This is a genomic window from Niallia sp. XMNu-256, assembly GCF_036670015.1.
Taxonomy (GTDB): domain Bacteria; phylum Bacillota; class Bacilli; order Bacillales; family Cytobacillaceae; genus Bacillus_BD.
The window spans coordinates 1,653,466-1,711,136 of the sequence record NZ_CP137636.1; the positions used below are offsets into that span (position 1 = coordinate 1,653,466).

Annotated in this window: 50 protein-coding genes, 4 pseudogenes and 1 riboswitch (2 of these 55 only partly in view); of the genes and pseudogenes, 38 read left to right on the forward strand and 16 right to left on the reverse strand. The window is 35.9% G+C overall.

Annotated features, from left to right (window positions below):
- From R4Z10_RS08480 to R4Z10_RS08525, 10 genes are all read left to right on the forward strand, one after another.
- Window positions 1–1,089: the 3' portion of a hypothetical protein gene (locus R4Z10_RS08480; protein ID WP_338472748.1), read on the forward strand. The gene continues 96 nt to the left of window position 1, outside the view; only the last 1,089 of its 1,185 coding nucleotides appear in the window; its start codon lies off the left edge, out of view; the stop codon is at window positions 1,087–1,089.
- A 13-nt stretch (window positions 1,090–1,102) separates the two neighbouring features.
- Window positions 1,103–3,550 carry a lanthionine synthetase LanC family protein gene (locus tag R4Z10_RS08485; protein ID WP_338472749.1) on the forward strand — a complete coding sequence of 816 codons (2,448 nt, stop codon included), beginning with the start codon at window positions 1,103–1,105 and terminating at the stop codon, window positions 3,548–3,550.
- A 286-nt stretch (window positions 3,551–3,836) separates the two neighbouring features.
- Entirely contained in the window at window positions 3,837–4,697 is an 861-nt protein-coding gene (locus tag R4Z10_RS08490) for a hypothetical protein (RefSeq protein WP_338472750.1), read from the forward strand.
- A gap of 166 nt (window positions 4,698–4,863) precedes the next feature.
- Entirely contained in the window at window positions 4,864–5,871 is a 1,008-nt protein-coding gene (locus R4Z10_RS08495) for a hypothetical protein (protein WP_338472751.1), read from the forward strand.
- Window positions 5,872–6,003: 132 nt separating this feature from the next.
- Window positions 6,004–6,468, forward strand: a complete 465-nt coding sequence (locus R4Z10_RS08500) for a hypothetical protein (protein ID WP_338472752.1) — start codon at window positions 6,004–6,006, stop codon at window positions 6,466–6,468.
- A gap of 270 nt (window positions 6,469–6,738) precedes the next feature.
- Window positions 6,739–7,932, forward strand: a complete 1,194-nt coding sequence (locus tag R4Z10_RS08505) for a caspase family protein (protein WP_338472753.1) — start codon at window positions 6,739–6,741, stop codon at window positions 7,930–7,932.
- 388 nt (window positions 7,933–8,320) lie between these two features.
- On the forward strand, window positions 8,321–10,096 hold the full coding sequence (locus R4Z10_RS08510; protein WP_338472754.1) for a DUF262 domain-containing protein: 1,776 nt from the start codon (window positions 8,321–8,323) through the stop codon (window positions 10,094–10,096).
- A 294-nt stretch (window positions 10,097–10,390) separates the two neighbouring features.
- Complete coding sequence (locus R4Z10_RS08515; protein WP_338472755.1) at window positions 10,391–10,762, forward strand: hypothetical protein; 372 nt, start codon at window positions 10,391–10,393, stop codon at window positions 10,760–10,762.
- A 130-nt stretch (window positions 10,763–10,892) separates the two neighbouring features.
- Window positions 10,893–11,189: a hypothetical protein gene (locus tag R4Z10_RS08520; protein WP_338472756.1), complete on the forward strand. Its 297-nt coding sequence runs from the start codon at window positions 10,893–10,895 to the stop codon at window positions 11,187–11,189.
- 178 nt (window positions 11,190–11,367) lie between these two features.
- Window positions 11,368–12,021, forward strand: coding sequence for a hypothetical protein (locus tag R4Z10_RS08525; RefSeq protein ID WP_338472757.1), 654 nt, complete (start codon window positions 11,368–11,370; stop codon window positions 12,019–12,021).
- An 845-nt stretch (window positions 12,022–12,866) separates the two neighbouring features.
- Here R4Z10_RS08525 and R4Z10_RS08530 read toward each other — a convergent pair.
- Window positions 12,867–13,922, reverse strand: coding sequence for a hypothetical protein (locus R4Z10_RS08530; protein WP_338472758.1), 1,056 nt, complete (start codon window positions 13,920–13,922; stop codon window positions 12,867–12,869).
- 250 nt (window positions 13,923–14,172) lie between these two features.
- Here R4Z10_RS08530 and R4Z10_RS08535 point away from each other — a divergent pair, with 250 nt between their 5' ends.
- Complete coding sequence (locus R4Z10_RS08535; RefSeq protein ID WP_338472759.1) at window positions 14,173–14,409, forward strand: hypothetical protein; 237 nt, start codon at window positions 14,173–14,175, stop codon at window positions 14,407–14,409.
- A 441-nt stretch (window positions 14,410–14,850) separates the two neighbouring features.
- On the opposite strand, the pseudogene R4Z10_RS08540 reads toward R4Z10_RS08535, so the two are convergent.
- A pseudogene (locus R4Z10_RS08540) lies at window positions 14,851–14,985 on the reverse strand (IS110 family transposase); the annotation flags it as partial.
- 271 nt (window positions 14,986–15,256) lie between these two features.
- Window positions 15,257–15,415 (reverse strand): hypothetical protein, encoded by a 159-nt coding sequence (locus tag R4Z10_RS08545; protein WP_338472760.1) that lies wholly within the window; start codon window positions 15,413–15,415, stop codon window positions 15,257–15,259.
- Between the two features lie 224 nt (window positions 15,416–15,639).
- Here R4Z10_RS08545 and R4Z10_RS08550 point away from each other — a divergent pair, with 224 nt between their 5' ends.
- Together R4Z10_RS08550 and R4Z10_RS08555 are read left to right on the forward strand one after the other, a co-directional pair.
- Window positions 15,640–16,467 carry an RNA ligase family protein gene (locus tag R4Z10_RS08550; protein WP_338472761.1) on the forward strand — a complete coding sequence of 276 codons (828 nt, stop codon included), beginning with the start codon at window positions 15,640–15,642 and terminating at the stop codon, window positions 16,465–16,467.
- A gap of 458 nt (window positions 16,468–16,925) precedes the next feature.
- Window positions 16,926–18,077, forward strand: a complete 1,152-nt coding sequence (locus R4Z10_RS08555; protein ID WP_338472762.1) for a monovalent cation:proton antiporter-2 (CPA2) family protein — start codon at window positions 16,926–16,928, stop codon at window positions 18,075–18,077.
- A gap of 160 nt (window positions 18,078–18,237) precedes the next feature.
- Here R4Z10_RS08555 and R4Z10_RS08560 read toward each other — a convergent pair.
- Window positions 18,238–18,869: pseudogene (locus tag R4Z10_RS08560) on the reverse strand (LysE family translocator).
- Between the two features lie 1,854 nt (window positions 18,870–20,723).
- Here R4Z10_RS08560 and R4Z10_RS08565 point away from each other — a divergent pair.
- From R4Z10_RS08565 to R4Z10_RS08595, 7 genes and pseudogenes are all read left to right on the forward strand, one after another.
- Window positions 20,724–21,167 carry a JAB domain-containing protein gene (locus tag R4Z10_RS08565; protein ID WP_338472763.1) on the forward strand — a complete coding sequence of 148 codons (444 nt, stop codon included), beginning with the start codon at window positions 20,724–20,726 and terminating at the stop codon, window positions 21,165–21,167.
- Window positions 21,168–21,419: 252 nt separating this feature from the next.
- Complete coding sequence (locus tag R4Z10_RS08570; protein WP_338472764.1) at window positions 21,420–21,545, forward strand: hypothetical protein; 126 nt, start codon at window positions 21,420–21,422, stop codon at window positions 21,543–21,545.
- A 26-nt stretch (window positions 21,546–21,571) separates the two neighbouring features.
- A complete protein-coding gene (locus tag R4Z10_RS08575; protein WP_338472765.1) occupies window positions 21,572–21,853 on the forward strand; it encodes a DUF2325 domain-containing protein in 282 nt (93 codons plus the stop codon).
- Window positions 21,854–22,267: 414 nt separating this feature from the next.
- Window positions 22,268–23,056, forward strand: a complete 789-nt coding sequence (locus R4Z10_RS08580) for a PD-(D/E)XK nuclease family protein (protein WP_338472766.1) — start codon at window positions 22,268–22,270, stop codon at window positions 23,054–23,056.
- 274 nt (window positions 23,057–23,330) lie between these two features.
- Window positions 23,331–23,918 (forward strand): nitroreductase, encoded by a 588-nt coding sequence (locus R4Z10_RS08585; RefSeq protein ID WP_338472767.1) that lies wholly within the window; start codon window positions 23,331–23,333, stop codon window positions 23,916–23,918.
- Window positions 23,919–24,412: 494 nt separating this feature from the next.
- Window positions 24,413–25,003: an IMEF encapsulin system ferritin-like cargo protein gene (locus tag R4Z10_RS08590; RefSeq protein WP_338472768.1), complete on the forward strand. Its 591-nt coding sequence runs from the start codon at window positions 24,413–24,415 to the stop codon at window positions 25,001–25,003.
- A gap of 22 nt (window positions 25,004–25,025) precedes the next feature.
- A pseudogene (locus R4Z10_RS08595) lies at window positions 25,026–25,878 on the forward strand (family 1 encapsulin nanocompartment shell protein).
- A 53-nt stretch (window positions 25,879–25,931) separates the two neighbouring features.
- Here the strand turns inward: R4Z10_RS08595 and R4Z10_RS08600 are convergent.
- Complete coding sequence (locus R4Z10_RS08600; RefSeq protein ID WP_338472769.1) at window positions 25,932–26,396, reverse strand: hypothetical protein; 465 nt, start codon at window positions 26,394–26,396, stop codon at window positions 25,932–25,934.
- 145 nt (window positions 26,397–26,541) lie between these two features.
- Here R4Z10_RS08600 and R4Z10_RS08605 point away from each other — a divergent pair, with 145 nt between their 5' ends.
- Window positions 26,542–26,901, forward strand: a complete 360-nt coding sequence (locus tag R4Z10_RS08605) for a 2Fe-2S iron-sulfur cluster binding domain-containing protein (protein ID WP_338472770.1) — start codon at window positions 26,542–26,544, stop codon at window positions 26,899–26,901.
- Between the two features lie 427 nt (window positions 26,902–27,328).
- Here the strand turns inward: R4Z10_RS08605 and R4Z10_RS08610 are convergent, their stop codons facing one another.
- Window positions 27,329–28,297: an iron-siderophore ABC transporter substrate-binding protein gene (locus tag R4Z10_RS08610; protein WP_338472771.1), complete on the reverse strand. Its 969-nt coding sequence runs from the start codon at window positions 28,295–28,297 to the stop codon at window positions 27,329–27,331.
- Window positions 28,298–28,485: 188 nt separating this feature from the next.
- On the opposite strand from R4Z10_RS08610, the gene R4Z10_RS08615 reads away from it, so the two are divergent.
- The 7 genes from R4Z10_RS08615 to R4Z10_RS08645 all read left to right on the forward strand — a co-directional run bounded on the left by R4Z10_RS08615 (window position 28,486) and on the right by R4Z10_RS08645 (window position 38,421).
- Window positions 28,486–29,490, forward strand: coding sequence for an iron ABC transporter permease (locus R4Z10_RS08615; RefSeq protein WP_338472772.1), 1,005 nt, complete (start codon window positions 28,486–28,488; stop codon window positions 29,488–29,490).
- Complete coding sequence (locus R4Z10_RS08620; protein ID WP_338472773.1) at window positions 29,487–30,542, forward strand: iron ABC transporter permease; 1,056 nt, start codon at window positions 29,487–29,489, stop codon at window positions 30,540–30,542. The genes R4Z10_RS08615 and R4Z10_RS08620 overlap by 4 nt, the downstream gene beginning before the upstream one ends.
- A 38-nt stretch (window positions 30,543–30,580) precedes the next feature.
- Window positions 30,581–31,390, forward strand: a complete 810-nt coding sequence (locus tag R4Z10_RS08625) for an ABC transporter ATP-binding protein (RefSeq protein WP_338472774.1) — start codon at window positions 30,581–30,583, stop codon at window positions 31,388–31,390.
- Between the two features lie 442 nt (window positions 31,391–31,832).
- Entirely contained in the window at window positions 31,833–33,833 is a 2,001-nt protein-coding gene (locus R4Z10_RS08630; RefSeq protein WP_338472775.1) for an IucA/IucC family protein, read from the forward strand.
- Complete coding sequence (locus tag R4Z10_RS08635; protein ID WP_338472776.1) at window positions 33,830–35,938, forward strand: IucA/IucC family protein; 2,109 nt, start codon at window positions 33,830–33,832, stop codon at window positions 35,936–35,938. Before R4Z10_RS08630 ends, R4Z10_RS08635 begins: the two co-directional genes overlap by 4 nt.
- A 6-nt stretch (window positions 35,939–35,944) precedes the next feature.
- Complete coding sequence (locus R4Z10_RS08640) at window positions 35,945–37,168, forward strand: MFS transporter (RefSeq protein WP_338472777.1); 1,224 nt, start codon at window positions 35,945–35,947, stop codon at window positions 37,166–37,168.
- A 29-nt stretch (window positions 37,169–37,197) separates the two neighbouring features.
- On the forward strand, window positions 37,198–38,421 hold the full coding sequence (locus R4Z10_RS08645; RefSeq protein WP_338472778.1) for a type III PLP-dependent enzyme: 1,224 nt from the start codon (window positions 37,198–37,200) through the stop codon (window positions 38,419–38,421).
- Window positions 38,422–38,817: 396 nt separating this feature from the next.
- Here R4Z10_RS08645 and R4Z10_RS08650 read toward each other — a convergent pair whose 3' ends face one another.
- On the reverse strand, window positions 38,818–39,858 hold the full coding sequence (locus R4Z10_RS08650; protein WP_338472779.1) for a metal ABC transporter substrate-binding protein: 1,041 nt from the start codon (window positions 39,856–39,858) through the stop codon (window positions 38,818–38,820).
- A 513-nt stretch (window positions 39,859–40,371) separates the two neighbouring features.
- A riboswitch (TPP riboswitch) is annotated at window positions 40,372–40,472 on the forward strand.
- A gap of 65 nt (window positions 40,473–40,537) precedes the next feature.
- Between R4Z10_RS08650 and thiT the strand changes: the two genes are divergently transcribed.
- Window positions 40,538–41,137 carry an energy-coupled thiamine transporter ThiT gene (gene thiT / locus R4Z10_RS08655; RefSeq protein ID WP_338472780.1) on the forward strand — a complete coding sequence of 200 codons (600 nt, stop codon included), beginning with the start codon at window positions 40,538–40,540 and terminating at the stop codon, window positions 41,135–41,137.
- Window positions 41,138–42,586: 1,449 nt separating this feature from the next.
- On the opposite strand, the gene R4Z10_RS08660 is transcribed toward thiT, so the two are convergent.
- On the reverse strand, window positions 42,587–43,258 hold the full coding sequence (locus R4Z10_RS08660) for a PIG-L family deacetylase (RefSeq protein WP_338472781.1): 672 nt from the start codon (window positions 43,256–43,258) through the stop codon (window positions 42,587–42,589).
- Between the two features lie 464 nt (window positions 43,259–43,722).
- Between R4Z10_RS08660 and R4Z10_RS08665 the strand changes: the two genes are divergently transcribed.
- Window positions 43,723–44,553 carry a protein kinase gene (locus tag R4Z10_RS08665; RefSeq protein WP_338472782.1) on the forward strand — a complete coding sequence of 277 codons (831 nt, stop codon included), beginning with the start codon at window positions 43,723–43,725 and terminating at the stop codon, window positions 44,551–44,553.
- Here the strand turns inward: R4Z10_RS08665 and R4Z10_RS08670 are convergent.
- On the reverse strand, window positions 44,550–44,753 hold the full coding sequence (locus R4Z10_RS08670) for a hypothetical protein (RefSeq protein WP_338472783.1): 204 nt from the start codon (window positions 44,751–44,753) through the stop codon (window positions 44,550–44,552). The genes R4Z10_RS08665 and R4Z10_RS08670 overlap by 4 nt on opposite strands.
- 228 nt (window positions 44,754–44,981) lie before the next feature.
- Complete coding sequence (locus R4Z10_RS08675; protein WP_338472784.1) at window positions 44,982–45,371, reverse strand: sporulation protein; 390 nt, start codon at window positions 45,369–45,371, stop codon at window positions 44,982–44,984.
- A 513-nt stretch (window positions 45,372–45,884) separates the two neighbouring features.
- Here R4Z10_RS08675 and R4Z10_RS08680 point away from each other — a divergent pair.
- Both R4Z10_RS08680 and R4Z10_RS08685 read left to right on the forward strand, forming a co-directional pair.
- On the forward strand, window positions 45,885–46,010 hold the full coding sequence (locus R4Z10_RS08680) for a JAB domain-containing protein (RefSeq protein ID WP_338473198.1): 126 nt from the start codon (window positions 45,885–45,887) through the stop codon (window positions 46,008–46,010).
- 18 nt (window positions 46,011–46,028) lie between these two features.
- Entirely contained in the window at window positions 46,029–46,523 is a 495-nt protein-coding gene (locus R4Z10_RS08685) for a hypothetical protein (RefSeq protein WP_338472785.1), read from the forward strand.
- Window positions 46,524–47,364: 841 nt separating this feature from the next.
- Here the strand turns inward: R4Z10_RS08685 and R4Z10_RS08690 are convergent.
- On the reverse strand, window positions 47,365–47,658 hold the full coding sequence (locus tag R4Z10_RS08690) for a hypothetical protein (RefSeq protein ID WP_338472786.1): 294 nt from the start codon (window positions 47,656–47,658) through the stop codon (window positions 47,365–47,367).
- Window positions 47,659–48,391: 733 nt separating this feature from the next.
- Between R4Z10_RS08690 and R4Z10_RS08695 the strand changes: the two genes are divergently transcribed.
- Entirely contained in the window at window positions 48,392–48,664 is a 273-nt protein-coding gene (locus R4Z10_RS08695) for an HU family DNA-binding protein (RefSeq protein WP_338473199.1), read from the forward strand.
- A gap of 312 nt (window positions 48,665–48,976) precedes the next feature.
- Here the strand turns inward: R4Z10_RS08695 and R4Z10_RS08700 are convergent, their stop codons facing one another.
- From R4Z10_RS08700 to R4Z10_RS08715, 4 genes are all read right to left on the reverse strand, one after another.
- On the reverse strand, window positions 48,977–49,627 hold the full coding sequence (locus tag R4Z10_RS08700; protein ID WP_338472787.1) for an amino acid ABC transporter permease: 651 nt from the start codon (window positions 49,625–49,627) through the stop codon (window positions 48,977–48,979).
- Between the two features lie 15 nt (window positions 49,628–49,642).
- Window positions 49,643–50,293, reverse strand: a complete 651-nt coding sequence (locus tag R4Z10_RS08705) for an amino acid ABC transporter permease (RefSeq protein WP_338472788.1) — start codon at window positions 50,291–50,293, stop codon at window positions 49,643–49,645.
- A 72-nt stretch (window positions 50,294–50,365) separates the two neighbouring features.
- On the reverse strand, window positions 50,366–51,178 hold the full coding sequence (locus tag R4Z10_RS08710) for an ABC transporter substrate-binding protein (RefSeq protein WP_338472789.1): 813 nt from the start codon (window positions 51,176–51,178) through the stop codon (window positions 50,366–50,368).
- 18 nt (window positions 51,179–51,196) lie between these two features.
- Window positions 51,197–51,925: an amino acid ABC transporter ATP-binding protein gene (locus R4Z10_RS08715; RefSeq protein WP_338472790.1), complete on the reverse strand. Its 729-nt coding sequence runs from the start codon at window positions 51,923–51,925 to the stop codon at window positions 51,197–51,199.
- A gap of 935 nt (window positions 51,926–52,860) precedes the next feature.
- On the opposite strand from R4Z10_RS08715, the pseudogene R4Z10_RS08720 reads away from it, so the two are divergent.
- The 4 genes and pseudogenes from R4Z10_RS08720 (at window position 52,861) to R4Z10_RS08735 (ending at window position 56,288) form a co-directional block, all read left to right on the forward strand.
- Window positions 52,861–53,134, forward strand: a pseudogene (locus tag R4Z10_RS08720) (HU family DNA-binding protein).
- 414 nt (window positions 53,135–53,548) lie between these two features.
- Window positions 53,549–54,040, forward strand: coding sequence for a hypothetical protein (locus R4Z10_RS08725; RefSeq protein ID WP_338472791.1), 492 nt, complete (start codon window positions 53,549–53,551; stop codon window positions 54,038–54,040).
- A 9-nt stretch (window positions 54,041–54,049) separates the two neighbouring features.
- Window positions 54,050–55,156, forward strand: coding sequence for a DUF456 domain-containing protein (locus R4Z10_RS08730; protein ID WP_338472792.1), 1,107 nt, complete (start codon window positions 54,050–54,052; stop codon window positions 55,154–55,156).
- 757 nt (window positions 55,157–55,913) lie between these two features.
- Window positions 55,914–56,288, forward strand: coding sequence for a hypothetical protein (locus tag R4Z10_RS08735; protein ID WP_338472793.1), 375 nt, complete (start codon window positions 55,914–55,916; stop codon window positions 56,286–56,288).
- Between the two features lie 226 nt (window positions 56,289–56,514).
- Here the strand turns inward: R4Z10_RS08735 and R4Z10_RS08740 are convergent, their stop codons facing one another.
- Entirely contained in the window at window positions 56,515–56,730 is a 216-nt protein-coding gene (locus R4Z10_RS08740; protein WP_338472794.1) for a hypothetical protein, read from the reverse strand.
- 316 nt (window positions 56,731–57,046) lie between these two features.
- On the opposite strand from R4Z10_RS08740, the gene R4Z10_RS08745 reads away from it, so the two are divergent.
- Window positions 57,047–57,671, forward strand: partial view of a hypothetical protein gene (locus R4Z10_RS08745; protein WP_338472795.1) — the 5' portion only. 44 nt of this gene lie beyond the right edge of the window; the window shows 625 of its 669 coding nt (coding positions 1–625); its start codon is at window positions 57,047–57,049; the stop codon falls past the right edge of the window.

The window sequence follows — 57,671 nt, forward strand, 5'->3', positions numbered from 1 at the left end:
AGAAAGAATCTCGAGTTCCTCACCAGTGACCCTAGTCACTACGGAATACTCAAACCACGCTCATCCGGACTAACTCCCAAGTCCATTAGCAAAGAGACCGCAAAATTATTGAACATACTCCAACAGCCTAATCACCTGCCCAACTTTGTCAAAGAAACGCTTCATGAACAATGCAATCAGTTGATTGCCAAGTTTGTATTGGATGGTATCCTGGAGGTTCTGATCGGTGAGTCTTTCGTATGCGGCGTGAATGCTTATGAGTTGCTCTATGGTGAAAATCAATTATCAGAGACTGTGGATAGCAGGATCCAACAACTCTCAAGGCATGCGCTCCAGTATGCACAGTTCCTAGAGATTGATGATGTGAATCAACTAACAGCACGCCTATATTCCTACAACCGAATTCCATTATCCTCCGAGTGGATGCGAATATATCCGACAACTGATGCGGTCTTTGAGCGGTTGGTTGCCCAATCAGGTCCCAACTTTAAAAAAATGTTGGACACAAATTGGACAAAAATCTCGGACGGAATCAATGGAGGATGGTTGAGCTGGAGTTTGAAGCAGTCAGGCCGAATAGACCGGTCCGCTTTTAATTATAAACTTTATATCAGCCCCAGACCCGAGCCTGAGGTTATGTGTGCGGCATTTCAAGAATGTACAGCCGTTTTTACCGATCTACAGGTACGGCATTTCAAAGTTGGAAAGGATGCTGTTGGCCTGTTGCGTCCTGATAAGATGGTTGCGTACTTTACCACTTTTGAAGAATGTGAGGAAACGGCCCGCCGTCTCCAACAAACACTGCAGGGTTGCCCGGCACAAGGAACACCATTTACAGCCGAATTTACAAAAGATGGTCTGCTCTCTTGGGGAATGGACCCTCCGCACTACACGCACCGGTCCGGCTGGCAGGATACTTCCAGCTGGCGCATCTGGGTGAGTTCCCGTTTAGCTACTGCCCTGCATGTGGCCAAAGCCACATCCTATAGCCGGATTGAACCGTGGCGATTCGCGTTGCAACGCCTCGATCTGGAGGGGGTAGACACCGACACATGGGCACCGAATAAAAAAATCTGGCAAAAATTGTAAGGAGGATTAACCGATGTCCAATCAAGATGCTTTCATTCTTCCAGAAGATGTGGTTTTAATCCCTGTAAGAGATATGCCCAAGCATATCCTGAAACAGGTGGAGTATGAGGAAACTGACTATGTAATCTCTCGCGTGTCGTCACGTCATAGATCCAGAATCATCGACGCAGAATTTGCGGACTTGATTCGCGAGTTCAAAACTGCCAAGACCATTGTTCAAGCGATTATCGGCTTTAGCAAGGCAAAAAAAATGGACCCGGAACAGACATTGGAAAACGGATTTCCAATGCTCCAGCGTTTTATTCATGCGGATATACTGGTACCGAAAAACTCTGAAAAATCCAAAACCATCACTTCTTCCTTTAAACCGGGTGTCCACATCGCGGAATATGAAGTGGTACAATGTATTAGCTATACGGAAGACACGGAGCTCTACCAAGTCAAGGATGTAAACGGTCATTTGGCCGCCCTGAAGATCGCCCGTCCCGAACGCAACGAGGAAATGAAAAACCTCTTGGTACGGGAGGCTGCTATCTTGAAACACTTGGATGGTCAGCATGTCCCGAAATTGTTGGATTCTGGAACTTTCCAAAATGCAGACTATCTCGTACTTGAATGGTTCGACGGTGCTACTCTGGCCGTATTTGTTCAAAATTTGCGGAATCTACGTGAAGGGAAAGATTGTAAAACACGCTTTCGCTTGTGTCGAAACATCCTTGTGGCATACGCTTACCTTCACAAGAAAGGTATCATTCATGGAGATATTCACGACAAGAACATCTTGGTAGATGATAATACAAACGTCAAAATCATTGATTTTGGCATTTCGTTAATGGATAGGAACGATTCCGATCTAACGGAAGCACATCGAGCAGGGTTTGCTTTTTATTTTGAACCAGAATTTGTAGAATCCTATTTGACCCGACAGTTGCCTCCCCGTGCAAACTATTTGTCAGATCAGTATTCGTTGGCTGCACTGCTGTATTACATCTTGACAGATTCTTATTACCTGGACTTATCTTATGACAAAAATGAATTGTTCAGACAAATAGCAAAGGATGACCCGCTGCCTTTCTCCAATCATGGTATCGAATGGCCCGAGGTAGAAAATGTGCTCAGAAAAGCTTTAAGCAAGACACCAGCCCAACGCTTTCCGTCTGTTTCCGAATTTTTGAAATGCTTCAGCAAAATTACAACGGAGCCGGTAATTACGCGGATGCAACCTGAAGAAACGGCAGAACCTGTCGACTTGAGCAATGCCCAGCGCTTGTTGGACGATGTGTTGGAAAGAATGGGTCATTTGTCAAGCCCTTTGCTGTCGGAAGATTATCCAACGGCTCCTACATGCTCTGTTAACTATGGAATGGCAGGCATTGCATATGGGTTGTATCGAATAGCTATGAATCGTAAGGATGCTGAATTACTTTCGGTTGCGGATGTTTGGTTGAGCAAAGCCGTTGCGCAAACCGAAGCCAAAGCTGAGCGGGCCTTTACCAATGTGCAGCTAGAGCTGACCGCGGAAACTGTAGGGCGTATCTCTCCGTACCACACGGCAAGCGGAGTTTATCTAGTGCAAGCCTTGATTAGCCGTGCACGGGGGGATTTCTTCGAACAACATTCGGCGATTGAAAAATTTATGGCTGCAACAAATGCATCATGTGAAAACTTAGACTTTAAAATTGACAAGTCGAGTGTACTACCTTGTGACAACTTAGACCTTACACTTGGCAAGTCGAGTGTACTTCTTGCATGTTCCATTTTGCTTGATTCCATCACTGACAACGAATTGGCGGACAAGAATTCGTTGCTTGCACTAGGGAATGAGTTGATGACAAGCATTTGGAATCAACTCAACCTGTTACCAACAATTCAAGAATGCCGGGGGCTTCCCCTTCTTGGCATTGCCCATGGCTGGGGCGGATTGCTGTATGCGGCCATGCGATGGTGTGAATCTTCAAGCCTCCCGATTCCGTCCCACATTGTCAATCGTCTGTACCAACTGGCTGAACTAGGCGATATAAAAGGAAATGGAATCGGTTGGCGAAGAGAGTATTCCAAGTACAAGCAACCTGATTATTTACCAGGCTGGTGCAATGGAAGTGCGGGTATGGTCTTCCTCTGGACTCTAGCTCATCAAATACTGAAGGATGAAAAATTCTTGGTTCTCGCCGAAAAAACAGCATGGAACGTTTGGGAAGAGCCTATATTCTCAGGTAACCTGTGCTGTGGGCTGGCAGGGCAAGCTTATGGAATGTTGCATCTGTACAAACACGCAGGGGATACCAATTGGTTGTACCGTGCACAAGAATTTGCTAAGCGGGCGTCAGTCAATATTAAGTCAAATCCGATAAACATATCGAACAGTCTCTACAAGGGAGAGGTTGGAGTAGCTGTATTACTTTCTGATTTGGCCAAACCTGAAGCCTCCTGCCTCCCACTGTTTGAAAAAGAGATGTTTTAATATTGTGATTGGCTTATTACCTTGAAGGAAACAACCATTCAGAATTGACCATTTTTATATTGTTTGGTTGTGAAGCATAATATCTCATATCTTTTCAAATAGTATAATCGAATAGGGAATCAATATTCTACTGCCATATCAATACAGAAAGGTTGCTGGTAAAATGTCTGACATCCAGTCACAGCTTAAACTTACTAGGATGAAACTTGAGTTACTAAACGCGTTAGCCAAAGTGGAGGCACAGGAGTCGGCCCATTCACAAAGAGACATGTTTAGGGCGGTGGACTTGGCGACAAACGTAGCATCCCCTAATAACATTGGTGCTGAAGGAGAATGCACATATACTTGTGGATCGACATGCTCAAGAACAGGTGCTGAACAGGTGGCGGGATATGCATCACCGGATTTACTTGCCGCAATGAAGGCAGAGTTGAAGAACGCGTTAGCCAAAGTGGAGGCACAGGAGTCGGCCCATCCACAAAGAGACATGTTTAGGACGGTGGACTTGGCGACAAACGTAGCATCCCGTAACGATTGTGATGATAGAACATGCGGATTCACATGTACAAGTACATGCCCACGAACAGTGGGTGACGAACAGGCGCGAAATGCATCACCAGATTTACTTGCCGCAATGAAGGCAGAGTTGAAGAACGCGTTGGCCAAAGTAGAGGCACAGGAGTCGGCTCATTCACAAAGAGACATGTTTAGGGCGGTGGACTTGGCGACAAACGTAGCATCCCCTAATAACATTGGTGCTGAAGGAGAATGCACATATACTTGTCAATCGACATGCTCAAGAACAGGTGCTGAACAGGTGGCGGGAAATGCATCACCGGATTTACTTGCCGCAATGAAGGCAGAGTTGAAGAACGCGTTAGCCAAAGTGGAGGCACAGGAGTCGACCCATGCACAAAGAGACATGTTTAGGACGGTGGACTTGGCGACAAACGTAGCATCCCGTAACGATTGTGATGATAGAACATGCGGATTCACATGTACAAGCACATGCCCACGAACAGTGGGTGACGAACAGGCGCGAAATGCATCACCAGATTTACTTGCCTCAATGAAGGCAGAGTTGAAGAACGCGTTGGCCAAAGTAGAGGCACAGGAGTCGGCTCTTCGAAAAGAAGACAAGGCTTAAGGTGAAAGACACAGAGGTGGGTTAATCTAACACACCATTTAATAATCCAAAAAATCTAAGACCCTGCGTTTGGGTTTTAGTTTTTTATTCCAATGTTTTAATCGAATGGGTATAAAATTCATTTTTTGACATGCTTATAAAATCAATTGTCAGAGACTGTGGATAGTTGGATCTCACAACTCTCATTATAATTCAATCTATAAGGGGATATAAAATATCGGAATTTTTAGATTATGGAGCAAGGGAAAGAGGGACTTGGTTTCTCATTTATCCACAAAATAAAAAGATAGAAGGGTTTGCACAACCTGAAGTAGTTTATTTAAACGTACCACCGGGTTCAATTAAAGCTGGACCAGAGGATGATAGAATGTATGTAGTCGATGCAAAAAATAAGAAACCCTATAGTTTTAAAGGTGAAGGTCCTGGTTATGTAGGTTCCCGTTTCCCGCCTGTACAACCCAATGCCCAAGGACATTTTGATCATATTAAACCCGATGAGCGTGCGTTTTCCTCTATGACTATGTTTGCCATGGTTAGACGTACCTTAGATATTTGGGAAGATTATTTCGGACATCGCATTAAGTGGCCTTTCAGTTTTCCTAAACTAGAGCTAATTCCTCGGGTAGAATGGGATAATGCACATTCGGGACCAGGGTTTATTGAATTTGGTTTTCCATGTGTAGAAAGGGAAAGAAAGTCTTTTAATTGTAAGACTTTAGACTATAGTAACCCTTATTGTGAGAACTTTGATGTTCTTGCCCATGAAATTGGTCATATAATCAAAAACGCTGTTATTAAACAGCCAGACTCAGAAGCCAAAGAAACCGAGGAGTATCAAGGACATCATGAAGCATTTGGGGATATAGTGGCTATTGTCGCTTCCTTGCACTTTAATTCAATAGTTGATCATCTCCTTAAAAATACAAAAGGAAATCTGTTTTCTGTTCATGAGTTATCGCGAGTGGGTGAATTAGATAAGACTCGTACAATTCGTATTGCTTTCAATGATAAAAAATTATCTGATATTAAGCCGATATTCGATGAGCGTCGAGGAAAGTGGGTAAGAGAGGAGCATCAACTCTCTGAGCCATTTACTGGCGGAGCTTTTGATGTGTTGGTGGAAGTTTTTCAACATAATCTAATTGAAAAAGGCCTTATCTCTGAAGAATTGTGAAAGCGTTCCTATCATGTTAATAAACCCGAGGAAGTACGAGATATTCAAAGGGAGTTTGAACAGTGTTATCATGGAAAGGAAGGAGAGTTCAAAGATGCATTACTTAAGGCACGCGACTATTTCGGTCAACTAATGGCAAAAGCTTGGAGTAAAACCTCTCCTAATGATTTATATTATTGGAAAGTATTGAACAATATGATTGTGGCTCACCAGGAATTAAGTAACGGCAAATATGAGCAAACAATCCGCGACAGCTTCAAATGGAGAGAAATTACTACCGATGTATTTTATAGACAAATTATCAAAACACACATTGTAGATGAATTAATTAATTTATCGACTGAAGATGAGATGGGATATATAAATTTTCAGAATAGTATAGAGAATAATATAAGTACAATATCGATTTATCAGTTTGTATTAGCCATGAAAGCAATTGCGGAAAACGATCTTTGGGACGACCTTGTATACTATTTCGAAGAAAAGGGACAAGACAAAATATCGTTTTCTTCTAACCATGTTACTTTGCTAAAAGAAATATTCATTGAAAAGATTAAAGAGGGTAAGCCATTAATAAGCGTGGACTTCTATTTTTAAGTAAGTGTAGCTGTGGTTGATTACAACAATAACTGGGTACTAACCGCGGTGAAGGTCTAACGATTTTTGGTCGACTTAGATGATAAAATATTTCTTCTAGCCTTTTACCATGTTGTAATACATCTAAAAAATGTTTCTAGTTTTATGTTTTTCTTATTTTTTTCTTTGGTGACAAGCACCCCCCTTTATATATTTCATTTGTACATATCTTTACTAAAAAACGCCTAAAATATTTAAAGATTTTGAAACAATTAGGAGGTTTAACTAAAAGTGCCTAAAGGATGCTCATTACATATTGGATTAAATTCAGTTGATCCACAACATTATTCAGGATGGAGTGGTGAATTAGGAGCCTGTGAAGCAGACGCAGAATCTATGGAATTAATTGCAAAATCATTAAATTATGAAAATATTTCTAAGCTCTTAACAAGCAATGCAACAATAGATAATGTGGTTAAAGAAATAACGAACGCCGCATCTTCTTTAGAAAGCGGTGATATTTTTTTTCTTACTTATTCTGGACACGGTGGACAGATTCCTGATCAAGATAATGATGAATCCGATGGTTTAGATGAAACTTGGTGTTTATATGATGGGCAATTAACAGACGATGAATTATACTCACTTTGGCATCTTTTTAAGGAAGATGTACGAGTTATAGTTTTATCAGATTCTTGTCATAGTGGAACAATAACTAGAGCTCATTATTACGGTTTAAGTGATTACTCGAATATTGATCCGTTTAATAATATATCATATAGATTTATGCCAATCGGTATAATTAATAGAACGTTCGAAAAGAATAGAAAATTTTATACTGAAAAAAAGAGTCTGCTTATTGAAAAAAATACAAGTGAAATTAAATGCTCTGTTAAATTAATATCGGGTTGTCAAGACAATCAACTTGCCGCAGATGGATCTTATAACGGATTGTTCACTGCAACTTTATTATCAGTATGGAAAAATGGAGAATTTGTAGGGAACTATAAAAAATTTCTAAAACAAATTGAAAAGTTAATGCCTCCTAAACAAACTCCAAACCTTCTAGATATTGGAAAAGGAAATTCGACTTTTGATAATCAAAAACCATTTGTAATTAATTTGAATCCTCAAGAGGAACAACATCCTGAAGAGGAACAACATCCTGAAGAGGAACAAAATCCTCAAGAGGAACAAAGCCAGATTCGCTCCGTCCTTAACCCCAACCCTAAATTATGTACTATATCCATTTATCGGTTTGTTTTAGCAATGAAAGCTGTTGCAGAAAATGATCTTTGGGACGACCTTGTATACTTTTTCGAAGAAAAGGGACAAGACAAAATATCGTTTTCTTCTGACCATGTTACTTTGCTAAAAGAAATATTCATTGAGAAGATTAAAGAGGGTAAGCCTATTAATAAGCGTGGACTTCTATTTTTAAGTAAGTGCAGCAGTATTAATTACACCAATAACAATGGCGACTAAGGCGGTTGAAGCCGCTACACTCCTCGTGCCCAAGAGATTTTATACAGCTTAATTTTAAGTAAGCAAAAATGCTATTCTTTCTAGCCTATAATTAGGAAGGGTGGCATTTTTTTAGTATCGAATCCTCTCCAAATAAAATGAAACAATTAGTTTGTCGTTTTTTGTCTAATATTGTAATTGTAAAAGCATTGGGATACAAAGTACATTACTAATTTTTGATAATTATCTTTTTTTAATTGCAAAAAAACTATATATAAATGTGAAAAATATTATTTAAAAATGACGAACAGGCAATATTATACAAATAGTGTTTAATTTGGAAAAAATATAATGTAAAATTTAACTTATAAAATATAGATATTGCAGTATAGAGAGGGGATTTATTCTTATGAATATTACACCACGTGGAATGAGTGTAATGAATTTATATCAGCTTTATCGGAACAAGTGTTTATTAGTCAATAGGAAATATCAGAGGAAACTTGTTTGGACCCGTGCTGAAAAAGAAGCACTAATTGATAGCGTCCTACAACAATACCCTATTCCGTTAATCTTACTTGCAGAGAAAGGTATTAATTTTGAAGGACAAACTACATTCGAAATAATAGATGGTATGCAAAGATTAAACGCCTTATTTAGTTTTATTGAAAATGAATTCACTGTTAATGGCTTTTATTTTGATGTTACTCAGCATCCCACAGCTAACACGCTGGCAAAGGATGGAGTATTTACTCCTGTTGAAGGAGAAGGAATTAAATTTCTTGATCAAAAAAAATGTGCTGCATTTTTAGAGTATCAACTTCCTATATCGACATTCCAAGGTTCAGAAAAAGAAGTTATAGAGGTATTTGGACGGATTAATTCCAATGGTAAGCATTTATCTCCTCAAGAGGTTAGACAAGCAGGTACAACTACTGTGTTTTCTGATTTGGTTAGGGAATTAAGTTCTGAAATTCGTGGGGATGTATCTAAAGAAGTATTATCATTAACCGAGATGCCAGAGATTAGTATTGATTCTAAAAATATTGCATTAGGGTATGGGGTAACAGCTGATGAAACATTCTGGTGTAATCAAGGGATTCTAAGGGTTTCTCATGTAAGGGACAGTGAGGATGAGCAACTAATTGCTGACATTATATTATCTGTTGCTTTAAAAGAGCCATTTTCTGCAAGTAAGGAAAACTTTGATAATTATTATCAAAATGATAAAAAGAAATTGGAGATAGAATCAGCCATAGCAACTTATGGTAGAGAAAATTTAAAAAACGATATTAAATTAGTGTTGGATAAAATACATAATTTAATTTCTTTTGGGTTTTCAGAAAGAAATTATTTGAAAAATATTTTAAACCCTAATGCTGGTAGTAATGCTGTAAAAGAACCTTTTTACACACTTTTTATGGCAATGTATCAGTTAGTGGTTGTTGAAAATAAGGAGCCATTTAATATTGAAAGTATTTTAGAAAGTTTAAAGGGACTTGCCTCTAGGTTAAAGTCAGCCAAAAGTATTTCTATTTCTAACAGAATTTCAAATATTAATTTGACCATTGGACTTATACAAAATTACTTCAAACAATCATCAAAATCACTTAGAAGTTTAGGATTATTAGCAATTGATTTCGAGAATTATCTACGGTTATCAAAGGTTGAGCCACCTTATTATGATTTTAAACAGGGTTTTTACACACTTGATGATAAAAGCAGGTTATTTGATGAGAATAGTTTTGAAAAAATTATTCACAATATTACTGCAATGGCTAATCTCGGAAAAGGAAAAAAAGGATGGCTCTTTATAGGTGTAACTGATCGTGAAGCCCATACAATACGAGTAGAAGATTTAGATGGAATCACTGCTCCAAGAGTTGGGGATTACGGTGTTGTAGGTCTTGAGAGAGAGGCTGTATTAAAAGGTGTAAGTTTAGACCAATATATAGCATTCATTACAACAAAAATAAATGATTCTGCACTCCCTGATAAGATTAAGGCTGATATCACATCAACAATGACCCCAATTAATTATAAAGGGAAAACTGTATTGATGCTGGAAATTGCATGTGGGGATGAACCGTGTTGGTATGGTGAGGAGATGTATATTAGGGATGGAGGAAGATGCAAAAAAATTAATGGGTCTGATGTAGCTCTGGTTTATTCTAGGTTTAGGTAATATAAATTTAGCCTACTGTTCATCTATGTCTCAACTCATGTATAAATCTGTACGTTGTTGACAAATGGGAATCGGAACATATAATTGGGTTACCAAACGAGCATTGGATCACCGTATAACAAAAAAACCATATTGTTCCCTACTCTTTATGCAGTAGGGAATTTTTTATGAAAAAGATTAATTTGTTTATAAAGGTATATTTTCAAAAGTGCAGAAATTCTGCAAGAAAATCTGCAAAGCTATGAAATACCGAAAGTTAAGAGATTGGATTGGGATATTCTCCCTGTTGGAAGTATGCCGTGGGAACATTTTAAACCAAAACTCACTCCACTTTTGGAAAAAGCATCAAAGGGTAAGAAAACGATTATCACGGAAAGATTAGAAACGGTTTCAAAGTATAAGCCTGACTTTCACGCTATCGGAACGAATGGATATCGAGGATATATTATTTTCGGATTTACTAAATTAAATCTATATATCTTCGAAACGGCTGAATACGGAAATGCAACTTATGTTTTTGAAGGAAATTGGGAAACCCTTTCTCAGATGACTAAAGCAGAAATTATTTCTGACAACTTGTACAAGCAACGATTTATTCATCTAGATGGATGGGCTAATCAAATAGACAGTCTTTTTCCAAGTAATTACAAAAAGATGATTTCTTAGTAACCAAAAAAGCAGTGGTAAACATTACTACTGCTTTTACTTCCTCAATACCATTTTCTAAAGTTAAAGTGGGACTTCAAACTCAATGAAATAGTAATTATAATTAAAAAATAGAATAGGAGAATGGAATATGCCTTATGTTGGAGCACGTGTATCAGAGGAAAATAAACTCGTAGAATGGTATAACTTAAAGCGATTAGGGATAATGTTATTAAATGGAATACATCATGTTGATGAATTACGTGCTCGTATATGGGAACATGAAGAATTACAGGGCATTGCAGATGAAATTCTTGCTTCAGGAACTTACAGTTTTGATTTTGAATTCTATGACGAAAGTAGTCCTGAACAAATTCTAAGATTGGATTATGTTTATCGAGGGGTTCAAAAAAGCATTAGTTATATATGGAAAGCAAAAAAAGACTGATAAAATCAGTCTTTTTTTATTGGCTGCTTTTCATATACATAGAGGTTCTTCATGTTGTCCGAAGGAAGTATTTGTTGATATTAAAGGAGATTAGTAAAAGGAAAAGTGAGTATATGGTATAGTTTGATTATTAAAAACTATGAATCTAGAAGTTTTCGTAATCATAGGAGGATAAGCCATGGGGGCTAAAGTGTGGACAGCAATAGTAGCATTTTTTACCAATTCTTGGATAGTCAGTATCATAACAGGGCTTTTCGTATATGTAGTAACTAAATGCTGGGAATCTTTTAGAAATAAAAGACAGTATATGCAGTCTGTTCAGCTAGCGAATAAAGAAGTTTTTGACACTTTTAAATTATGTGTAACAGAGGATAATCTGCCTGATATGTATATTTTTTGGGCTCTACATATATCTACAGCCAAAAAATTTGGTGTAAAACAAGAGGATATGGACAGCCTTAGGTTAATTATTTTTGATTTAATTAAGGAGATTATGGATTCAACCTTTCTTCCTTATGAAGTAAAAATCAAATATTGTAATCAACTCCTTGACTCTGCTGTATCTGAGCAGACGCTAGAAGCTCTTCTTGAAGAAGAAAAAGCGATGATTGAAACGCACAAATCAACTTTGGCTCCACTTAAGACAATGACAAGTTATCTATTAGCTTTTGCAGCTGCAATAATTACATTTGGTTTTTTAAATAGTAACAGCGTAGAGGCTCTGTTAAATGCATGGGATATGCTCAAATTAATGGATTTTGTATCAATAGCTGGGCTTTCTGTGATTTTAGTTGCTATTTTAGTTAGATACGATGAAAAGAAGAAAAAATAAGCTATTTTATATGTTTACTTTATTGTCAACAGGGATTAACTACATAGATAAAAAACGACCGTCAAATGAAGGTCGTTTTTTATCTATCTTATTCGCTCATATACTCAGCACTTACAGCGATACCAGCAAGACCAGTCCAAGTTGTTTCTGTTAACACGGATATAAGGAATTTTGGTTTTAGAAGACTAGGTAATTTTTTCATGGACATCTCTCCCGTCATTATTTTTAAGCTGATAATTCTTAATACAATTGCTAACAGGAGTAAGCCTAGTGCTACTGGTATAGATGGGGCTGCAGTTACACTTGTAAGTGCTCAGTATATGAGCTGTTTAATTGTAATTATTATATCACAAATATTCAGAAAAGTCCAGGTTGGTCAAATTACACTTTTAAATCTCACTAAAAAGAGAAGATTGTTTTATCAATCTTCCCCTGTTTTCCTTTATTAGCGATCCAATAAACGGTCTATAAATCCCTTTTTCTATTGTGCTTCTTTATCATCCTGGATAATTTTGAACATAATTTCATTTTTTTCTGTAAGGAACGCATTTTCTTCTCGTAATTTTTTTAGCTCTTCCATGATTTCTTTCATAGATGAAGCCGTTTTTTCAGAAGTTTTCCTGAATGTTTTTATCAAGTTTTTCATTAAATACTTGCTTTTCCTCCTGTTCCTTTTTCATTCTTCAGGCGTGTGGTGATTTGTATGATTTCATCCTAAACAAATAAAAATGCCTTAGATTCGATTCTCGTCCGTTAAATAAGCATGAACCAATTTTTTATTTATTTTTATGTTATTTCGTTATATATAAGGAATAACACGCTAATCACACCTAGCGTTATCTACGTTATTTATTCTCCAATTCTTTTTGTCCATTAATATGTTTTAATAGAAAGTTCTTTACCTCTACTATATCTTTCATCCTCATATCAAGTAGTTCGAACAAGCTACTAAAATAACTGTATGTATCCTTTTTGAATATTTCAAAATAAGGAACAGAAGGAGTTTTGAACAACTGAAAGATATTTCGAATTATGCTTTGACTCTCATAAAAGGGGTTGTAACCATCATATTCACCATCGAATTTAGGTTCAAAACCAAACCGTATAAGGTAAGAAACTAAATCATCTACATCTGTCACTTCTTGATGTTCATCATCATACAGATTTTTAAGTAAATCGTCTAAATGTTCTATGCAATGTATTAAAAACAAAGCATCAAGCTCGAAGTCATCCTTAAATGCCTGTATATAATCTTCTCCTTTTACTTCTCCTTGAACTATCAATTCAGTATGACGAGAAAATAAGTCTTCATATAACTTCTTTATAGATTCAATGGTATTCTCTAGGTCCGTATATAAATTAATAAAATATTCCCCAATCATAATCATCCTACTATCAATAGCAATTGACTTCTCATGATTAGTTAGTAATGGAATTAATTCATTAAAGATTTTCGCTACATATTCAGGGTTCTTTATAAGAACTCCTGCTTCAATACTTTCTTTACCATAGAAATTTCCTGAACCGATATAAGCTATATTTTCAGTCATAACAATTTTTAGATGAGCATTAAGATTAATATAATGAGCAATATTGTCTTTATCTTTTTTAAAAAGCTCCATATATTTTTGAATATTTCTTTGTGCTTTTTTAATTTCTTCATTAGATAATTTAGAGCGATGTTCTTCCTTAAAAACATTAGGTACACTTGTAATTAGAGTTACTTTTGCTTTAGCGTTCTTTATATGTTTAAGAAGTTCGTCTTTATATGTAATGCTGTAAGTAGTGATAAAGATTTCATTAGCGTTAGGAAAATCATTAAGTACATCTTGAAAATTATAATCTCCTTCTGAACAAATAAATTCAAAATCCCCTAGTGGAATCCTTGCTATCACTCCCATATTTTAAACCCCTTTCGTTTTATGATTTTAATTTTAATTGTAGTAGACTTTTTCTAAAAGATTTATATCAATAGTAATTTACAAATTAATCAAAAAGGGACGGAAAAAAGGACTAAAAAATAGCTTTGAAATCTGTACTATCAAGGGTTTAGAGCATCAAACTATCTTTATGTTATTTATTTTATATAATAGTACAAATTACTCGAATACCTTATAGTAAAAATAGAAGAATCAAAGGACGGTTAATATTATGAGTAAAAATACTGGAAGAAATAAATCATATGAAACAGTTCATTACGATAAAATTTGGTTTAAAAGTAAAGTAAAATTCCCTAATTCGGACTGTACCTATGTATTTAAAATTGTAGAAATCCAAAGTAAGTTTTACATTTACATAAACGAAAAAGAAGAAATATTTCTATACAACGGCAGAACCGGTCCCTTTAATTCATATGAAGAAGCTTTACAAGTGCTACAAGAGATTTAGGTAACAATTTTCCAACTTTCAAAAATAAATTCAAAAATACATTTTTAAACACTGATAGTCCAAGTGGCTGTTTGTTAGGTTGGTTATTTTATATAGTTTATCTAATTGTTAACATAGTTTGTTTTCTATTTATAAAAGGCGGACTAGAAGCAATAGGAATAGAAGATAAAAACTACACAGTAACTATAATCCTGATAGGCATTATAAACATCATAGCTATAAGTAAGATATCAAACAGAAAGGGAAAATAAACCACAGATAGCTGGCAAAGCCAAAATTAGAAGGGTATCTTGAGAGGTTTAACTAAACCAGCTAATAGTTTGTCAACATTTTTCAATAAATAGATTGATAATCTCGTGATATACTAAAAATACTCATGATAAATAACCTTCCTCTATATTGTAATTGGAAGGTTTTGTTGTATTTAGTTGGATATAGTTTTTAAGCTATATCTTGGAAAGTAGTTCTGTTTTTTAGTAAGGCGTAAATCCAATGTAAGGGCTTATTAACACATGCAATGACTGCGACTCTGAAGGGTTTTCCTTCTTCTCGTTTCTTATCATAAAACTCTCTTAGTCACGGTGAAGAATTAGTTGCGGGGGTAATTGATAACGAGTTCTTAGAAATATGTACAGAAAAAAGTTTAGGTACTTATCCAAAAGAGAATGGGTATAGATTGCGATAGATTCAAACTACTATGGTTTATGGGAAATCCTATAAAAATTTAAAGGTAAGGAAGGTGAACAAGAGGGAACCTTAGAATTTATTGAATTTAATAAACTCTTTTGTTTTATCGGCATACATAGTTAAAGTCTTCTCGATTAGAGAAGACTTTAACTATTTGTAGTTATTTGAAACGTTGTTTGCCATTTGATTGACTCATCATCCCAGCCAAGGGAATCATTTTTTCAAGTTGGCCACCACGACCAGTCATCATACTATAGACGGCAGTACCAATTCCAATAGAAGCAATAAGGGGTAAAAATTGAATGTTACCTTTTGGCATAAGTAATCACCTCCCTATGACTATTTTTAGAATCCACATGAATCCTTTATTTAAACCTAACAAAATAAACCTTCTTGGTAATGAATAGTTAAGGATACTTGAATAAAACCAGAGGCGAGAAAACAAAAAATACAATAACTTTTTATCCTCGCTTGCTAAAATGGCAATAAAATACTAATACTTCGAGTTATTTTGTGATTTAGAATTAACTTGAGGTGGTATGCATGTTTGTCTCACCAATGCTTTTACAAAAATCAGATCGTCCATTTACGGATGATGAATATATAACAGAATTAAAGTTGGATGGAATTAGACTCATCCTGTCTAAGTTTAACGGAACCATTAGGCTATACACACGACATCATAACGAGGTTACTTCTAAATTCCCGGAATTGTTACAGCTAGATATCCCTGATGGAACTGTCCTGGATGGTGAGATTATCGTAACGGATTTACAAGGAAAACCCGACTTTGAGGCGATGATGGAGAGGTTTCAATCTAGCAGGTCCGAACATAACATTCAATATTGCGTGTTTGATATTGTCTACTATGAAGGGGAAAAGATACGACTGTCGTTAGTCGAGAGAAAAAAAATACTCGATTTGGTTCTCCAAGTTACGGAAACTGTTGTAAAGGTTCAATGGCTATACGGAAATGGAGAAGCGTATTTTGATCTCTTACAGAAAAACAGTCTTGAGGGAATTGTTCTTAAGAAGGCTGATTCCATATATAAACCTGGAACTCGTTCACAGGATTGGTTGAAGGTGATTAACTATCAATATGCGGATGTTCTTGTCACCGGATTAAGAAAAGACAAATTCGGTCTGCTACTAGCAGTCGAAGAGCACGGGAAATTGAGGCCCGGCGGTGTTATGGAGTTTATGGGGCCGGATGCTAGGGAAGAATTTTACGAGCAATATCGAGATTACATTGTAGAGGAAGATAAGAAGTTTATCTTTCTAGCTCCGAAAATTAAGTGTCGGGTTAAATTTAGGAACTATACTAAAGCCGGGTTGTTGAGAATTCCCTCTTTCGTTGAATATATTTCTTAATTCTATCATTTATGCGGATAGGCTTTTTTATTTGATTATCTTTAGTAAAGATCGGGATTAGCTTATGATCAGTCAGAGAAATCTGGGTGACTATTTTTTTATATAATATAGAGTTAGAGTTAGGATAATGCGGATTTACAACAGTAAAGAGCAAAAATAAACAATTACTACGTAAAATCGGACTTTTACGTAATATTGGTTGATTTTTTATATTGGGTAATAAAATATATTGTAAATTTAAAAAAATTGAATTTTTATAACTTAAAACAAAACCTAATTATAGCTTTTCATTTGCCGTATTTCGAATTTTAACCCAATAGTCACATATAGGGATTAAAATGATTTTCCGAGGTGAATAAACAGTGTTATAAGGGGTTTAAAAGCTATATTGACATCGTTGTTTTTGTGTTTTAATCTTGTTTGTGCCGGCAAATAAGATATGGTAAAGGAATGTTGTAATGGAGTTTATTTTATATTTGGTTTTAATTCTTTTTCTAACAAAAATAGCAGGGGACATATCTGTCCGATTAGGACAACCGTCTGTATTAGGTAAACTTATCATTGGTATCATACTTGGTCCGGCAGTTCTAGGTTGGGTCAATCATAATGAATTTATTTATTATTTTTCTGAGATTGGTGTTCTTTTGTTAATGTTCTTAGCTGGATTAGAGACAGATTTAGAACAATTAAAAAAGAATTGGAAATCAGCATTTGCTGTAGCTGTTTTAGGAATTATCCTTCCACTTATTGGTGGATTTGGTATAGGAGAGTTGTTCGGACTAGGCACTACTTACTCATTATTTATTGGTGTTCTTTTGTCTGCAACTTCGGTCAGTATTACAGTTCAAGTGTTAAAGGATATGAAGAAGCTAAATTCCCCAGAGGGAAGCACGATACTTGGTGCAGCTGTAGTTGATGATGTACTAGTAGTGGTGTTATTAGCTGTTATGATCAGCTTTCTTGGAACAGGTGAAGACATTTCAATTGGACTACTAGTTGGTAAAAAAATCTTGTTCTTTATTGGTGTTTTCTTAGCTGGAATATTCCTAGTTCCTTTTTTAATGAAGTCACTTTCTAAACTAAAAGTAACAGAACCTGTTGTTTCCATAGCATTAGTGATCTGTTTCGTTTTTGTTTATTTTGCGGATTGGTTAGGAATGGCAGGCATTATTGGAGCTTTCGCAGCAGGATTAGCTATCTCTCAGACAGAGTTTAAACATAAAGTTGAAAGTAAAATAGAGCCTATTGCTTATGCTGTTTTTGTTCCAGTATTTTTTGTCAGTATCGGATTAAATGTTTCTTTTGATGGAATCGGAAATCAAATCCTGTTTATTGTTGCTTTATCGATCCTTGCTGTTCTCTCGAAATTATTAGGTGGTGCGCTAGGAGCAAAGTTTACAGGCTTTTCTTCACGTTCCTCATTTATTATAGGAGCTGGGATGGTATCAAGAGGAGAAGTAGCCTTAATTATCGCAGCAACTGGACTGCAAGAAGCTTTATTGCTTCCAGAATATTTCACTTCAGTGATTATTGTAATTATCGTTACAACCTTGATTGCACCTCCAATGTTAAAGTATTTAATACAAGGGGAATTAAAGAAGAGCAATTAATTATGTTCAATAGCAATCAAACAGCCTCATTTCTTGGTATCAAAGGAGAAATGAGGCTGTTTATATTTATACAACCATTACTACGTAAATGGGACTTTTACGTAATTAAGACCCTTCGATTTAGGGAAATCAAGGGTCTTACCTAATACATAAAAATTATCTAATTATGAGCCTTTTCAAGAAATAGTTTTATACCAAAACGACCAGTATTGTTCCTGTGATACCTTCAATAATATTTTGTGTTTTAGGCTTCTTCATAAAAGCACTAATATAATTAATTAAATAGACATAAACGATCGACCACATGGCAGTCATAATTGTATAGGTGGTACCCATTATAAGAAACGACAAAAATGTCTTACTTTCAGGGGCAACGAATTGAGGGAAAAAGGTTAAGAAAAGAAGAGCAACCTTGGGGTTTAGGATACTTGTTAAGAATCCCTGTTTAAAACAAGATGAGCTTGCAAACTTGCCTCTTGTGTTCATCTCAACGCTTGCAGCTTCTTCCTTTTTCTTCAAAGCCCATATTGTCTTAACACCCAGATAAATTAAGTAAATAGCGCCCACATATTTGATGACAGAAAACAATAACGCAGATTTCAAAATGATGGCTGAAAGTCCTAATATAGCAGCAGAAGTATGGATAAGAAGGGCACAACAAACACCTAAAACCGTTTTAAGACCCCCTACTTTCCCAGACGTAATAGTATTTTTTGTAATGATTGCAATATCGGGACCAGGTAAAATAACGAAAAAAATAGACATAAGGACAAATAGATAAAAATTCTCCATACAATACCCTCCTTTTTATTAAGCTAAGTTTATTAATTTGAACTCTCTAATCACCAAATAAATTGCAAAGGTATCACCTAATTTTGCTCAGAAGTTTATCATAAGGCATGACAATCGCAAATGCTATAATAGAATAATAAAAAAGCTACCACTACATAAACAAGAGTATGTCAAATATAAGGAGGAAGAACAATGTCATATGAAAATGTCAGGAAATATTTTGAAGAAGTCGGATTAGGAGAACGCGTCAAAGTGTTGGAGAATTCTAGTGCAACGGTTGAAATGGCTTCCCTTAAAAAAATTGTATAGACTGTCTAGCCAGCTATGACAGTCTTTTATATTTATACAAAATTACTACGTAAAAGCTTGTTTTTGCGTAGTATTAACGATTCAAAACCCTATTAAACTAGGATTTTGAATCCTTTGAAAATGATTTTGATATACTCAATTTTATACATGGTTGCTGGATCAAGATTTAGGAGGGCATCCGGATTAGTTCGCACCGTTTGACTTGTATAAAATCCTGTATATTTTTCTTCCTTATCATTGTAATCCGCATTTTCCTGACGATATTCCCATATATAGATTGATAGTAGCCAGGGGATAAAGGACGCAGCCATTGGACTGAATTTCGATAAAACGATCGATATATTTCTAGCACCTCGGGGAAACGAAGGCTAGAAAGCCTTAATAAAGTTGAGCCAAGCGAGGAACATTTATTCGAGTAACAGAGGGAGATAACAAATAAGCAAAGGTATAACGGAAAGGCTGGAGATATTTAACAGGTCTATCATATATGTAACGTATAGTGAAAACGTTTCCATAGTACGATTAAGTTAAAATCTTAGGAGTTGAAGCTGTGAACCAAAAAGTGCCCCTTATGTTAAAAAACGATTTTCTCGCGGACAATCAAATCGAAATAAATTTGATGTATGCTTACAACTATTCAGAGTCGATTTTAATTACTAGCCCCAAAAATGGGCGAAGGGATATTTCGTTATCATTTTATCGGCTTACATACGATCCAAATAAGCGTGCTTGTTTTATAGATTACAAGATTAGGGAGGTAAAGTTTACTAACCGTAGGGAGGTAGCACGTTTCATTCGGACAATGCACAAGGTCATTAAGTCCGGTACATAGGAAAAGAATCGACATATTTGGGCGGCAGCACTACAGATTGATCAGAAAGCAAAGGACGCTTTCTTTCATTCTGTACGTGTCGCTTCGGTATTAAATGGGCCGATAACCACGGTCTGTACGGCTAACGCCTACATTCCGTAGGTTCCTGTCCATTTACGGCAAGTCGCCATACCGAACGAGACGAAAACCTTTAAGATCAAAGGCAAGGAAGACGGGTTTATAGGAGCATTGAACCCCCATAAACCCGACTGTATACGGCTTCGCCTTAATACAGTTCGCTTTCTAATTCTAAATCTGCTTAAGGCAGGTTTAGAATTATTTGCTTTATTATAACGGCTTTAGGGCATCGAGCCCTTTGCCGTTAGGCGTCTACATCCCTTGCGGTCTGTTCCTAGCCGCCGGGGGTGTGGTGGATTATCTCCTTCCTTCGTTCTCCTCATTGTAACAATTTCGCTTATGACAGTGAGAAGGGCGGGCAATCGGGGAAAGAAATCGGCAAAGCCAAGTAGGCTAAATTAGAGTAACCTTGCAAAAAAACGCAAGCTAACTCTAACTAAGTCATTGGGCTTCACTCGATTTCTAACGACAAAGCCCGTGGGTCTTGGGCTTTGTCTACCCCTCTCTGGCAAGTTCGCTTCTTCGTTAGCGAACCCTTCTCACTGTTTGCGCGAATTGTTCAGTCTCTCCCGAACAAAGAAAGGAGAGAGGAAAAGATGAAAACAATTTATGAAATTTTAAAAATCAAACAGGTAATCAAAGAGGTAGAAGGGGACGAAAGGTTTATCATTCGTTCACCGGAGGATGCGGCAAAAATTGCAGCAGAGTTTATTGGCGATGAGGACAGAGAGGTATTTTTTGTGATGTGTCTGAATACCAAAAATAAAGTAGTTGCCGTTCACCGTTGCCATGTTGGGGGATTAAATGTGAGCTTAGTTATTCCAAGAGAAGTGTTTGAGTCTGCAATCTTAAATAACTCCGCATCCATTATTTTAAGCCATCAACATCCAAGTGGGGATACATATCCAAGCAGAGAAGATATAGATGTAACTAAAAGATTAGTAGAATGCGGAAAGATCCTAGGGATTGATGTATTGGATCACGTCATTGTTAATGCAGAGGCTGAATATTACAGCATGAAAGAAAAGGGATATATTTGAACTAGAGAGGGAGAGCAATCTCCCTATTTTTATTTTTAATTTAGAATGCGCTATCCAGAAAGGTATTACCAACTTTTTTTATTAAAATACTTCAATACCATTGACAATGATAATCATTATCATTTATTATGTTAATGGATAATGACTATTATTTATATTTGGATAATTAAGAACAAAAGCCCTCTATTATAAAGTATAGAATTTTCTATATAAAGTATTTGATAATACGAAAATATACGCGGAGGGAAGGAAATGATTAAAATTATAATTTGTGATTGGTGTGGCTTTACTGATGAGATGGATGTTATTAAGGAGCATTATAGCAACTATCATTGTATATGTTGTGGGGTTGATGACATAGAAATGACTGAAAATTAACTATTTTAGGCAAGGAGGGAATATTGGTGGGTTCGTTACTTATCGTAGGGGCAGATCATTTAGGTGTTATTCCAGATAAATTATCAACTGTAGGATTTGATGAAGTTTTACATATTAACGGAAGAAAGGTACAAATGGTTAAAAAAGATTTACCAGAAAATATAAGTTACATTCTTATATTAACGGATTACGTAAACCATAATTTGTCTTCGGTTATAAAGAAGCGAGCCAAAAATCGATCGATTCCAATTTACTATGCAAAGCGGTCTTGGTGTTCTATTTATAAAGCGCTTAAAGGGGTTCTATAGCTATTAGTCTTTTAAATTAAAGTAAGAATAATTCTATTTTGTATGGGAATCAATGGAAAACCTAATTTTAATATATTAGCTTGAGTGGTAATACAGAAATCATGACAGAAGCCGTTTTGGATGGTGTGCAAAAAGGAAAGAGAGGACTGGACTTATAAGTAACGGCCTTATGGATGTATCAAAAGCGGTAAATTAGAAGATTATGATGGGATTTTGTTAGGAGCTTATACATGGGAGATGGTGAACCTTATTAGATTTTTATGATGAAATGGAGAGCATTCATTTAACTGGAAGAAAGGCAACCGCAAACGGGTTGTGTGATTCAGCTTATCCACAAATCGGTGCAGCAGTAGACATTTTGATAGAAAAGCCTTAAAGTCACCGATTCGTTAAAGAAAAAGGAGGATTAACGAAATGACAAGTAGCCATCCAGTAATTTCTGTGAAAACGATGACTGATTATCACTTAGAGTCTTTTCTACGGTGTCCTTATAAATTTTATTATCAACATATTTTATCGATAAATTCCAACCAAGTAAAATGGAGACAGGCGGTCCAACTGATCATTAATCAGGTGGTCCAACGCTTTTATCAACTTCCACCGAATGCACAACACAAATTAAATTTATTAAAATTGATCGATAGGTCTTGGAAGAACGTGAGTCTACAGTTATTCGAATCGAAGGTAGACTACTACATGATCTTAGCAAAGACAACAGATCACTTACTTCAATTTTTATCGCCGAGGCAAGAACAGAAGCCCCCATTATTTTTAAAACAAAAATTGAATACTTACATTGAAGAATTGGAAACTCAGCTTTCATTAACATTTGAATTAGCAGAATGGTCAACCCATTCCTTTACTGTAAAAAAGTTCCTTGTAGAAGCAGACGAAGAAATGATCCAACTATATAATCACTTAATGGTTGTCTTCTCAAGTGAAGCATTTGGTAAGCTTCCTGACAGAATTGAAATTATCACTCTATTGGAAGGTGAAAAATATACTTTTTCACCGACAATGAACAATGTTACACAAGGAATTATGTATCTAAAGGATATGAAGAACCTGCTACAACATCCTAATGACTATTCAAAAACAAATTCACTGACAGAATGTAGGAGTTGTTCTTTTACACACAAATGTAAAGGTGGTCAAAACAATTTTATAGAGAATACTAGACCAAACAATGAATTTTTACACTGATCGTATAATAAACAGTATCCAGTGATTTTATTAAGAGGTCAAAATAGCATTGGTTTAATATGATACCGATAATGGGAAAGAAGATAATAATGACTTTTCCGTTCTATAATTTATCTTTGGGACGGTTTGTGAATTGACTAGGGTGATGTATTTTTTAAGAAACGGAAGATCATATGATCATATATCTCTTCATTAAGCAGTTCTAAGTAGGTTGTATAATGTAAGAAAACACAATGAGAGTTACGAATGTGTGAAAAAGAAAGGTGGCTTTAACATGGATTTATTTGAGGCAATATTCAAGAGAAGAACAATCGGAAAGGTGAAACCAGATCCAATCGAAAAAGAAAAAGTTGAAAAATTACTGGAAGCGGCTATTTGGGCTCCGAATCATCATCATACAGAACCTTGGAAATTTTTTGTCTTAACTGGAGAAGGGAGACGCCCTTTAGGTAGAACATTAGCTGAAATTGCAAAAGAGAATATGGTTGATCCAGAGACAGAGGAAAATCAAGAGAAGTTAAAAAAAGAGGAGGAAAAACCATTTCGGGCCCCTGTTATCATTACAGTAGCAGTAACTCCTTCTGATAACCCGAAAGTCATAGAGATAGAAGAGGTAGGGGCAGTTAATGCTGCAATTCAAAATATGCTTTTAGCTGCTCATGCTCTCGGACTTGGTGCTGTTTGGCGTACAGGAAAGCCTGCCTACCATGCAAAAATGAAACAATTATTTGGATTAAGAGAAAGGGATGAGGTGTTGGGCTTTATTTACATCGGTTATCCAGACATGCCTCAACGGGAGGGAAAGAGAATTTCTTTTACAGAAAAGACCAAGTGGATTGAAGTAGATACAACAGAATATTAAAGGACAACCATCACCCATAGTAACCTCTCTAGAGAGTTACTATGGTTTTTTTAATTGGCTACCGGCTTTCTCATAGTTAATTATTTTAAGGTAAAAAGGTTTAAAGAAGAGCTAGTAAAGAAGTTTATAAGTCTTTTGCAATCTTAATATTTTTATTTAATAGTACAGTTAAAGTTCAGTAAGGATCCAGTTGATTCCCATAAAAGCTAGTGCAAATACAGGGCTGATCGGGTCTAACATTATTAAGGGGCTAAGAGAAAGCAGCCCTGGATCCATCAATGATTATTATTCCGTAAGATGACTAGGGATAATTTTTAGAATAACCTAAAGTTATTAATGGTATTGAAAATAATAATGGTTTGAAATACCTCATAAATTATGGGTATAACATTATGAATATTCTATTTAAAAGAATCCTTTAATACTAGAATGCGTTTATTAACTCCAATAAATGGATATAAATGAGGTAATGAATATTTAAAGGGGGGAATAGCATGGAAGTGACTTTTAAGGAAATAGATACCATTTTTAATCGAACAAAAAATGCATTAATGGAATTTATGGAGATTATAACACCGGTCATTGAAAATGCGAAGGATGACCACGAGCGCCTTTATTGGCATCATATTTATGAAGAAGAAGAACATCGTTCCGATCGTTTGGATATTTTGCTACCAAAGATTCAAGCATTCCTAAAAGATGAACATAGTATAGCTAGTAACCAGCTTGAATTTATACACCTTTTACAAGACATAAGTTTAGAGAAGTTTGGCCTACATAATTTTTTAGAACACTTAGATTTATCTCTTTTTCAATTTAAAGGAACCGAACTTGAAGGAAAAATCCAAACATTAAGGGACTTTACTTATGATGATTATCAACAAATGAAAACTATCTTGGAAAAATTGAATCAAGAATTTCAAGGTGGTATTCAATTGGATACATCTATTCCAACCGATGAAAAAGAAGGAAAGAGTTCGAATGTAAAAATTGAGGCTTATTCACATGATCATTCACATGAGCGTAATCAATCAAAACAAACTTTGAGAAAAACGTTAACCGTTGGCAGTCTAAAACAAAGATAAAATAAAGGGAGAAGTGATAATTATGGATAAATCGGCTCAATTTCCTGAGTCTTCCTTAACAAGAGAGGAATGGCAGGAACTCGATCTAACTGTGTTTGAGAGTGTAAAAAAGCAGCTCATTGGTAGAAGATTTATAGACATATATGGACCACTTGGCGAAGGGGTTCAATCAGTGACAAATGATATATATGAAAATCCTGAACGAGGAGCCATCAGTTTTCATGGTGAAGACTTAGGACTATCTGTACCCTCAAAGAGAGTAACCCTTACAATTCCTATGTTATATAAAGATTTCATTTTATATTGGCGGGATATTCAGCAAGCTAAAACGCTTGGCAATCCAATTGACTTCTCAGCTTCAGCCAATGCGGCTCAGCAGTGTGCCTTATTAGAGGATGATCTCATTTTTAACGGATCAAAGGAATTTGATATCCAGGGAATCATGAATGTGAAAGGTAAATTATCACATATCCGCAGTGATTGGATGGAATCTGGAAATGCTTTTAGTGATGTAGTTGAAGCTAGAAATAAACTCCTAAGAATGGGTCATACAGGACCGTATGCTCTTGTTCTGTCTCCTGAATTGTATGCACTCGTACACCGTGTTCATCAAGGAACGCACGTATTGGAGATTGAACATATTCGAGAATTGATGACAGCCGGCGTTTTTCAATCCCCAATGATAAAAAGCGGTACAGGTAGGTGTTGTGCTAGATGCAGGGAAACAAAATATAGATTTGGCTATAGCCAGTGATTTTGACACGACATTTTTGGATCAAGATAATATGAATTATTATTTCCGTGTTTACGAAACTATTGTTCCGAGAGTTAAACGTCCTACAGCTATCTGTACATTAGAAGATTTCTCTGAATAAATTGCTGCTAAATTCGGTTAAAACAGTAGAATGATATCATCCTGCTGTTTAAATTAAGCAATGGAAAAGATTTTATTTTCCGAGTAGATCAGTCCGGTATTTATTTCTTTTGTGGCTGCATGGAGGCCAATATCTTCAATGATCAATTTTGCCTCATCATGGAAGATTGAATTGAAGCTGTCTTTATTGACTTCAAATAATCTTTTTAAGTATTTTATTTTTTGTTCAGTTTTAGTTTTTTTGTATGCTTTATTGTTTAATTCAACTATTTTTTTATGTTTAGGTTCTAGTAGTAAACTAAGTTCAGAGATATTAATAATAATGTTTTGATGATCTTCTGTCATGAATCCGATTGAATAAATAGAAGATCCTAATAAATCGATATGGGTGATTACAGCATTTGGATAAACTTCTCCAGTGCAAAGGCGGAGGGTGTTTACTTCAATCGCACCGCCAATTGTTCTTTCGTTGATTAGTAATTTATGGATATCCTTAAGACCTTTGATTTGATGTTTCATGTTGTAGCCTCCTTTGTAGTTAGAAGGAAAAAATCATTGAGAACAATTATCATTATCATCATTATACAAAGCAAATAGGCGGGCGGTCAAGATAATTTTCAATAAAATATTCAAAAAATTTGTTTTTTAAAAGGGGATACAATTGATGAAAAAATTAACAATAGGCTCCTTAAAGTATAATCACATGAAGCAAACGATTACGATAGATCAACCTATTTATATGAATAAACTGCCTGTCAATCAACCAAATAGGGTATTAGAAATTAAACAAAATCAACGTTATTTTCAAGTAGAAGTGAAAAAAGGCCAATCTATATTAGATGCAGCCCTCGAACAAAATGTATTTTTAGATTATAAATGTAAAAAGGGCACCTGCGGTAAATGTAGGGTGGAATTATTGAATGGGAGCACTTATCTCCAACCAGCAAATTATCTTGAGGAGAAGAAATTAAACGACTTAATACATAGAAGATTTCGTCTAGCCTGTCAGGCTATAGCCAGGTGATGATTGGTTGTAGTAATCTAGTTTACATCGATTCTATCTTCTTTTTCTTTAAAATATTATTTATGATGAGAGAAGAATATACCAACTATTATTAAGGTATTGTTTCGTTTTGCAAGTTAAGGTGTTGAGTAAAGATGTGTATAATTAAACCGCGTGTAAAAAGCAATAATATGTTTTCTTCCGAAATCCCTTATAATAACAATAAATTATTATGTAAACTATTAAAATATGTAAGTATAGTGTTTAAAAATGATTCCAATTCATTTTGAATAACAATTGCTTCAATAAAATATGGTAAAGAAGTTAGAGCTTCATTACCATATGAACTAATAACAGGAAATTTATAAAAAATAATTAAAAGCATCGATCCACTAGTGTAAGGAATCGATGCTTCTTTTTCCATATTTTACTTAAGGTATTTATCCTCTTACTTTAGAAATATTTTTTCAATGTCATCTAACATTAAGTGGGCAGCTTTTATACCGCCTGCTGTATTCCAAATGACGTCATCTACTTTGTGTACTTCGCCTTTTTTTGCTACTTCAAGGTTTTGGAATATAGGGTCCTCTAACCATTCTTTTTCAAGCTGAGAAGCAGTACCATCCCCAGTTTCATATGTAAAGTAGAAGAGAATATCTCCATCCATTAGAGGAATTTGTTCTTTCGTAGCTCCTTTTATCGCAAACTCGTCTACATTTTGACTTTCTGGTCTAGCAAATCCAAGCTGATCTAGAATTACTCCAGAAAAAGAATCTTTTTGATAAATACGAACATCTCCTGCCATAAAGCGAACCATAGAGATCGTCATATTTAATTTATCCCCAAGTTGTTCTTTTAGATTGGCGATACGAGCATCGTATTCCTCTATTACTTCTTTTCCTTTGTCTTCTTTATTAAGTGCTTTTGCATAAAGTTCAAAGTTGTGTTTCCAATTGCCTCGTAAGTCTTCTGCAAATACAGTAGGAGCAATAGCGCTTAGCTGCTCGTAAATAGCTTCTTGACGCATTTTATTTCCAATAATTAAGTCTGGCTGCAAGGCAGCAATGGCTTCTACATTTACTTCACTTTCTAATCCAACTACCTCAACGTCTTTCATTTCATCGGCAATATGATCATACCAAGGATCTCCTGTAAAAGATTGGACAGCACCAACAGGCGTGACACCAAGAGCTAAAAGGGCTTCCGTTCCTTCATTTGTTAGAATGACGACTTTTTCAGGTGTTTTTTCGATTGTCGTTGTGCCCATGGCATGCTCAACTGTATAGCTTGTATCTTCTGTTTTAGGACTGTTCCCTTTCTCTTCGGCATTGTTCACTTTATCATTGCCTCCGCATGCAGCTAAGATAAAGATCAGCATGATGGATAGAATGGATAATATGGTTCTCATAGATTTCATTTTTGTATTCTCCCCCTAAGTATAAGTGTAAATGATTATCATTTTCAGTTACTAGATATATTAAAACGATTCCATATCTTCTGTCAATAACTAAATGAAAATAATTATCATTATCATTGACAGATTTATAGTATTTAAAATAGACTAAATTTATTAATTAAATAAATAGTATCGGAAGGGTAATAGATATGTTTTTAAAGAATAATAGACAGAGATTAATAGCTCTTTTCATAACAATTATCTTATTAATATTGTTAATGTGTGCCAGCATTGTATATGGTTACACAGATACAAATTGGAAAATAGCATGGGATGCTTTTCAAAGTAATAATGGAACAAACGAACACCTCGTTATCACAACTGTTCGATTACCTAGGGCGCTCATAGCTGCAGCTGTAGGTAGCAGTTTAGCTATTGCGGGTGTACTTATGCAAACATTAACGAAAAATCCTCTTGCATCTCCGGATATCTTTGGTGTAAATGCTGGTGCGGGTTTCGCTGTTGTCATCGGGGTGACTGTATTCTCGATGGGAAATCTGCAAGCTATCACATGGGTAGCGTTTTTAGGTGCAGCCTTTGCCGCCATTGGAGTTTATCTAATAGGCTCTGTTGGAAGAGAAGGGTTGACACCGATCAAGCTTACACTGGCGGGGGCTGCGATGGCTGCTATGTTTTCAGCTTTTACCCAGGGATTTCTCGTAATAGATGAAGTGGCCCTTGAGCAGGTTTTGTTTTGGTTAGCAGGGTCTGTTCAGGGCAGGAAGCTCGAAATATTAACTTCCGTACTGCCCTATTTACTAGTTGGTTGGATAGGAGCGATAATTCTCTCTTCTAAGATGAATGTTTTATCAATGGGGGAGGATGTAGCAAAGGGATTAGGACTATATACAGGATTTCTAAAAATAGGAGCAGCAATAGTCATTATTCTTTTATCAGGTGGTTCGGTAGCCATTGCTGGACCGATTGGATTTATCGGAATTGTAGTTCCACACATCGCACGATCAATTATAGGAATCGACCATCGCTGGGTCATTCCATTTTCAGGTCTGCTCGGGGGCATTCTTCTACTAGCGGCGGATATTTTGGCACGCTATGTGATCATGCCGGAGGAAGTTCCTGTAGGAGTTATGACGGCCATTATTGGTACGCCATTCTTTATCTATATTGCAAGAAAGGGGTTTAATTCAAAATGAGTCCTTATAAAAGTGTCAGATGGTTTAAAGGAAAAATCTCCTTTCTTTTGGATAAACGGGCCGCAAAAGTATTAACCATTATGGTCATGGTGGCTGCATTCATTTTTATTATCAGTACGGGAATTGGTGAGATGAACATTAGCCCTCTCACGGTTTTACTAGTCTTTTTTGGTGGGGGTACGGAGATGGAACAACTCGTTGTAACGTCCTTTCGCTTACCAAGAATTATTATTGCACTTATGGTAGGGATTTCATTGGCTGTTGCAGGTGGAATCTTGCAAGGAATGATTCGAAACCCGTTAGCCTCTCCTGATATTTTAGGAATTACTGGCGGGGCAGCAGTAGCTGTTGTTGGGTTTTTGGCCTTTTTCAGTGATGAGAATAACGCTTTAACCGTAAGTATTAAATGGATGCCATTAGCTGCCTTTATAGGTGCTGGTGTCATTGCGATCCTAGTTTATTTGTTAGCATGGAAAAATGGAATAGCACCTATACGCCTTGTATTAATAGGGATTGGGATATCAGCGCTTATGCAAGCCCTCACGACTTTAATGATGATTTTAGGTCCGATTTATCGGGCAAGTCAGGCAAATATTTGGATTACCGGAACTGTACATGGGTCCACTTGGGATCATGTTAGTATTTTGCTTCCTTGTACGGTCATTCTTGTCACGGTCGCTTTGATGATGGTAAGAAACATGAATGTACAAGAACTTGGTGATGAGATTGCGACTGGGGTAGGGAGTCATGTTCAACGACAGCGTTTTTTCCTCATGATGATCAGTACGGCGCTCATAGGAAGTTCTGTTGCTTTTGCCGGGGGGATTGGGTTCGTTGGATTAATGGCACCGCATATGGCAAGAAGACTTGTAGGCTCTTCTTTTGGTGCTTTGTTACCTGTTTCAGCATTAATCGGAGGCATTCTTGTTATGCTGGCGGACTTGGTTGGTAGAACGTTATTTTCTCCATTAGAAATTCCTGCAGGGGTATTTACCTCGGCAATCGGAGCACCTTATTTTATATACTTATTGTTTAAAACTCGGAATTCATAGAAAAGTAGAATATAAAATTGCAAAAAGGAGTGAATCCAATGGCACAGGCAATTGAAACGAAAGGTCTAACTCTTTCATATGGAGATACCATCATTATTGATGAGTTAAATCTTAACATTCCAAAAGGTGAAATTACCGTTTTTATTGGCGGAAATGGCTGTGGAAAGTCTACGCTTCTTCGCTCAATAGCACGCTTATTAAAACCGAAAGCAGGGGCTGTTTTATTAGAAGGAAATGCAATTGCAAAAATGTCAACGAAGGAGGTTGCCAAGCAAATGGCTATTCTTCCTCAGTCATCCGTTGCACCCGAAGGTCTCAGTGTTCTACAGCTAGTTAAGCAAGGGCGCTATCCCCATCAAACATGGCTAAAGCAGTGGGCAAAGGAAGATGAGAAGAAAGTAAACAGGGCATTAGCTGCGACAGGAATAGAAGATTTAAAGGATCGGGCTGTTGATTCCTTATCTGGCGGGCAACGTCAAAGAGCATGGATTGCAATGACATTAGCACAGGATACGGATATTATCCTGCTTGATGAACCGACAACATACCTTGATATGACACATCAAATTGAAATATTGGATTTGTTATTTGATTTAAATGAAAATGAACAAAGAACGATTGTCATGGTTCTTCATGATTTAAATTTGGCATGTCGTTATGCCCATAATATTGTTGCAATCAAAGACCAAAAAATCTTTGCACAGGGAAAGCCGGAAAATGTTATTAATCGTAAACTAGTTAAGAGTGTATTTGGTATGGATTGTGAAATTACCTTTGACCCATTGTTTGGAACTCCACTTTGTATTCCACACGGAAAAGGAAGATATATTTACAAAGGGGCCGTATGAATGGAGAAGTATGTTCTCAAGAAGGTTAAATCAAAATTCAAAGTAAAAAGAAGAAAAATAAGCTAGTATGCATTCAATCGTAGATTTTTTTGAGGTATCATCATGTTTAAATCTTTTAAAACATAGAATTAGTTCTATATTTTAAGCATTCGGGCTGCCAAAAAACCATTATTTATATAACTGCACTCAATTGTTAAACATACTATCAATTTGGGTGCAGTTTTTTTTATAACTTTAATCATAAAATTTTATTCTATTAATAATTAAACGGTGTAGGCCTCTTATAAAGTTTCTTCTAAAAATCATCCAATATTTTTAGTACTTTAGTTAGATGACAATGATAATCATTATCACTTATTATAATATTCGTACAATATAATGATAATGATTATCATTGTCATAAAGGTGGTTTAAAAAAGTTTTTGGTAAAGGATGTGGAGAAATGGGTTCAATACAAATCGAATGCACTCGAGTAATCGAAAAAGAGGATTTTGATGTGGAAGAGTTAAAAACGTTAGCTTACATCAGGAGTAAAGAGCCTGTTTTGGAAGAATCGTTCCTGGCAAATCTAGAGGCAGGACGAAGGGGGATCTTTCAACGTCTATTTCAGGCACTTATACGAGAAAAGCTAATTGAAGAAGAGAGAGTCTCATGGATAGAAGGAGATGGGACAAGTATCTGCATTCAGCTGTCTAGTGGAAAAATACTGCAAGTTGAAGTTAAGAAGCGACATTCACTTGGAAGATTCGATGTGGGGGGTGATGCTGTAGTTTATGGTCATGAGTATTCTAGAGTACTTACACATCCTGTTGAACTTCTAGAGTTGCTGAGGCAAGAAGGATTATTAAACGAAGTACCGGAAGAGCAATTTCAACGATTTAAAATGGAGATTCAAAATGGAGTGGCCAATCTAACCTTAGCACTGGTAGGTGCTGCCCGAAGAAAAAGGGACTTAATTACAATTGCCAAATCAATAAATATACAGACCTCACTCGACTGGGTGATTAAACAGAGTAAGGACAATGAGAAATTTAGTCCATTGGCTTTTTATGAACAATGGGTCGTAGAAGGTCATTCTTTACACCCTGGGGCAAAGACAAAGTTTGGTCTTGATGTAGCAGATGTCATCCGGTATTCACCAGAATGGGGTGCCACTCCAGAAGTAGCTGTTGTGGCGGTTCTAAAAGATTACTGTCAAACCACTTCCATTGATGACTACACCGTAACCACTCGTCTATATCAAGAGTATGAAGGCTTACAATCATTTGTTGAAAATACATTACATAATCAGGGATTAAATCCTGCCCATTTCGAATTGATTCCTGTACATCCGTGGCAGTTTGATCATGCCGTATACTCCCTATACAAAAAAGAAATCGAACAGAAAATCATAGTTCCTATTTCAGACTTCCGTATTGCGACACAGTCATTAGTTTCTTTTCGTTCGTTAGCTCCCCTCCAAAAACTTGGACAGGGAAGGCATCATATAAAAACAGCCGTCAATATACAAACCACTAGTGCTGTACGTATTGTATCACCTAATTCTGTGGTAAATGGGCCAATCCTTTCAAAAATATTAGGTAACATTCAAGAAAGGGAAAATCACTTTTGGGGAAGCTTTGTTGTTCTTCAAGAACGTGCAGGTGTTTATTTCCAACCAATAAAACCAACATTGTCGGAGGAGGAGCGCTGGACACTACAGGCTAATTTGGCATCAATTATGCGGGAGAATCCGGAGAACTATGTTAAAAACGAAAAAGAAATTCCAATGGCTGCCGCAGCGCTAATAGCAGAGTCACCAATAAGTGGCAAACCTATAGCAATTGAATTAATTGAGGAGTTAGCTGGTTACTATGGTTTATCTGATGTCAGAGAGGCGGCAGTTTTATTTATTCAAAGATATGCGCAAGCATCGTTACCGGGCTTTTTAACCCTGATGGTACGATATGGAATTAGTTTAGAAGGTCACATGCAAAATAGTGTCTCTGTTTTTCGGAATGGAGAGTTAGTGCGTATTCTTTTGAGAGACTTCGGGGGTGCACGAATTTTACCAGAAAGATTGCAAAAACAAGGATTTCAAGCAGAGTTTTATCCTAGATCCTCCATTGTAACAGATAAGGTAGTTGAATTAAGAAATATTATTTCATACTCGGTTATGCAAAACCATTTTGCTGAATTGATCACATGCATTGTTCGTGCTCTAGGAATCGATGAAGAGAAGCTTTGGAAGCAGGTAGTTGCCGTATGTAAAGTTGTGTTTGAAGAACTTAAAAAAGACCCATCTATTGCAGAACAAGCTATAGCCGATGAACAGGCTCTTTTTCAACCTATGATTAACCTAAAGGCTCTTACGACGATGCGACTGCGAGGAGATATTACTGACTATTCATTTATAGAGGTTCCGAATCCTATGATGGAATGGAAAGGAGAGACTCAGTCATGAGGGCAAGTATACACCAACTTCTGGAGACCGATATTTTACGTACAGAATATACGAATTTCAGACAAGGGCTTATGTTGCAAGATGAAATAAAAATACTTACTTTTTTGAAAAATAATTACCCTGATATGGTATCTCCATATGTGTCAGCTCTCACAAAAGGGCGCCTTGGGATTTTACGTCGGTTAACAGAGTCCATGTTACGTGAGGATATTATGGGGCTTGCCACAAGTTCACATGATTTGTATGTTATTGACTCTATTCATGCTTTAAATGTTCAAGCCATTGATGAGTATTGGCAAATGATTATTGGAACCCTCCATACATACGGCTTAGAGAGTGGAAAAATATATAAGTTATATTCTCTTTCTGTGAAAGAGTGTCTCGTAATTCCTATAAGTCGAACCTATGCATTTAATCGAGTAGAAGTAAATGGAGCGATTTTACATGCTTCCAAAGATGGAGTTAGAACAATCGAACACTCGATTGAACTGCTCCAGTTGCTGCGTGAAAAGGAAGAGTTTCATCCTGAAAGGAAGGAAAGTGGTTGGGTGAAACTAGCGGAGGAATTAATAAATGGAAGTGCGAATTTGGCGCTTTCCTATGCTTATTGGGACGAGAAGAAAAAGAAGCTTCAGCAAAAAGCAAAAGAACAAGGAATCACCACAGCGATCGATTGGGTACTGTCCCAAAAGAGAGAAAATCGTACGTTTGATTCAAGTTTGTTTTTTGAACAATTATCCGTAGAAGGACATAACCTTCATCCAGGTACAAAAACGAAAATAGGCATGGAACCGGAAGATGTATTTCGTTACGCACCAGAATTCGATGGAGTAGCAGCTATAAAGTTTGTCGGAATTCGGAAGGATTATGCGGAGTGGAATGTTATCACCGAAAATAAAGAGGATGCCAATGCATTTCTTTTTAAACAGTATCCAGAATTACCAAAGGTGGTAGAACGAGAATTCACTGAACAAGGTCTTTGTATGAACGATTATTTGTTCGTTCCCGTGCATCCCTGGCAACTAGAAAAATCAATACCAGATATCTATGACTTAGAAATAAAGAATCAGATCGTGGTTCCTATACATGACTTCACCGTTTCAAGTGGGGCAACATCTTCTTTTAGAACTGTTGTACCTCTTGCGAAGGGGGAGATAACAAAATATGCCATCAAAGTAGCAGTAAACAGTCAGATGACTTCTACTGTTCGCTCCATATCTCCAAACACTACAAACAACGCAACTGTTTTTACTCGACTCATTCGTTCCATTATGCAAGAAGAACAAGGTCTTTTGAAAACGTTTGTACCTGTTTGTGAGTGTGCAGGATTTAATTTCAAAATGAAAGCAACAGAAGTAAATGAGCTAAAATGCAGAAATCTATCTGCTGTGATACGTGAGACTGTAGAAACATTTGTAGCTTTGGATGAAGTAGCGATCGTTGGAAGCTCACTTTTTGCTGAATCACCCATCACGGAGAAGCCTATTCTTATTGAATTAATTGAAAGGTCTGCTGAAAATAGGAAGGGAACGTCACTTCGTAAGGCGGCATTTCAGTTCTTCTCAGAATATGTTTCCATCGCACTTCCAGGTTTTCTTACCCTCATGGTAAAGTATGGGATTGGTTTAGAGGGTCACTTGCAAAACAGTGTGATGGTCTTTAAAGAGGGACGTCCTGTTCGTTTGCTGTTTCGTGATTGGGGAGGAACGAGAATTTATCGAAATAGGCTTCAAGCACATCAAGTTCAAGTACCATTTTATCCTGGTTCCGTTACGGTTACGGACAGTCTAAAGGAAATGCATAATAAGGTATTTTATACGGTATTCCAGAATCATTGCGGGGAGTTGACACTGCAAATATCCAAGCATTTTGGTTTGGGAGAAGGAGAGCTATGGCAGGAGATTTATCGGATTTGTGAAAAAGTATTTGATCAACTTGAATCCGACCCCCAATATGCAGAAAGTGTATGTTTAGACAGGGAAGCATTGTTCCAAGCTGAAGTCGATCACAAGGCACTGACTAAAATGCGCTTAGAACCTGAAGGGAAGGCATATTCCTATGCCATCGTCCCTAATCCTCTTCACGAATTTAGGAGGAAGGAATAAGAGGTCATGGCACAAATAGATGTTCAGATTCAAAAGTCTCCAAGCTTTGCCCTTCACTCAAGAACATTCAGAATTTTTATGACTGGAAGTTTGGTAACACGGGTAGGAGATTGGATGGATTTAGTCGCTTTAAATTGGGCGGTATTACAATTCACGAACTCACCAATTCATTTGGGGATTATCAATGCTTGCCGTTTAGTTCCTGCTTTTTTACTGAGTATACCGGCGGGTATTTTGGCTGATCGATATGATAGAAGAAAATTACTCATTTGGCTTCAGATAGGAATGATGTTGTTGACGTTTTGCCTTGGCTATCTTGTCGAGGCAGGACCGCCCTTTTGGGTTTTTGCGTTCGTTGTTACACTCCGATCCATGCTCGCAGCGATGGACCCGCCTATTCGGAATGCGTTAGTTCCCAATCTCGTGCCTCAAAGCTCTATGGCAAGTGCTATCGCAATTAATACGATGGTCATTAATCTTTCTCGTATTATTGGACCAGCGCTTGCAGGGGCATTAATTGCCATGATTGATATTGCTCAATTATTTTATATTAATGCGTGGGGGACGTTAGGTGTACTAGTCTCTTTACTGATGATTCGCACTTATAATTTTCCAATTTATGATAAAAAGAAAGGGAAGAAAACAACTCTTCGTGAGGCAGTAGATTATGTAAAAAGTCAGCCCTCTGTTCAATCCTTACTCATTTTAGCGATTGTTCCAATGGTATTTGGTTTTCCCTACACAACCATGTTACCGTTGTTTTCTAGAGATCTTTTAAACCTTGGACCTGGAGGTTTTGGAATACTTTTATCGGTTTCATCTGTCGGTGCAATAGTCGGTACGACATGGCTCTCTCTTGGTAAAGAGATCAAGGCAGCGGGAAAGTGGTTGATTTATTCCATTATAGGTTTTGGAATTTCTTTACTTCTCTTCATAGGAACTAGAAATTTGTTCGTAGCAGGTGCCGCAATGTTTTTTGTTGGATTAACGAGTCAAATCTACCGAACATTAAGCCGTATTACTTTACAGATGTATGTACCCGATCAACTACGTGGGAGGATTTTAAGCATTGCTTTAATGGATAGAGGTTTTATTCCTTTAGGAGCAATACTCATTGGGGTTGTTGCCACATGGGCTGGAACTCAATGGGCAGGTGTTGTAATGGGATTAGGTTGTATTGGCATAACCTTGGTTATTGTCATAATAAGGCGCCAGATTTTGAAATTGTAATTGTCATATATATATGGGAGTGAAAGAATATGATAGAAAAAATCGTCCAATCTCTCAGAATGGAACGAGAGGATCCTTTTTGTGCTTATTTATATGACTTATCGAAACTACGTCATCATGTAAATAATTTAGTGACAACTCTTCCGCCAAGTTGTAGTTTATTTTATGCCATTAAAGCAAACTCAGATGAAACTCTTCTTAAAACATTGGCTCCAATTGTACATGGGTTTGAAGTAGCTTCACTAGGAGAGATTGAGAAAGTTAGAACGGTGGATAAGAAAATCCCCATCCTGTTCGGCGGACCAGGGAAAACACAAGAGGAGATTAAAGAGGCAATTCGTTACGGAGTTACTTTACTCCATGTCGAGAGTTTACATGAATTACAGTTGGTGAATCATATTGCCAGTCAAATAGGAACAACAGTTTCTATTTTGCTGCGTGTCAATCTGCGTCGTTCCGTTCCGAACGCACAATTGAAAATGGCAGGCGTGCCGACACAATTTGGAATTGATGAGCAAGAAGTGCCCATTGCGATTGCTTTAGCAAAATCTTTCCCGAATGTGAAACTCCTTGGTTTCCATTTTCATGCCATGTCCAATAATATGGTTTCCAAAGCCCATGCTTACTTTGTTGATCATTGTTTCGAACTAGCAAAAATATGGAAAAAAGAGTGGGGTATAGACATCTCTTATGTTAATGTAGGCGGAGGTATTGGAATTAACTATCAAAAGATAGAAGAGCAGTTTGATTGGGACGACTTTACAATGGGTTTAAATAGAGTATTAGAAAAGCACAAAGATGCGAAATGGCGGACGTTTTTTGAATGTGGTCGTTACATTACTTCTTCATGTGGCTACTATGCAGCAGAGGTATTGGATATCAAACAAAATCATGATCAGTATTTTTGTGTACTTCGTGGGGGAAGTCATCACTTAAGACTCCCAGCAGCATGGAAACAAAGTCATCCTTTTACAATCGTACCAGTAGAAAAGTGGCCATATCCTTTCGAACGTCCTGAAGTAAGCAAGGCTATGATTACTGTAGCAGGGGAACTATGCACTCCTAACGATGTACTAGCAAGAGATGTATCTGTTTCACGGGTAAGAATTGGAGATATTCTTCTTTTCAGTTATGCAGGAGCCTATGGATGGGCAATTTCTCACCATGATTTTCTCAGTCATTCGCATCCGGAGCACTTCTACATAGAATCTGGATCCATTATTGATGGACCTGTTCTGGTACAAAAAATCTAGCAAACTCGAACATTATTTTTAAATTCTATTTTGTACTATCACTAAATATAAAAAGCCTAATTACCCAACATTAAAATTAAGAAATTAGGCTTTTTTCATTGTTTAATTAAAACGGTCTATTATTAGATAAAAATTACTTTTCGCTATACATAATCATTAGCTATAATCCATTGTTTGTTAATATAATGTTATTCCTAAATTGCCTTCGCAACATCTACAATAAACTTTAATTTTACCTGCACATTATTACAACCTGACTTTAGATACTCGTGGGAAGAATAATGAGTGTTTTCTAATAGTAGCCATTTCTATATATAAAACGTAGTTTATTTGATTATAAGTCAAATGTATTCATATAAGGGAAGGAAGTACCTGTTATGGGCACTTCCTTATCTGCTATTTTAAAGCCTTATTTAATGCTTCAAGGTTTTTTCTCATTAAGCTAAAATAATCTTCTCCATTTTGTCTATCTTCTTCTGTTAAAGATTCTAGGTTGTGTAAGTAAAGAGGTTCAGCATTAATTTCTTTTTGAATTATCTCAGCCACTCTTGGCGTTACATTTTGTTCAAAGAGAATGTATTTAATTTGTTTTTCATTTGCCATTTGAATAATTATCTCAAGCTCTTTTTGAGATGGTTCAACCGAAGGGGAAAGACCAGTTACTGGAATTTGATGAATACCATAAACGTCTTCCCAATATCCATAAGCAGCATGAGAGACAATCATCTCAGGGTTATCCTTAGATTCTGCTAATTGATGAAACTCTTCGTCTAGCTTTTGCAGTTCAGTTTTTAATGATTCAAAATTTTTTTCAAACTCTTCTTTTGCATCAGGTTTTAACTCAACAAGAGTATTTTTAATGTTTTCAGCGAGAGTAATAGAACGATAAGGATCTAGCCATACATGAGGGTCAAAGTCCCCGTGGTCATGCCCGTGTGGATTACTTTCCGAATGTTGTTCTTCTTCGTGTTCATGCGCCTCTTCTGAATGTAGTTCTTTGTAAGCGTGCGCTGCTTCCTCTGAATGTTCTTCACCATGAGCAATGGTTTTAATACCGTGGGTAGCTTCTACCATTTTCACTTTTTCGTTAACGAGAGCCTCCGCCATTTTTTCAGCAAAAGGTTCCATTCCCAAGCCATTATAAATAAAGGCATCTGCTTCTGCTATTGTCATCATTTGTCTTGTTGTTGGTTCAAAAGTGTGAGCATCAGTTCCAGCAGGCATAATACTTTCAACATCTACATACTTGCCGCCAATCTTATTCGTAAAATCCTCCAACGGATAAAGCGTTGTGTAAACCTTTAATGTCTCTGCTGCGTCCCGTTGTTTAGTTTCTGTTTCGTTTTCATTAGATGTAGTAGTCTGTTTAGTGTTACAGCTTACTAGAAAGATAGATAGGACTAAAATAAATCCAAATGATATGTATTTTAATTTCATTTTGAGTTGACCTCTCCCTCTTAAATATTAACTGTTCTCCATAATATCGTAATGATTACGAATTGTAAATAGTAATCATTATGATTTGCAAACCGAAATATCGCTAACGTCAGTAATAAAAGTTCCTTGTTGTTCAGCTATAATTCGTGAATTGATTGAGGACGAAGCTAACTTCTAAATGAGATTTGCTCTAAAGGGTGCTTTAATAATAGTTCATTTAGATACCATCTCTCTTAATGTTATATGTCAAAAATCATAACCGAAGTTTTTTTAAGTACTATTCCTCCAAAAATGAGAGTTTTTATTTTTGTATGATAAAATAATGGGCCCAATATAGGAATTTCTTGCTGACATAAAAATGGTGTTTTTATTACGTTGCTACTAACTAATTAAGGTATTAAAAGGTAGGGTACCCCTTATAAAAATTCTTCTTTATTTATACTTAAGGGGGAAGAATCCTGAAGGGAAGCTTCTAATTTAATAGTTTTTCAGTTATACTTATGTAAAAATAAACGAAATCACAAGGGGAGCTATTTGCTGAGAGTGAACAGTTTCGTTCTGACCCTTTGAACCTGTTAGATAATTCTAGAGCAGGGATGTGGAATACATGTGGATATTTTTCTATATGCGTATATACTCTCCTTGAGGTTTCTTATGTTAGAAAAGGGGAGATTTTTTTATGAAAAAATTAGGGTTATTGGCCATGATAGAGGCTGCTTTTTTCGCAGTATTTGCATTTATACTTGATCTATTACCTTCCATCAAACTTTCACCGTGGATATCAATTTCGTTTGCGATGGTACCTATTTTTATTCTGGCTTTTCGTTGGGGCGTTAAGGTAAGCCTCCTTTCTGGTTTTTTATGGGGGTTATTGCAAGTTGCAATGGGCGATACTTACTTTCTTACACCCATGCAATTCATTATTGAATACTTTTTAGCCTTTGCTTTTGTCGGACTGGCTGGACTTTTTTATAAAATTATTCAAAGACATTTTCAAAATGGTGATAAGAAAAAAGCAATATATTGGATAGTCTTAGCAACATTTGTAGGAAGTTTAGCTCGTTATTTTTGGCATTTTGTTGCAGGGGTTATTTTCTGGGGGGAATATGCACCAGAAGGAATGTCACCTGTTTTCTATTCACTTATCGTTAATGGAGGAACAATGTTAGGCGCCTTTATCTTATGCTCGGTGGTACTAGTCCTTTTATTAGGTAGAGCACCTAGAATCATTCATCGAAAAGGCTCAGCTATTACAACTCAACAAAAAAGCGCATTATAAAAGAAGAACAATATAATTTGGAAATTAGCAGTCCTTTTTTAATAAGGTCTACTAAGTTTTCATGCCATGCTAGTGTTTAAAGGGGTCTCGTTTCTTCGGTAGTTGCTCCGGCTTGGAACAATCAGAATTGATTATGAGAACAGGGATTCCAGCGTTACATTCACAGTAAAAGTCTGAGTCCCCTTTTCCAAAAAATAGGGTTAATCCCATTCCTGAAGCTCGTAAGCACGACAAGTGATTATCAATTGGATTATATTCAATTTGATTTACAAAGATAAACCACAATTACAAAGAAAGAGCATCTGTTTTGAATAAACAGTTGCTCTAAATGGGGAATACATTATTAGTTTTACCAGTTTAACAAATTTATATTCATATATTTCAATATTATTAATACTTTTAATCGAAACCCTTTTCGAAACTGACTTACTAATGGTTCTGAATGGGTTTTGAACCCTTTTTAAATAAAGTAGCAGTTTCATGGGTGATTTTACACTAGAGACCGTGTTAATTTATATGTTTCACCAATTAATTCCAGTTCAAAGGGTGATACTTCGTTACAAGGAAATAAGTTTGTTTTAATGACAGTTTTTCTAGAGGACAGGGATTTTAAATGAATTAAAGGTGTTTTAAAAAAGTTAGACGTATCATACCTTATCTAAGGGCATGTTTTTAGTTATTATTTTTATAGAACATGCCCTATCTATATGCCTTAAGGTAAGTTTGTTTCCTTTATTTTAATCTTCAGTAAAAAGTGATCAACGAAAATTTGTATCTTCTTCTGCATTAATACCTCCACAATCATTTACTCTTTCAAGAAATATTTTTGACCTTACTTATCTCCAGTCAAAATAACTTTCAAAAGCTTAAAGAAATAAATAACATTAAAGAAGTTTTCTTTTGTATAGGACAAGTTCAAGGTCTGGGAAGGATGAAGATAAGGGGGCGATGTAAAATAGAAACTTACGAAGTATTATCTTTGATGATTAGCTTTGGTATGTTTGTGATCGCCATTCTGAGTGTTAAGGATAAAGATAAAGATTCTTAAACACGTTAAAAAAATACGTGTTATTTTTTTGCTGATAAATCTGACAGTTAAGTGTAAAGGAATAAATTAAATAAAATAACCATTTCAACATCTTCCGTTAAAAGGAATATTAGGGCGGCAGCACTACAGATTGATCAGAAAGCCAAGGACGCTTTCTGTCATTCTGTACGTGTCGCTTCGGTATTAAATGGCCCGATAACCACGGTCTGTACAGCTGACGCCTACATTCCGTAGGTTTCTGTTCCATTTACGGCAAGCCGCCATACCGAACGAGCCGAGAACCTTTAAGGTCAAAGGCTAGGAAACCTTTAGCTACGGCTCGAACCACTAAAACACTCACTGCTCCAACTACTACGGCCCATCCAATAGTAATACTAAACCAACCTATTTATAAGTGTATCTTATCTCTTGTATCCAGGCTCGTGATATTTACTTTCTGGTTCTTTTTCTATGTCATCCATAAAAGACGGTACGGATGTATGACCTATGGCGTACCATCCCTGTTCAGGGTTCCATAGGTTGTATGATTGTGCTGCTGCTTTTAAAAATGCTTCGAACTCTGGTTTGTATTTTTCATAAGCGATATCTGGACTATGTTCATCTTTGAATTGTAACTCTTTTAGGTAAAATCTAACATCCCTAACCTCTCCGGATTCATACATTTGCTGTAATGCTTCTCCTGTAGCAGCATGATCAGGATGCTCATCTAGATATGATAGAACTCTGAATTTAATATCAGGGAATCGATTTAAAAAACCCCTAGCTACTCGCTTAACATCAACAACCTGTAATTTACCATCAGTATAGTTATATAGATGTATGTTACTCTCTTTGACTCCTAAATTTGTTGTACTCTGCTTAAACTCACGTCTTCTCGCTTCAGAGAATTCCTTTCTACTTAAAGGAGTTGATAGTTTACTATTCACGGTTTCTATTGACCCATCTGCACTCCCGTCTGTAAGCAATACTACGTGAACATCATAGCCTTCCCAAAGATGGCTCAATATACTAACTCCATATATTAGCAATTCATCATCTTCATGGGGCACTAAATATAATACCTTGTCTTTCATTAATCTTCTACTGCCTCCTTCAATACTAAACCAGCTTCCTTATAAAAAGTTGTATTACTTCTACATTAAATACATTCATAATCTTTTACCCTATAAGAATATTTTTAACCTTACTTATCCACAGTTAAAAATTTCCAAAAGCTTAACAGAAATAAATAACATTAAAAAGCGTTCTTCTGTATAGGACTATGGTATGTTTGTGATCGCCATTCTGAGTTTTAAAGATAAAGATTCTTGAACACGTTTAAAAATACGTGTTATTTTTGTTGCTAACAAACCTGACAGTAAAATGTATTGGTATAATTTAAATTAACTTTAATTCAAATTCATGTGAATCCTAGCAATTTATCTTAATTAAAAGAGTGAGTGTTAAAGGCAAGGAAGACGGTTTTATAGGGGCATTCAACGTAATGAACTGGAAATAAGTAGAGTAATTACTTGCAGGTTGAAAGGGGGTCTCTATTTTGCGTTCAATTCGAAAGTTATTTCAATTATTTGTAGACAAACCCATTAAAAAAGGAGTAGTTCTGAAGGATCGCTATGAGGTATTGAGCGTTATAGGAACTGGAAGCTATGGGATTGTTTATCTGTGCAAAGATTTAAAAACAAACGAGAATAGAGTGGTCAAACAGCTTCGTCCAAGCAAGCGTCATAAAGAGGTGGAGATGTTTGAACATGAAATCTCGGTTTTGCGTAAGCTTGACCACAAAAACATACCGAAGTTATTTGAATCCTTTTCAAATAACGGATCCTTATTTTATGTCATGAGTTTTATTGAAGGAGATAATCTAGAAGACCAAATCTTTTTTAGAAAAAATACTTTTAACGAGAAAGAGTCTTTACTAGTTGTTTCTCAACTGCTTGAATTAGTAAATTATCTTCACAAAAAAGATATTTACCATCAAGATTTACGTATTCCAAACATGTTACTAAATAACAAGGACCTTTTTTTGATCGATTTTGGTTTGTCAAAGCATAGAGTCACAGTTGATCCATTGCACTCACCTATTCATTCTTCACCTAACCAACAAGACGAAATTCTAGATATGAAACAGCAGGACTATTATGATTTAGGAGAAATCCTTTTATATTTACTTTATACGAACTACTCTTCCAAAAACAGAAAAGCCCTTCCTTGGACGGAAGAACTTTCTTTAGAAAATGAAACTGCTTATTTGTTAAAAAGACTACTACAAATTAAGGAACCTTACTCAAATACTAGTGAAATTTCAACTGACCTTCAGGCTGCCCTTAAAGCAACTGAAAAGTCAATTAATAATAGAAAAGAGGATTAGCTACTGCTTCGGCCTTTTCGTTTGTAGTAGTTACTTCCACTCATCGGAGATCGTTTATACCGTCGGTTACTACTACTACTGTCTCGGTGATAATAACGATTTCTTCTGTCACTACTGCTGCCTCTTCGATAACGGTCATGTCTTCGCTCGCTGCTACCTTGGGAAAGTTGCTTAATTTGTTTTATGATTTTTTTAAACATTTTTTACCTCTTTTCATTTTTTTAGCTTTTTGTTTAGTCTGATAAAAAATTAAAAATTAGTACTAGACTTGGCAAAGTCTGGCCTAACTATACTTGTCCAAAGTCTCATGAATTAAATCAGTTATCCACATAGAATCCAAGTATATATTTTATACGGATGCACTAAATATAAGATTCATCGTTTTTAATTTAATGAATAAACTCAATTTGATAATCTAAAAAGGGAAATTAGATAACTTGAATGATATCATGATCTGTACTTACTACTCCTTCGTTAAAAGTGAGCTTTGTTTTAAAATGGTAGGATATTTCTTGTGTTGAAGCTAGGGCATTAGCAGGTATCTGAAAGGAAAAAGGAATTTTTTTAAATTCTCCTGAATGAATAAGTGTTGATGTTAAAATAGTTGTTGCATCGATTACTTTTTCTTCATTTGTAGTTTGATCACTAACAACCAAATCACAGTCAATTCTTTTTAATTGTTGTTTAATTACACCACCTTTGATCAGGAAATACCCATGAACGGGATCACCAGGCTTATAATACGTTTCCTTTTGCAAGATAAGATTGATTTGTGCGGAACCTACTCCTAAAAGAGACATGTATTTTCTCAGTATCAACAGATACCCTCCTGAATTATTTTTACCATTATTTAATACTTAATTTAGACTTTATAAATTATTCATCAATAGGTTTTTCGATTCGTGCCTTATCTTTCAAAAATTAAATACTATCTATATTCCATACTTCCCTTCCTACCAAAATTGGCTAAATAAAAAAACCTTTACCAACAGGTAAAGGTTTTTTATACACATAAAGACCTTTATCTATTGGTAAAGGTCTTGCTAACAACGTTATGTTGCCAACAAAGCCGAGAGTGATAACACTCTGTAATGACGACTTTATTGTAAAAGCTACTCCCCTTTAGGAGAACTATTCAACCAATTAAAGCTAATATAATATATTCTCTATAAACATGTCAAATATTAACTTCAATTCTGGCAATTCGTGACCGCCTAAAATTATCGGAACGCTATCAAAAACAACCGTTTAAATTATTCTTCCCTATTAATATCAGATTTACTTTCATTCTAACATAATTTGCCATTTCCCTTATTCAAGATAACGGTTCCATCCCAAGCAAAGAAGATACTGATGTAACAGAACGCGGAAAGATTTTAGGAATAGAGGTACTAGATGTTATCGTTAATGCAGATGTTGGGTATTACTACAGCATGAAAGAAAAGGGATATATCTAAAACAGAAGGGGAGATTAAATGAAAAATACAACCAAGCGTATTGTTGAAAAGTTTTCGAGTTTAGAAGAAAAAGTGTTGGAGATGACTGGAAGTGGGCTAGTGGCAGGTGAAGATACACAATCTTTAGATTCGGTGGGGGGCGTCTTTTTACAATTAGCTTTGTTTTTTGAAGATCCAGATGAAGCTCATTTTGATTTAGCATGCCTTTATAAACATTTAGATAATGATTGGTTAGAATGGGCTCTAGAGTTGATCACTCAATTCTTCCGGGAGGAGACGTTTTTAATTCAAAATCCTTCCTTTGCGATTATTAAAAATGGCTCTGATTATCTGAATTTAACTCAATTTGCACAGTTTTTAACAGATCAAGGCTTAAGGTATGACAGGCAAAAGGTCAATTTATATTACGAGCGAGGAAAAATTCCTCAACCTGATTTGTTGATTGGTGGTACGAAATATTGGTCCCGAGCAACTGCTTTTAGATATATGGAACAGGAAAAAAGGCGTCTATAGAAGTTGTATTCAGGAATGAAGGGATTGTACTGAAGTGTAAGAATTCCTATTCTGAGGTAGGCAAGCTAAAGTCACTCATGGATTAAGGTTATTAATTATCAATATGATGGTGTGTTTATTACAGGTTTAAGAAAAGGGGTTTTCAAACATTAGCCGAAGCTATCGTTCAGGGATTCAAGAGAAGGGCATTGAACTTGAAAACGTTCAATTCTTCGAAGCCATTCCAGGATGGTGTGCTAGCAACGATTTCCGGTCCAGCTGTTGTCTTTTGAACACATAAACTTATTCAACAATTTGGTATTTATATACAATCCGTTCTCCCAGTGATGGAAGAAATACAGCGTAATGGCAAAACAGCGATGATTGCTGGATACCATTAAAGATACCTCTCGACAAGCTATTTGCCGTTTACAAGATAGGAAGTTTAATTAATTTATCTTTAATATAATCATCCTCTTTATTAAGACCTACATCATAGCTGTTTTCTAAATCTAATAAGTTAAAATTAAAATAGTAATTAACTTCATCACTTTATTTTTTTTCATAATAATGAGAAAGTGTTTTGCAAAATAAAAGTGCATAGTATTGCATAGAAAAAATTACACTGCAACTTTACATGGAGACGTGGGCATGCTAGCCTTTTTGGCATAGCTAAACCTTATGGCTACTGGCTTCTTGTCTAATAATGCATGCCTATGAGGCTCCATGTCAAGCGAAATTCTTCATTTGTAATTGCAACTTTGTGGATTTTTTCTCTGCAAAATACAACCCTATAGATGAAATGAGAATAGGCGGGTAATATGCCCTCGTTTTCAGTAGGCAAAAGCAGCACCTTGGGATATTATTTCTTCTCCACTTTGACTACTGTTTTACCTAAACTATTTTTTTCTAAATACCCTATTACGTCATCATGAACCTGTATATTATCACCCGAAAGGATGTTTTCATCAGAAAAACGAATCTCGGTCCCGTCCTCACTTTTTCCATAATAATGATCACCATCAATCTTGGTAATCGTGTATTCGATCATATTTTTATTAATTGTATTGTTGACAGGAGTAGCTGTATGACCTCTTACTAATAATAATAATAAAATGGATGACAGCGCCACAAGGATGATTATTCTTTTGAACATGTTTCTACCTCCTTCTTTTTATTGTAAAAGATAAAAGAGGAAAGTAAATACTTCTATTTTCCTTTTTCTTCACTACTATGCACAATGGAAACATCTTAAGTATTGAATTTTGAGTTAATGAGTAATTTTATTCTTAGAAGAGGTGTTTTGTTAATTTGTATGTATAAAAGAATAGTAGTTTGGAAAGAATATATAACGAGGTTAGCAGGGAGGGGAAAATAGATGTCTAAAGAAGGAAAATTAACTATATCAAATTTTGTTTGTAATGATCAATTTGAACTGAGTCCTTACCTATCCTATTTGTTTAATCAGTTATCTAATCAATCAGCATATAAAAGGTAGCCAAAGATCCAACACTTAGATCGACAACATGATAAATCCTTAATGACGTTCAAGTAACTATATTTGTAAATCCTGAAGTGTAATAAGAAGAGAGACTAACTTGTTTTCACAAAACGAAAAAGAGCCCTTAAAATTTCCAAGTTTTTATGTACATGTAAGGTTCATGAGAAGACGACTTTTACTTCGAATGGTTCTTACATGCCACCGAAGGTAGCCTGTAAATGGTTTTAACAAACAATTGTTTTGTTAGGTGAGGGATTATCTGTTAGAAATTGTGGATAAAGATTTTTGGAGCATTTCATAGGGTATTGATTGAAACAGAATACTATTCTACTATATGCTATATTTGTAGTTCTTACATATAAAAATAGAAAAATAGAGGTGTATAAGAATTAATAAACCAGATTTAGTAAAAGCTGTGGCAACACAAGCTGAACTGACACAGAAAGATGCAACAAAAGCAGTTGATGCGTTATTTGATACGATTTCTAACACACTTGCTCAAGAAGAAAAAATTCAATTAGTTGGATTTGGAACGTTTGAAGTACGTGACCGTTCTGCTAGAAAAGGACGTAATCCACAAACCGGTGAAGAAATTGAGATTGCAGCTTCTAAAGTTCCGGCTTTTAAACCAGGAAAAGAATTAAAAGAAGCCGTTAAATAAAATTTTGTAAAGTGAAGAATACTCTGGATTGAAATTGAGTCCAGAGTATTTTTATTATAACTATTTATTTCACTGATCCGAAAAGGTACAGGTTTTTATCCAATATATATTTTCGGCGTAATTTAACCAAAGAATTGAACAACCTAACAAAATATTTCTTGTAACAAAAATGGTCGTTTTTGTTACGTCTCTACTAACTGATTAGAGGGATTAGAAAAATAGCAATCTGGTTGTAACAAAAATTTATGTTCTCACGGCTCTTTTTGTTCGCTTTTTGATCCCCAAAAAACCGGCAGAACCGTCTCCATGGCCCTACGCTTGCTTGCTTTCTAGTCTGCGTGCTACTAGGGACAGGCAGTAGTTGACGATGAAGTACATGAGTGCGACAAGAATAAAGACCGGAATAATAAAGTTAACGTTTTGTGCATAGATGATTTGGGCATTGTGCATTAATTCCGGTAAGGCAATGATGACGCATAAGGAAGTGTCCTTCAATAACGAAATAAATTGGCTGACGATCGGAGGGATCATTCTCCGAAGGGCTTGTGGCATGACAATATGCCGTAATGTTTGGATGTAGGTCAATCCCGATGAACGTGCTGCTTCGATTTGACCTTTATCGATGGAATTCATGCCTCCCCGGACAATCTCCGCCAGCATCGCCGATTCAAACACCGTCAAAGCCGTGATCGCTGCAGCCGTCACGCTAAGCTTGAGCCCTACTTCCGGGAGTGCAAAAAAGGTAAAGAAAATAATCAGCAAAAGCGGCATATTCCGAATCGCCTCAATAAAGACGGCCACAACCCACGAGACAATCGGAATCTTGGCATACCGTAATGTCCCTAATAGAATCCCAATAATAAAACTTAATACAATCGAAATAAATGCAATGTATAATGTCACCCAAAAACCATCGACGAGGAATGTTAAATGATCGACTGAAAGAGCTCCTGCAATATCCATAAATTCCCCTCCTTACTAACTTCTCGCCAGGCGTTTTTCCAAATACCCAACGCCAAGACTTAATGGTATCGTCAACACAAGATAGAAGAGTCCGACAAAAATATACACATCAAATGTAACAAATGTTTGGGAGGAAACAATATCCCCAAAGTACATTAAATCCAACCCTGCAATGATTCCTAAGATAGATGAGTTTTTTACAAGATTAATAAACTGGTTGCCAATCGGCGGAATCACGATTTTCATAGCCTGCGGCAAAATAATCGTCTTCATTGCCTGGAGATAGCTAAGACCCGATGATCTGGCTGCCTCCATTTGCCCTTTCGGAACAGATTGTATTCCAGCCCGTATCGCTTCGGCAATAAAGGAAGCGGTATAAATGGAAAGGGCAATCGTACCTGCGACGAATCCGGTCAACGTGACTCCTACGGCAGGAAGACCAACATAGAAAAAGAAGGCGATGATAAGAAGAGGAATATTTCTAATAAACTCCACATATGCGGTACCAATCCAATTTAACGGTTTAATCGGGGCAATTCTCATAACGGCCACAATCACACCAATGACAAAACTCCCAACCAGACCAATGAGGCTGGCAAATATCGTATTTTTAAAACCTTCCAAATATGTATCGAGATTATCGATTAGTATTGAAAAATCAAGCATATAGATCTTCCCCTTTTTCGTAAGAAGTGGTCAGGATGAGCACACTCGCGCTCATCCTAATATCAACCGATGTTAGTTGGCTTTGATCCATTTTTTATGGATTTCATCGTACTTTCCGTTGTCTTTCATCTTCTTTAACGCATCATTGATGGCGTCGACTAATTCTTTATTTCCTTTTTTAACAGCAATTCCGTAAGGCTCGTCTGTAAAAGTTCCGCCAACCAATTGATAGTTAGAATCTTGATCTGCCATTCCGTAGAGGATGGAATCATCCGTTGTCAGGGCATCACCTTGACCGGATTTTAACGCAGTGAAAGCTTCTGTATAGTTTTCAAATTCCAAAACAGTTGTATCTGGCGCTTTTTCACGAATGTTCAGGGCAGAAGTGGAGCCTTTCACCGCAAGAACCTTAGTTCCCTTATTCAAATCCTCGATGCTTTTTATTGGGCTTCCTTTTTTGACAAGAAGGGATTGGCCGGCATCAAAGTAAACATCAGAGAAATCAACCTCTTTTTTACGTTCCTCTGAAATCGTCATGGTGGCCACAATCATATCGATATCGCCATTATTTAACATTGGAATACGAGTTTTGGAGGTAACCTCTTTAAATTCAATCTTTTTCTCATCACCAAGGATTTCTTTTGCCAACTCTTTAGAAATATCAATATCAAAACCTTCGACTTCTCCAGTAGAAGGATTCTTAAGTCCAAATAATCGTGTATCATATTTGACGCCGACAACAATTTTGTCTCTCTCTTTAATTTGGTCCAGCCCATTTGTGGCTGTACCTGACGTTTTTTCATCGCTTTTACCGCATGCCGCAAGCAGCATGGATGCCGATAATAAAAGAACACCGGCAAGTTTACTTGCTTTACTCTTAAACATGTGAATCCCCCTTATTTTTTAATGATTTAAAATACGGCTAAGAAATACACGAGCTCTTTCTTCTTTTGGATTCGTGTAAAAATCAGCTGGTTTCCCTTCTTCCAAAATTCTCCCTTGGTCCATAAAAATAATGCGGTCCGCCACTTCTTTGGCAAAGCCCATTTCATGGGTAACGACGACCATCGTCATCCCTTCCATTGCCAAGGTTTTCATAACATCCAGTACTTCACCAATCATCTCTGGGTCAAGTGCCGATGTAGGCTCATCAAACAACATAATTTCAGGCTTCATGGCCAATCCCCTGGCAATGGCCACCCGTTGCTGCTGACCCCCTGATAGCTGCGATGGATATGAACCTGCTTTATCAGGGATTCCCACTTTTTCAAGATAGTATCTGGCTGTTTTTTCCGCGTCCTCTTTTGACTGTTTTAACACCATGGTCGGTGCAATGGTGATGTTATCCAGAACTGTTTTATGAGGATATAAATTAAAATGTTGGAATACCATTCCAATATTTCGCCTCAGCTCATTGATGTTTGTTTTTTTGTCATTGACTTTTACACCATCAACAGACAATTCTCCATCAGTGATGGTTTCCAGGTGATTAATACAGCGAAGCAACGTACTTTTCCCTGATCCAGATGGACCGATGACCACGACCACTTCTCCCTTTTGAATTTCTAGATTAATATTTTTAAGAACATGAAAGTCTCCATAATACTTGTTTACGGAATCAAACTGAATCATGCCAAACCTCCTTCACGTTGTATTTACTATGTAAGAATCTGTCTAGATGTTGGAAAATGGAAATTATTAACTAAAATTAGAATATAAAAATAATTGACAAGATTATTAATATATTACAATTCATTCTTCATTAAGTAAATATCAAACTAGTTTTATTTTTATAATATTACCTTTATTCTATCAATTTCTTTGAGATCTGCCAGCGGTCCCGTTATCATGCTAACACCTTTTATATTTGCTTTTGAAGCCAAGCTTCTCTCTATCTATAACCTAATTCAAATCGGCCAACCAGATATATATTCTGGATGAACTTATAATACGAAGGACGCGATTGTTGCACAAATCATCAATTTAAACGACAGCGCGCATGTTTTATAGATTACAAGATTAGAGAGGAAAAGTTTGCCAACCGCAGGGAGGTCGCACGTTTCATTCGGTTAATGAATAGGGTTGTTAAGTCCAGTACATAGGAAAAGAATGGACATTGGGCGGCAGCACTACAGATTGATCAGAAAGCAAAGGACGCTTTCTGTCATTCTGTACGTGTCGCTTCGGTATTAAATGGCCCGATAACCACGGTCTGTACGGCTAACGCCTACATTCCGTAGGTTCCTGTTCCATTTACGGCAAGCCGCCATACCGAACGAGCCGAAAACCTTTAAGGTCAAAGGCAAGGAAGACGGGTTTATAGGGGCATTGAACCCCCATAAACCCGACTGTATACGGCTTCGCCTTAATACAGTTCGCTTCTAATTCTAAACTTGCTTTTAGCAGATTTAGAATTATTTGCTTTATTATAACGGCTTCAGGGCATCGAGCCCTTTACTTTAAACTACTCTAAAACCTCATTGTTTTGTTGGGGGTTATTAGAAGTTATGAATGAAAGTTTTCAGCCCTTTTGTTCTTACATATCAAAAAAATAGAGGTGTATAAGAATGAATAAAATAGATTTAGTAAAAGCTGTGGCAACACAAGCTGAACTGACACAGAAAGATGCTACAAAAGCAGTTGAGGCATTATTTGATACGATTTCTAACACACTTGCTGAAGGAGAAAAAACTCCAATTAGTTGGATTTGGAACGTTTGAAGTACGTGAACCCTCAACTCGAAAAGGTCGTAATCCACAAACCGGTGAAGAAATTGAGATTGCTGCTTCTAAAGTTCCGGCTTTTAAACCAGGAAAAGAATTAAAAGAAGCCGTTAAATAAAAAAAAATAAATTAATAATATAAAATATTCTGGGGATTCAAAGCCAGGGTATTTTTATTTTTAATTTATTTAATATGACTTGTTCATAATTGTTTCAATCTGTTTGACTAAACGGAAATGCCGGGGAGGAAAAGACAGTTTTTTCTTTGTTGCAGGAATAGGGATTACAAGTAATCAAGAAATTAATAGATGATTCGATATAGATAAGGAAGATTTGTACTTCGTATTGTAAAAAGGTTGTTTAATAAGTAACAATTGACTTTGGGATGCCTATATCTACTTTAAAAAGGGTAATAAAGTAATGTTCATGTCGGGATTTTATTTAATAGTGATAAATCCTATAATGACTTGCATCGGATAAACCTAACGCATTTATTTTTCTCAATTAAAATTGCAGTAAGGAAGGTGATTTATTTGAGTAAAGTAGACAACGAAGTAAAGATAGCAGAAAAAGTAAGGTTTTGGGAGGAACAAGATCAGATAAATAAAGAATTGATACCAAGGGTAGTTAAAAATCATGAATTGATTACAGACTTAACTTATCAATTTGAAAAAAATTTAACCACTATTGCCTCATTGCAATCAAATATGAATGCTATTTATAAACATTTTGAAAATAATATTAATAATTTGAAACAACTTAATTCAAAGGTTGAGAAGAAAATAGATAATCTATATGAAGAAATTATTAAATACGAAAAATATCAAAATTTGATTGGCGAGCAAGGCCATCAAATACAAGATGCAAAACTAAAGTTAAATAAGCTCCAGCGAGAAATCGAAGATACAAAAATTAAAATTGAAGAAGAGAACCATAACATAACTAAAAAAAGCAATAATAACTTATTAATTAGTATTGGAGTAGTAGGTGCAATTATCTTATCTATAATTGGAATCATAATATGAGGTGAACCTATGGAATCTTACAAAATGGTGGATTTCTTGAAACAAGTTCCTAAGTCAGAGTCTTATCAAAACAACATTTCTATTGAAGAAATGTTTTCAATGTTAGAGGAATTAAAGGACCGAGATGTAATGGTACAAGCCGGTATTTATTCATCAATTATTGGATACCAGATACTCGAAACAAGAAATATTCCAGATGAATTGTTTGAGGCCTATGCTTCTCAGTATCCACAAATGTTTAAAAGTGGGGTTTCATTATATGATAAGTATGCAGAGGTTTATAACAAGGGAGAAGGCTCTGTTTTAGGACTCGTGAACGGTGTTAAGGGTAAATTTTTTGAGTATCATGTTCAAGATAATTTAACTCAAAGATACCCAGATTATAACTTTACAATCTCGGAAATAGCTAATCAACCAGTATGGGATATTAAAGGGATTAATCCTGAAACGGGGGAAGAAATATTAGTACAAGTAAAAATGATGGCTTCTACTCAAGCAAATAACCTATCAAAAACTATGCAAGATAATCCAAATGTATATTATGCTACAAGTACAGAAATAAGAGAAAAAATTCTTGCTGAAAAGCCTGAATTGAAAGAACAATTTATACCGATTGTCATTTCTGATTATGAATTTACACAAGGAGTAAAAGATGGACTGGAAACATTGAGAGAAAATCTTGGAATAGATGTACCAGATGAAATTTTTGCCTTAGCACCATATTCAACAGAAATAATTTTGGGAATAAGATTGCTATTAGATCTTGCCACGGTAAACAGAGATTTTAAAAAAGTACAAACTACTGATAAGGCCCGTTTAGGTGCAGTAAAAGTGTTAATTCTATTTTCAAGATTTGGTGTAAATACTATTTTAGGTATAGCTGGGTCTTCGTTGGGAACGGCAGTTACCCCTGGGGTTGGTACAGCTATCGGGGGAATAAGTGGAGTAGTATTAGGAAGTATAATTAATAAGAAAATTGCACCTTACTCATTGAGTTTAGCATACAATCTACTAAGGCTTAGTGAAGAGGATATTTTCTATTTTAAAAATATGGAGAGAATCCATAACTTAGCTCTTGAATATAGAAAAGGCAACTTATATTTACAACAACTATAACCTTTTTCTATTAAGTCACTTTCGCAACTTAATTCTCGCTTTGTAATTCAATCTCAAACCTTCTTTAATAAGTAGGAATCCGAAATCTAGGAGCAAATATATTAAAATACACGAAAAATCGAGGAAAAAATCGAGGGGAAAAGCTCTACGCTGCTAGAGTAGAGGGTAAGATTTCCTCTAGTTTTCAACATTGTCCGTAAATGCCTTTATATCAAGGATTAAAGCGGATTTTTGAAATTTAAATGAACTGTGGTTTCCGGTAGTTTTCGATAGTGTGTGACCACGATGTGACCAGAGCGTGACCGGTATTTTGAGAGAAATCAATCGGTGTAATTAATGTAAATTAGTAAGATTTGAGATGTGATAGTATGCCAAATTTAATATAACAAAAAATAAGATAATGTATTTACTTTCGAGGAAATCAATATACATGTTTCCACAAACTACGCATGTGGAGTGCCACCCCTATCATGCAGCTCTCTCTCGATTGAATTGGAGACTTTTCCCGAAAATTGTTAATATAGACATACCTAATAGAGAGGGGAAATAACATATTAAGAGCATTTTTACCGTTTTTAAGGAAGAGCAAAGACAATCTAAAGAAAAACTTATACCTGAATTAATAGGATTTTTTAACCCTTACTTTTCTTCAGAGAAAGACACAAAAAGTTTTGTCCTTGAATGTGAGGATCATCCGAATCCAACACCTAAACGTATTCTGCACCAGACCCATCGTCACATCTCATTAGCAGATGAAATGGTGAATCTGGAAATTGGCTCTGTTAAGGACAGCCTTCAGATTTTTCTTTGGCTAGTTTGTATTGAGTCTATTTTCAAGGCCTCTACTGCTTATACAAAGAAACAGAAAGTAGAGGTAGTTCGTGAATTTTTCTCAATTTATTTGGAACAAAAAGACCAAGAGAAACTTGTTAAAAGTATTAGTAAAGATGTAAGGCCGTTCCAACATATGAATATTGAGTTAGTAGCAAATATGTTTAATACTGTAAGGAATATGGTTGCTCACGAAGGGATTTACTGGATGTTTACTTTTCCAACAAAAAAAGGGGATAGCTTAATAAATGTTATTCCAAAAGAAAAGACTTCATTTTTTATCAACTTATACAATGGGTGAAGAAAACCTTGATATTTAGAGACCCTCTAACAATCATTGTTCTTACTTCCTCTTTAGTAATTGATATTGTGTATGAGTAATTTGCACAACGTCCTCAAATTTATGCTGTTCCCAAGTGAAAGTAAAAAGAGCCAAGGAATGTATCTCCTCGACTCTTATAATCAAACATATTCTGTTTTAACTGGTTATTCTTCGTTTTCACAGTCACTTCAAAGCCATCACCAAGTTAACTATATTTTTGCTTGATTTCAGCAATCCACTCTGGAAGTTTCTCAGTTAGTGTCATATTATGCTTTAACACATTGCCAGCTGATTGATTGGTTGCCTTACTAAAATCAACACTTCTAATAAGATCAGTGATGTAAGGAACCACATCAGACTGTGAAGTAGAATATGAATTCACAGATTTTCGAAGCAATTCACTATCTAATGGGTCAATCACCAAACTCCTAAAACTATACAGACAATTCTAACGACCATATTTTAGCTCAAGGAAATGCTGATATGAAAAATGGACTTGTAGTATTATATTTCTTCTAATTCTTCAATTACACTACTTATAGTTTGTGAGTGTCGTGTCCTCCAGAACGAACAAAATGATAATCAAGCTTCCTTCGTATCCCTTTTTATTTGTTAACTAAATTAAAAAGATATTCCATTTTTGTGAAAAATGTAATATTGTTATTTAGAAACCTCCTCTGTGCATAAATAAAAAGGGGATTTCATACACATTATAAAAGAGGATGCTTGGGGAAAAAATGAAAAAAGTAAAAATTTGGTCATATACTGCATTAATATTTGTAATAATAGGCTTTAGTGTTTGGAGTACTTATTTTAATAAACCAGTACACCATTCATCTACACCTCCGAGTGTGATTTCGGATAAAACTTCTAAAGCAATAACCAATCCAAAAACAGCTTCAAATCCGAGTACCAAAAGTGCCACTTCAAGTCCGAAGTCTGAAAATGCTGAAAAAACAACAGATCAAAAGTTCACTTGGACTGATTACGTTATTAAACCAATAGTATCTGATCCATTAAATCAAGTTTTCTTTAAAGTATTATTTTACCTTCTTGCTTTAGTTAGTTTATTTTTGGTTATACCTGCTGGATTAGCTTCACTAAAAAGATTTAAGCTATTCAATTTTGAATTTGAATTAGAAAAGCAAGAAGTAAAAGAAACTATTGCTGAATTGATTAATGAATCTGAAGCTAAAGCTAATTATATAAAAGAGTTAACCAAAGATGACACATATCGGACGATTGCCAATCAATATGTCGATACAAGTGGCAATGTTGATTTTTTGGGGGCAATTAGTTGGTTTTTAAGTGATATGAAATTAAATTATAAAGAAAACTTTGATCAAAACATTAATTGGATAT

What these genes read in the sequence shown, in the direction of transcription:
- R4Z10_RS08485 (WP_338472749.1), top strand. Translation starts at nt 1,103, where the DNA reads ATGTCCAATCAAGATGCTTTCATTCTTCCAGAAGATGTGGTTTTAATC.
- R4Z10_RS08500 (WP_338472752.1), top strand. Translation starts at nt 6,004, where the DNA reads ATGGCAAAAGCTTGGAGTAAAACCTCTCCTAATGATTTATATTATTGG.
- R4Z10_RS08510 (WP_338472754.1), top strand. Translation starts at nt 8,321, where the DNA reads ATGAATATTACACCACGTGGAATGAGTGTAATGAATTTATATCAGCTT.
- R4Z10_RS08515 (WP_338472755.1), top strand. Translation starts at nt 10,391, where the DNA reads ATGCCGTGGGAACATTTTAAACCAAAACTCACTCCACTTTTGGAAAAA.
- R4Z10_RS08520 (WP_338472756.1), top strand. Translation starts at nt 10,893, where the DNA reads ATGCCTTATGTTGGAGCACGTGTATCAGAGGAAAATAAACTCGTAGAA.
- R4Z10_RS08525 (WP_338472757.1), top strand. Translation starts at nt 11,368, where the DNA reads ATGGGGGCTAAAGTGTGGACAGCAATAGTAGCATTTTTTACCAATTCT.
- R4Z10_RS08530 (WP_338472758.1), bottom strand. Translation starts at nt 13,922, where the DNA reads ATGGGAGTGATAGCAAGGATTCCACTAGGGGATTTTGAATTTATTTGT.
- R4Z10_RS08535 (WP_338472759.1), top strand. Translation starts at nt 14,173, where the DNA reads ATGAGTAAAAATACTGGAAGAAATAAATCATATGAAACAGTTCATTAC.
- R4Z10_RS08545 (WP_338472760.1), bottom strand. Translation starts at nt 15,415, where the DNA reads ATGCCAAAAGGTAACATTCAATTTTTACCCCTTATTGCTTCTATTGGA.
- R4Z10_RS08550 (WP_338472761.1), top strand. Translation starts at nt 15,640, where the DNA reads ATGTTTGTCTCACCAATGCTTTTACAAAAATCAGATCGTCCATTTACG.
- R4Z10_RS08555 (WP_338472762.1), top strand. Translation starts at nt 16,926, where the DNA reads ATGGAGTTTATTTTATATTTGGTTTTAATTCTTTTTCTAACAAAAATA.
- R4Z10_RS08565 (WP_338472763.1), top strand. Translation starts at nt 20,724, where the DNA reads ATGAAAACAATTTATGAAATTTTAAAAATCAAACAGGTAATCAAAGAG.
- R4Z10_RS08570 (WP_338472764.1), top strand. Translation starts at nt 21,420, where the DNA reads ATGATTAAAATTATAATTTGTGATTGGTGTGGCTTTACTGATGAGATG.
- R4Z10_RS08580 (WP_338472766.1), top strand. Translation starts at nt 22,268, where the DNA reads ATGACAAGTAGCCATCCAGTAATTTCTGTGAAAACGATGACTGATTAT.
- R4Z10_RS08585 (WP_338472767.1), top strand. Translation starts at nt 23,331, where the DNA reads ATGGATTTATTTGAGGCAATATTCAAGAGAAGAACAATCGGAAAGGTG.
- R4Z10_RS08590 (WP_338472768.1), top strand. Translation starts at nt 24,413, where the DNA reads ATGGAAGTGACTTTTAAGGAAATAGATACCATTTTTAATCGAACAAAA.
- R4Z10_RS08600 (WP_338472769.1), bottom strand. Translation starts at nt 26,396, where the DNA reads ATGAAACATCAAATCAAAGGTCTTAAGGATATCCATAAATTACTAATC.
- R4Z10_RS08605 (WP_338472770.1), top strand. Translation starts at nt 26,542, where the DNA reads ATGAAAAAATTAACAATAGGCTCCTTAAAGTATAATCACATGAAGCAA.
- R4Z10_RS08610 (WP_338472771.1), bottom strand. Translation starts at nt 28,297, where the DNA reads ATGAAATCTATGAGAACCATATTATCCATTCTATCCATCATGCTGATC.
- R4Z10_RS08615 (WP_338472772.1), top strand. Translation starts at nt 28,486, where the DNA reads ATGTTTTTAAAGAATAATAGACAGAGATTAATAGCTCTTTTCATAACA.
- R4Z10_RS08620 (WP_338472773.1), top strand. Translation starts at nt 29,487, where the DNA reads ATGAGTCCTTATAAAAGTGTCAGATGGTTTAAAGGAAAAATCTCCTTT.
- R4Z10_RS08625 (WP_338472774.1), top strand. Translation starts at nt 30,581, where the DNA reads ATGGCACAGGCAATTGAAACGAAAGGTCTAACTCTTTCATATGGAGAT.
- R4Z10_RS08630 (WP_338472775.1), top strand. Translation starts at nt 31,833, where the DNA reads ATGGGTTCAATACAAATCGAATGCACTCGAGTAATCGAAAAAGAGGAT.
- R4Z10_RS08635 (WP_338472776.1), top strand. Translation starts at nt 33,830, where the DNA reads ATGAGGGCAAGTATACACCAACTTCTGGAGACCGATATTTTACGTACA.
- R4Z10_RS08640 (WP_338472777.1), top strand. Translation starts at nt 35,945, where the DNA reads ATGGCACAAATAGATGTTCAGATTCAAAAGTCTCCAAGCTTTGCCCTT.
- R4Z10_RS08645 (WP_338472778.1), top strand. Translation starts at nt 37,198, where the DNA reads ATGATAGAAAAAATCGTCCAATCTCTCAGAATGGAACGAGAGGATCCT.
- R4Z10_RS08650 (WP_338472779.1), bottom strand. Translation starts at nt 39,858, where the DNA reads ATGAAATTAAAATACATATCATTTGGATTTATTTTAGTCCTATCTATC.
- thiT (WP_338472780.1), top strand. Translation starts at nt 40,538, where the DNA reads ATGAAAAAATTAGGGTTATTGGCCATGATAGAGGCTGCTTTTTTCGCA.
- R4Z10_RS08660 (WP_338472781.1), bottom strand. Translation starts at nt 43,258, where the DNA reads ATGAAAGACAAGGTATTATATTTAGTGCCCCATGAAGATGATGAATTG.
- R4Z10_RS08670 (WP_338472783.1), bottom strand. Translation starts at nt 44,753, where the DNA reads ATGTTTAAAAAAATCATAAAACAAATTAAGCAACTTTCCCAAGGTAGC.
- R4Z10_RS08685 (WP_338472785.1), top strand. Translation starts at nt 46,029, where the DNA reads ATGAAAAATACAACCAAGCGTATTGTTGAAAAGTTTTCGAGTTTAGAA.
- R4Z10_RS08690 (WP_338472786.1), bottom strand. Translation starts at nt 47,658, where the DNA reads ATGTTCAAAAGAATAATCATCCTTGTGGCGCTGTCATCCATTTTATTA.
- R4Z10_RS08700 (WP_338472787.1), bottom strand. Translation starts at nt 49,627, where the DNA reads ATGGATATTGCAGGAGCTCTTTCAGTCGATCATTTAACATTCCTCGTC.
- R4Z10_RS08705 (WP_338472788.1), bottom strand. Translation starts at nt 50,293, where the DNA reads ATGCTTGATTTTTCAATACTAATCGATAATCTCGATACATATTTGGAA.
- R4Z10_RS08710 (WP_338472789.1), bottom strand. Translation starts at nt 51,178, where the DNA reads ATGTTTAAGAGTAAAGCAAGTAAACTTGCCGGTGTTCTTTTATTATCG.
- R4Z10_RS08715 (WP_338472790.1), bottom strand. Translation starts at nt 51,925, where the DNA reads ATGATTCAGTTTGATTCCGTAAACAAGTATTATGGAGACTTTCATGTT.
- R4Z10_RS08730 (WP_338472792.1), top strand. Translation starts at nt 54,050, where the DNA reads ATGGAATCTTACAAAATGGTGGATTTCTTGAAACAAGTTCCTAAGTCA.
- R4Z10_RS08735 (WP_338472793.1), top strand. Translation starts at nt 55,914, where the DNA reads ATGGTGAATCTGGAAATTGGCTCTGTTAAGGACAGCCTTCAGATTTTT.